Annotated in this window: 42 protein-coding genes and 1 tRNA gene; 22 read left to right on the forward strand and 21 right to left on the reverse strand. The window is 50.3% G+C overall.

Going from position 1 to position 45,800, the window contains the following annotated elements; translation table 11 throughout:
• Positions 1-47: 47 nt before the first annotated feature.
• Positions 48-617: a DUF3267 domain-containing protein gene (locus Q0R57_RS10940; RefSeq protein ID WP_294747372.1), complete on the forward strand. Its 570-nt coding sequence runs from the start codon at positions 48-50 to the stop codon at positions 615-617.
• Here the strand turns inward: Q0R57_RS10940 and Q0R57_RS10945 are convergent.
• Positions 614-2,173 (reverse strand): Gfo/Idh/MocA family oxidoreductase, encoded by a 1,560-nt coding sequence (locus tag Q0R57_RS10945; RefSeq protein ID WP_294747374.1) that lies wholly within the window; start codon positions 2,171-2,173, stop codon positions 614-616. The genes Q0R57_RS10940 and Q0R57_RS10945 overlap by 4 nt on opposite strands.
• Positions 2,174-2,573: 400 nt before the next feature.
• Here Q0R57_RS10945 and Q0R57_RS10950 point away from each other — a divergent pair, with 400 nt between their 5' ends.
• The 7 genes from Q0R57_RS10950 (at position 2,574) to Q0R57_RS10980 (ending at position 11,880) form a co-directional block, all read left to right on the forward strand.
• Entirely contained in the window at positions 2,574-3,410 is an 837-nt protein-coding gene (locus Q0R57_RS10950; RefSeq protein ID WP_294747376.1) for a biotin/lipoyl-binding protein, read from the forward strand.
• A gap of 9 nt (positions 3,411-3,419) precedes the next feature.
• On the forward strand, positions 3,420-5,546 hold the full coding sequence (locus tag Q0R57_RS10955; RefSeq protein ID WP_294747378.1) for an NHLP family bacteriocin export ABC transporter peptidase/permease/ATPase subunit: 2,127 nt from the start codon (positions 3,420-3,422) through the stop codon (positions 5,544-5,546).
• A 16-nt stretch (positions 5,547-5,562) separates the two neighbouring features.
• Positions 5,563-7,734, forward strand: coding sequence for an ATP-binding cassette domain-containing protein (locus tag Q0R57_RS10960; protein WP_294747381.1), 2,172 nt, complete (start codon positions 5,563-5,565; stop codon positions 7,732-7,734).
• Positions 7,735-7,737: 3 nt separating this feature from the next.
• Positions 7,738-8,571: an efflux RND transporter periplasmic adaptor subunit gene (locus tag Q0R57_RS10965; RefSeq protein ID WP_294747383.1), complete on the forward strand. Its 834-nt coding sequence runs from the start codon at positions 7,738-7,740 to the stop codon at positions 8,569-8,571.
• Positions 8,572-8,574: 3 nt separating this feature from the next.
• Complete coding sequence (locus Q0R57_RS10970; RefSeq protein WP_294747386.1) at positions 8,575-10,026, forward strand: TolC family protein; 1,452 nt, start codon at positions 8,575-8,577, stop codon at positions 10,024-10,026.
• 168 nt (positions 10,027-10,194) lie between these two features.
• Positions 10,195-11,580: an ammonium transporter gene (locus Q0R57_RS10975; protein WP_294747390.1), complete on the forward strand. Its 1,386-nt coding sequence runs from the start codon at positions 10,195-10,197 to the stop codon at positions 11,578-11,580.
• A 159-nt stretch (positions 11,581-11,739) separates the two neighbouring features.
• A complete protein-coding gene (locus Q0R57_RS10980) occupies positions 11,740-11,880 on the forward strand; it encodes a hypothetical protein (RefSeq protein ID WP_294747392.1) in 141 nt (46 codons plus the stop codon).
• A gap of 166 nt (positions 11,881-12,046) precedes the next feature.
• Here the strand turns inward: Q0R57_RS10980 and Q0R57_RS10985 are convergent, their stop codons facing one another.
• The 4 genes from Q0R57_RS10985 to pyrB form a co-directional block, all read right to left on the reverse strand.
• The gene (locus Q0R57_RS10985) at positions 12,047-13,384 is read right to left on the reverse strand and encodes an NADP-specific glutamate dehydrogenase (RefSeq protein ID WP_294747395.1); all 1,338 of its coding nucleotides are present in this window, start codon (positions 13,382-13,384) and stop codon (positions 12,047-12,049) included.
• Between the two features lie 182 nt (positions 13,385-13,566).
• Entirely contained in the window at positions 13,567-14,904 is a 1,338-nt protein-coding gene (locus Q0R57_RS10990; protein ID WP_294747398.1) for a GTP-binding protein, read from the reverse strand.
• A gap of 49 nt (positions 14,905-14,953) precedes the next feature.
• Complete coding sequence (locus Q0R57_RS10995) at positions 14,954-15,400, reverse strand: aspartate carbamoyltransferase regulatory subunit (protein WP_294747401.1); 447 nt, start codon at positions 15,398-15,400, stop codon at positions 14,954-14,956.
• 62 nt (positions 15,401-15,462) lie between these two features.
• Positions 15,463-16,410 carry an aspartate carbamoyltransferase gene (gene pyrB, locus Q0R57_RS11000; protein WP_294747406.1) on the reverse strand — a complete coding sequence of 316 codons (948 nt, stop codon included), beginning with the start codon at positions 16,408-16,410 and terminating at the stop codon, positions 15,463-15,465.
• A 135-nt stretch (positions 16,411-16,545) separates the two neighbouring features.
• On the opposite strand from pyrB, the gene ileS reads away from it, so the two are divergent.
• The 8 genes from ileS to Q0R57_RS11040 all read left to right on the forward strand — a co-directional run bounded on the left by ileS (position 16,546) and on the right by Q0R57_RS11040 (position 24,985).
• Positions 16,546-19,956 (forward strand): isoleucine--tRNA ligase, encoded by a 3,411-nt coding sequence (gene ileS / locus Q0R57_RS11005; RefSeq protein WP_294747410.1) that lies wholly within the window; start codon positions 16,546-16,548, stop codon positions 19,954-19,956.
• Positions 19,957-19,961: 5 nt separating this feature from the next.
• Positions 19,962-20,348, forward strand: coding sequence for a TraR/DksA family transcriptional regulator (locus tag Q0R57_RS11010; protein ID WP_294747413.1), 387 nt, complete (start codon positions 19,962-19,964; stop codon positions 20,346-20,348).
• A gap of 32 nt (positions 20,349-20,380) precedes the next feature.
• On the forward strand, positions 20,381-20,944 hold the full coding sequence (locus Q0R57_RS11015) for a signal peptidase II (RefSeq protein ID WP_294747416.1): 564 nt from the start codon (positions 20,381-20,383) through the stop codon (positions 20,942-20,944).
• Entirely contained in the window at positions 20,937-21,878 is a 942-nt protein-coding gene (locus Q0R57_RS11020; protein WP_294747419.1) for a DUF4296 domain-containing protein, read from the forward strand. The genes Q0R57_RS11015 and Q0R57_RS11020 overlap by 8 nt, the downstream gene beginning before the upstream one ends.
• A gap of 70 nt (positions 21,879-21,948) precedes the next feature.
• Positions 21,949-23,250 carry an MFS transporter gene (locus Q0R57_RS11025; protein WP_294747422.1) on the forward strand — a complete coding sequence of 434 codons (1,302 nt, stop codon included), beginning with the start codon at positions 21,949-21,951 and terminating at the stop codon, positions 23,248-23,250.
• A gap of 7 nt (positions 23,251-23,257) precedes the next feature.
• Positions 23,258-23,794, forward strand: a complete 537-nt coding sequence (locus Q0R57_RS11030) for a UvrB/UvrC motif-containing protein (protein WP_294747424.1) — start codon at positions 23,258-23,260, stop codon at positions 23,792-23,794.
• Positions 23,781-24,506 carry a 16S rRNA (uracil(1498)-N(3))-methyltransferase gene (locus tag Q0R57_RS11035; RefSeq protein ID WP_294747426.1) on the forward strand — a complete coding sequence of 242 codons (726 nt, stop codon included), beginning with the start codon at positions 23,781-23,783 and terminating at the stop codon, positions 24,504-24,506. The genes Q0R57_RS11030 and Q0R57_RS11035 overlap by 14 nt, the downstream gene beginning before the upstream one ends.
• Positions 24,507-24,586: 80 nt before the next feature.
• Complete coding sequence (locus Q0R57_RS11040) at positions 24,587-24,985, forward strand: DUF3256 family protein (RefSeq protein ID WP_294747429.1); 399 nt, start codon at positions 24,587-24,589, stop codon at positions 24,983-24,985.
• Here Q0R57_RS11040 and Q0R57_RS11045 read toward each other — a convergent pair.
• The 9 genes from Q0R57_RS11045 to Q0R57_RS11085 all read right to left on the reverse strand — a co-directional run bounded on the left by Q0R57_RS11045 (position 24,976) and on the right by Q0R57_RS11085 (position 32,632).
• On the reverse strand, positions 24,976-25,506 hold the full coding sequence (locus Q0R57_RS11045) for a hypothetical protein (protein ID WP_294747431.1): 531 nt from the start codon (positions 25,504-25,506) through the stop codon (positions 24,976-24,978). The two genes, Q0R57_RS11040 and Q0R57_RS11045, sit on opposite strands and share 10 nt — an antisense overlap.
• Positions 25,507-25,519: 13 nt before the next feature.
• Positions 25,520-25,897: a hypothetical protein gene (locus tag Q0R57_RS11050; RefSeq protein ID WP_294747434.1), complete on the reverse strand. Its 378-nt coding sequence runs from the start codon at positions 25,895-25,897 to the stop codon at positions 25,520-25,522.
• A 45-nt stretch (positions 25,898-25,942) separates the two neighbouring features.
• Positions 25,943-26,491, reverse strand: a complete 549-nt coding sequence (locus tag Q0R57_RS11055) for a sigma-70 family RNA polymerase sigma factor (protein ID WP_294747436.1) — start codon at positions 26,489-26,491, stop codon at positions 25,943-25,945.
• Between the two features lie 22 nt (positions 26,492-26,513).
• A complete protein-coding gene (locus Q0R57_RS11060) occupies positions 26,514-28,088 on the reverse strand; it encodes a L,D-transpeptidase family protein (RefSeq protein WP_294747439.1) in 1,575 nt (524 codons plus the stop codon).
• Complete coding sequence (locus tag Q0R57_RS11065) at positions 28,037-28,351, reverse strand: T9SS type A sorting domain-containing protein (protein WP_294747442.1); 315 nt, start codon at positions 28,349-28,351, stop codon at positions 28,037-28,039. Before Q0R57_RS11065 ends, Q0R57_RS11060 begins: the two co-directional genes overlap by 52 nt.
• A 77-nt stretch (positions 28,352-28,428) precedes the next feature.
• Positions 28,429-29,346: a ribonuclease Z gene (locus Q0R57_RS11070; protein ID WP_294747445.1), complete on the reverse strand. Its 918-nt coding sequence runs from the start codon at positions 29,344-29,346 to the stop codon at positions 28,429-28,431.
• A gap of 3 nt (positions 29,347-29,349) precedes the next feature.
• Positions 29,350-30,012 (reverse strand): lipocalin family protein, encoded by a 663-nt coding sequence (locus Q0R57_RS11075; protein ID WP_294747448.1) that lies wholly within the window; start codon positions 30,010-30,012, stop codon positions 29,350-29,352.
• Positions 30,013-30,021: 9 nt separating this feature from the next.
• Positions 30,022-30,891, reverse strand: a complete 870-nt coding sequence (gene mazG, locus Q0R57_RS11080; protein ID WP_294747450.1) for a nucleoside triphosphate pyrophosphohydrolase — start codon at positions 30,889-30,891, stop codon at positions 30,022-30,024.
• Between the two features lie 910 nt (positions 30,892-31,801).
• Positions 31,802-32,632, reverse strand: coding sequence for an alpha/beta hydrolase fold domain-containing protein (locus tag Q0R57_RS11085; protein WP_294747453.1), 831 nt, complete (start codon positions 32,630-32,632; stop codon positions 31,802-31,804).
• Positions 32,633-32,731: 99 nt separating this feature from the next.
• Between Q0R57_RS11085 and Q0R57_RS11090 the strand changes: the two genes are divergently transcribed.
• From Q0R57_RS11090 to Q0R57_RS11100, 3 genes are all read left to right on the forward strand, one after another.
• Positions 32,732-32,995, forward strand: a complete 264-nt coding sequence (locus Q0R57_RS11090; RefSeq protein WP_294747456.1) for a GlsB/YeaQ/YmgE family stress response membrane protein — start codon at positions 32,732-32,734, stop codon at positions 32,993-32,995.
• Positions 32,996-33,279: 284 nt separating this feature from the next.
• A complete protein-coding gene (locus Q0R57_RS11095; protein WP_294747459.1) occupies positions 33,280-34,599 on the forward strand; it encodes an agmatine deiminase family protein in 1,320 nt (439 codons plus the stop codon).
• A gap of 79 nt (positions 34,600-34,678) precedes the next feature.
• On the forward strand, positions 34,679-35,371 hold the full coding sequence (locus tag Q0R57_RS11100) for a hypothetical protein (RefSeq protein ID WP_294747460.1): 693 nt from the start codon (positions 34,679-34,681) through the stop codon (positions 35,369-35,371).
• Positions 35,372-35,623: 252 nt separating this feature from the next.
• On the opposite strand, the gene Q0R57_RS11105 is transcribed toward Q0R57_RS11100, so the two are convergent.
• Positions 35,624-35,713 (reverse strand) — tRNA-Ser (locus Q0R57_RS11105).
• 250 nt (positions 35,714-35,963) lie between these two features.
• Here Q0R57_RS11105 and Q0R57_RS11110 point away from each other — a divergent pair.
• Positions 35,964-36,446, forward strand: a complete 483-nt coding sequence (locus Q0R57_RS11110; RefSeq protein WP_294747462.1) for a sigma-70 family RNA polymerase sigma factor — start codon at positions 35,964-35,966, stop codon at positions 36,444-36,446.
• 46 nt (positions 36,447-36,492) lie between these two features.
• Positions 36,493-37,068 (forward strand): hypothetical protein, encoded by a 576-nt coding sequence (locus Q0R57_RS11115; protein ID WP_294747464.1) that lies wholly within the window; start codon positions 36,493-36,495, stop codon positions 37,066-37,068.
• A 143-nt stretch (positions 37,069-37,211) separates the two neighbouring features.
• Here Q0R57_RS11115 and uxuA read toward each other — a convergent pair whose 3' ends face one another.
• The 3 genes from uxuA to yidC are packed head-to-tail and all read right to left on the reverse strand — an operon-like array spanning position 37,212 to position 41,861.
• Positions 37,212-38,465 carry a mannonate dehydratase gene (gene uxuA / locus Q0R57_RS11120; RefSeq protein WP_294747466.1) on the reverse strand — a complete coding sequence of 418 codons (1,254 nt, stop codon included), beginning with the start codon at positions 38,463-38,465 and terminating at the stop codon, positions 37,212-37,214.
• 24 nt (positions 38,466-38,489) lie between these two features.
• Positions 38,490-39,953, reverse strand: coding sequence for a DUF1846 domain-containing protein (locus Q0R57_RS11125; RefSeq protein ID WP_294747469.1), 1,464 nt, complete (start codon positions 39,951-39,953; stop codon positions 38,490-38,492).
• A 27-nt stretch (positions 39,954-39,980) separates the two neighbouring features.
• Entirely contained in the window at positions 39,981-41,861 is a 1,881-nt protein-coding gene (yidC, locus tag Q0R57_RS11130; RefSeq protein WP_294747472.1) for a membrane protein insertase YidC, read from the reverse strand.
• 76 nt (positions 41,862-41,937) lie between these two features.
• Here yidC and Q0R57_RS11135 point away from each other — a divergent pair, with 76 nt between their 5' ends.
• Positions 41,938-43,119: a DUF3078 domain-containing protein gene (locus Q0R57_RS11135; RefSeq protein WP_294747475.1), complete on the forward strand. Its 1,182-nt coding sequence runs from the start codon at positions 41,938-41,940 to the stop codon at positions 43,117-43,119.
• Here Q0R57_RS11135 and Q0R57_RS11140 read toward each other — a convergent pair.
• The 3 genes from Q0R57_RS11140 to Q0R57_RS11150 are packed head-to-tail and all read right to left on the reverse strand — an operon-like array spanning position 43,107 to position 45,656.
• Positions 43,107-44,519, reverse strand: a complete 1,413-nt coding sequence (locus Q0R57_RS11140) for a hypothetical protein (protein ID WP_294747479.1) — start codon at positions 44,517-44,519, stop codon at positions 43,107-43,109. The genes Q0R57_RS11135 and Q0R57_RS11140 overlap by 13 nt on opposite strands.
• Positions 44,520-44,549: 30 nt before the next feature.
• A complete protein-coding gene (locus tag Q0R57_RS11145) occupies positions 44,550-44,945 on the reverse strand; it encodes a hypothetical protein (RefSeq protein ID WP_294747480.1) in 396 nt (131 codons plus the stop codon).
• 36 nt (positions 44,946-44,981) lie between these two features.
• The gene (locus Q0R57_RS11150; RefSeq protein WP_294747483.1) at positions 44,982-45,656 is read right to left on the reverse strand and encodes a hypothetical protein; all 675 of its coding nucleotides are present in this window, start codon (positions 45,654-45,656) and stop codon (positions 44,982-44,984) included.
• Between the last annotated feature and the right edge of the window lie 144 nt (positions 45,657-45,800).

Raw genomic sequence — 45,800 nt, forward strand, 5'->3', positions numbered from 1 at the left:
ATTTGCAGCGGAAATCAGAATTAATTAAGAATAAAATAGGAGTACAAATGAAAGAGATGAACATAGAGAATGGAAGAATGGTGACTATCGACATTGAAAAGGCCAATGTCTTTGCGGTAGTGTTGATGGTAGTCTGTGGCATAGCCTTGCTGGTGCCATTCATACTGATATGGCACGACCAGTGGTCGAGGGAAACGGTAGATGAGTTCTTTGACTCGTTCCTTTGGCGTGGTAGCTTGTTTTTAGTTCTCATGGCAGTAGGTATCGTGGTGCATGAACTGATTCACGGCATCACCTTCGCATGCTTTGCGCCGAGTGGCTGGCGGAGCATCAGCTTCGGAATTATGAAGAAGATGGCGACACCATACTGCCACTGCAACGAGCCTCTGCATCCGCGTCCTTACATCGTAGCCGCCCTGATGCCGTTGATAGTCTTAGGCCTTATCCCCGCTGTGATATGCCTGGTTATCGGCAGCTTCTACCTACTGTTGTGGAGCATCGTCTTCATTGCCGCAGCAGGTGGCGATATCTGGATGGCGTGGCTGATGACAAAAGAGCGTCCAGACTGCACGGTGCTCGACCATCCGACAGAGGCAGGCTATTATGTCTTTGACTAAAACTTGGCCTTCTCCTTATCGTATTTCTCCCATAGCTTCTTCTTGGCGCACAGGTCCTTCTGGGCCTTGGTGCTGGCCTCGGCAGCAGAAGCGGCGGCAGCTTCAGCCTCGGGCTCTGCCCATGCAAACTGGAAGCCCTGCACCTTGCGCCACGCTCCTCGCGTGAAATCGGGGAAGGCTACGCTGGCGCTGTTGTTGTCCATAGACAGGGTGCCTAACTCTGCAAGGCAGCACCACTCAGCCAGGTCGTAGACGTCCATGTCGAGGGACAGTCCGTTCTGGAGACAATAGACGAGGCGGGCATCCATGAAGAAGTCCATGCCGCCGTGACCTCCCACTTTGCGAGCCATCTCGCCGTACTTCTTGATGATGGGGTGCTGGTATTTGGCGACGAGCGCCTCGTGCTCGTCCTTAGGCAGGAAGCCGTGGCTGCTGAGATTGTCGACCTGGGGAGCCACACCGCTGGCAGCGAGTTGGCTCTTGTCGAGGGCGTAGTGCTGCTCAGGATATTTGGTGGCATAGCCCTTGGTGCCTGTGAGCTTATACAGACGGTTGTAGGGCTGGGGCGTCATGACGTTGTGCTGTATCTCCACGACCTTGCCTTCATGGGTGCGCATAAGGGTCGTGGTCTGGTCGCCATTGCGATAGCTCTCGCAAGGGCGTCCTGTCTTCTTCTCGACATACGCCTTGCCGTGGACACTCTTGGTATCCATGGCCACGAGGGTGGTGAAGCGGTCGCCGCGGTGGATGTTCATAGCCAGCGCCACAGGGCCGAGGCCGTGGGTAGGGTAGAGGTCGCCACGATTCTCCATATTATACTTCATGCGCCATCCGAGGCCGTCGGGGTCGGAGCCGTCGGGGTTCTTCCAGTAGTAGTCCCAGAAGTCGTCGAGGTTGTGGATATAGGCCCCCTCGCCACGCAGCACCTCGCCGAAGACGCCGTGCTGGGCCATGTTGAGGGTGTTGAGTTCGTACCAGTCGTAGCAGCAGTTCTCAAGTATCATGCAATGCTTGCGGGTGCGCTCGCTCAGATTGACGAGCTCCCAGCATTGTGCGAGGTTCATGGCTGAGGGTACCTCGATGGCGGCGTGCTTGCCGTTCTCAAGGGCACACTTGGCCACGGGGAAGTGGTGGTCCCAGTCGGTGGCGATATAGACGAGGTCGATGTCAGGGCGCTGGCAGAGCTGCTCATAGCCTTTCTCGCCCGAATAGATGGCAGCAGGGGGAAGACCGGCTTTGCGGAGGTAGGACTGACAGTTCTCGGCACGTTGTGCCTCATAATCGCAAAGGGCCACAATCTGCACGCCAGGGATGAACGTGAAGCGCTCTACGGCACCAGGGCCTCGCATGCCCAGACCCACGAAGGCGACACGTACGGTTTCCAGTTTTGGTGCCGTGAGTGCGATGACATCCGTCTGTCCTGCAGGCCGTGAGGGGGTGTTGACAACAATGGTCCCTTTCTCCCAATGCCAGTCGTTGTCAGTAACCGAGAGTGACTGGGCGCCAGCTGTCAGCGCGATGCAGACTACTGTGACAAAAGCAATCAATTTCTTCATGTTGAAAAGGTCGTTAGTAATAATAGTTTGATTATTTTGGCACAAAGATAATACGAAAAGATGAAAAAATGACTATCTTTGCCACGAAAAATACAATAAAAACAAAGGATTTTTTTGTGAAATCATTTTTTATGCTTATCTTTGCAGGCAAATAAACTATAGTATTAACCCATAAAACGCTTAATTATGTCAAACGTGAATAAAGTAGACAAGGAACTGCTCAGCGATGAGGATCTGATGAAGGTTGATGGTGGAAGGATTATTCTGAAACCGAATTCTCAAACTCTATCAGAAGATGGAACACCCCAATCTTCTTTTAAGGAGTTGCCGTAATGCATTAATGAAATGTGGTTATTTAGCTGAGCAACAGGCTATTATGTCTGTTGCTTTCTCATAATATATGGCACAGATATTCAATCAAGAGGCGCTCAACGCACTCGACAGCCATAAGGAGCAGATGGAGATGCCACGCGTGGCGTCGCCAAAGTTGTGGCTGTTGCTGACAGCCCTGCTGACGTTGTGTGCAGTGGCTGTGTTCTGGTGTGCTTTCGGCACGGTGAACTACACGGTGACGGCCCGTTCGGTGATATTCCCCTTTGGTGAAGCCCGTCCCGTGAGCGTGCATTACGACGGCACGATAGACAAGGTGGTGGTGACCAACGGTCAGACGGTAAAGCCTGGCGATGCGCTGGTAAACATCCGTTCGCAGCTGGCTACTGCCGTGCTGCGTGCCCCAGAAGCTGGCGTGGTGCTGACGGCCCTGACGCCCAACAGCAATTTCACCAAGCGTGAGCCGCTGGTGTGGCTGTTGCCACAGGCTACGGCGATGCACGAGCGTGAGGTGTTGGCATACGTGACCTTCAAGGACCTGCGTAAGGTGAAGCGTGGGGCTCAGGTGCAGGTGACGCCGAGCGACCTGGAGCGCGAGAAGTGGGGCTATGCCACTGGCAGGGTGGTTGACATTGCTGCCTATCCCACCAACCGCAAGGCTGTGGCCGACAAGCTGAAGCTGGCCGAGTTGGCGTCGTTTATCCCTGAGGGCGAGACGGTCTATGAGGTACGTATCGTGCTTGACAGCGATGACGACGGCCTGATATGGAGTCGTAAGAAGAGCCAGGAGGTGGCGATGACCACGGGTATGCCCTGTCAGGTACAGATTATCTGGAGCAAGCGATATATATGGCAGGTGCTGTTGGGACAGGCCGAAAACACGTTAAACTCTATACAGGGAAAATAATACAGGCGTATGGTAAAGGTTCCCATGGTGCTACAGATGGAAGCGGTGGAGTGCGGTGCTGCCTCACTGACCATGATTCTGGCCTATTACGGCAAGTGGCTTCCTCTGGAACAGGTGCGTGAGGCCTGCGGCATCAGTCGCGACGGCTCGTCGATGTTCAAGATCAAACGGGCAGCCATGAATTATGGCCTCGACGTTTCGGCCTATAAGGTGGAAGTAGAGGAGCTTGAAGGCATGGAGCCTGCCATCATTCACTGGAACTTCAATCATTTTGTGGTGTTCAGAGGCCTGAAGAAAGGTAAGGTGTGTCTGAACGACCCTGGCGTGGGACCTGTAGAGGTGCCGATGGACGAGTTCCGCAAGTCGTTTACGGGTGTTGTCATGACCTTCGAGGTGACAGACCGCTTCGAGCGTGGCGGACGTCCCACCAGCATCCTCTCGTATATCAAACGCAACATGCAAGGTGGCATGAAGCCTTTCTGGCTGACCTTTATCTTTGCCCTGCTGGCAGCGATGGTGGCACTGGTGACCCCTCTGTTTACCAAGGTGTTCATGGACGAGATACTCTCTGGGCGCAACGTGGAGTGGAAGACGGTGTTCTTCGTGCTGATGGGCATTGTGGCGATATTCAACTTCATCGTGGTGATGCTGCACGAACGCTACTCGAAACGTATTGCAGGCGAGCTGGCGCTGAAGGGCAATGCCAGTTATCTGCGCCATCTGATGCGGCTGCCTATGAGCTTTTTCGCCATGCGATTCGTGGGCGACCTGCAACAGCGACAGCGACTGAACGAGACCATCACCCACTCGCTGGTAGAGGTGCTGGCGCCCCAGATCATCAACATCGGACTGCTGGTGTTCTACCTGGTCTTGATGCTGTCGTATAACTACACCCTGACTTTCATTGGCGTGCTGGCGGCCATCATCAACCTGGCTACGGTGCGCTATTATGCCAATAAACGTTTCAACCTGATACGTGCCACGCAGCAGAGCGAAGGCAAGTATTTCTCGGCTACGGTGAGCTGTCTGGAGAATATTGAGAGCATCAAGGCAGCTGGTGCCGAGACGGGATTCTTCGAGTTCTGGAGCGGTCTGTGGACGCAGAAGTTTAATAAGGAACGCGCCTCGCGTGAGCAGCAGGCCGAGATGAGCTTGCTGCCTACGCTGACAAACAGTCTGATGTCAACAGCCGTACTGCTGATAGGTGCGTGGTATATCCTGCAAGGCGACATGAGCGTGGGTATGCTGATGGCCTTCCAGGGATTTATGACAGCCTTCATGTTGCCTGTGGCGCAGATTGTCAACGCCAGTCAGCAGCTGGTGGAGATGCGCTCACAGATGGAGCGTGTGGAGGATGTGATGAAATATCCTGAGGACTATCGTCATGCCGATGCCAGCACGAATATAGAGGGCAAGCTGAAGGGAGAACTGGAGATGCGTAATGTCACCTTCGGCTATTCGCCCATGCAGCAGCCACTCATCGAGAACTTCAACCTGCACCTGAAGCCAGGACAGTCGGTGGCTTTCGTGGGCAGTAGCGGTTGCGGCAAATCGACGCTGGCCAAGTTGATCTGCGGACTTTATAAGCCGTGGCAGGGCGAGATACTCTTCGACGGACGTCCCATAGAGAGCATCAGCTCAGAGGAGATGACAAACTCTCTGGCCCTGGTGGACCAGAACATTGTGCTCTTCGACGATACGGTGGCTCAGAATATACGTATGTGGGACCAGAGCATCGAGGACTTTGCCATGCGTCTGGCCTGCGACAATGCCCGTATCTACGACGACTTGATGGAGCGTCCAGAGGGTTTTTCTACCAAAGTGATTCATGGCGGACAGAACTTCAGTGGCGGACAGCGTCAGCGTATAGAGATTGCCACCGCCCTCGCACGCGATCCTATGATTATTATCATGGACGAGGCCACATCGGCACTAGACCCCACCACCGAAGACCAGGTGATGAGGCAGATACGTGAGATGGGTATGACGCTCGTGGTGGTGGCCCACCGTCTGTCGACCATCCGCGACTGCGACGAGATTATCGTGATGGACAAAGGACATATTCTGCAGCGTGGCACCCATGAGGAGCTGATGCAGCAGGAGGGACTCTACAAACAACTGATGGAGAATACATAAAAAGGGGAGAAACGGTATGAAGCTATTCTTGAACCAAATAGAAGCACGTCGCAAGCTGGAGCGTACAGCACTCGACCTCGAACTGGAGGAAGGTGCCGAACGCATGGGCTTGAAACGGCGTGCGCATGCCTCCACTCCCCATACGGACAATGTGGCCATACACCAGATACTGCAGGCACTGAACATCACCGAATATGAACTGGAAGACGAGGAACTGGTGTCACTTGAGGACCAGCTGAAGGGCATTGTGCGCCAGTATGGCATCATGATGCGTGAGGTGGAACTGAAAGACGGCTGGTGGAAGGAGTCGGTAGGACCTATGGTTGGTCGTAACCGCGAGGGCCAGTTGCTCACGCTGCTGCCCACACGCTCTGGTCGTAACTATCGTTATATGGGTGCCGACGGCAGGTGGAAGAAGGTGTCGCGAAAGGACATGCAGACGGTGCTGGCCGACAAGGGCTTTCTGTTCTCTAAGGCCCTGCCGCTGAAAAAGCTGGGCATACGCCACCTGCTGACCTTTATCCTGAAGTCTATCTGGGGCCATAGCATGGTGTATATGGTGCTGGCCGCCCTGATGGTGGTGCTTCTGGGTATGTTTACGCCAATGGCCAACAAGCTGGTGTTCGAGACTGTCATCCCCACAGGCATCGCTGCCGACCTGGCTCCGATAGCAGGACTGCTGGTGGGTGCTGGCATCGCCTCTGTGCTGATGGTGTATATCCGTAACATCTTCATTCTCAGGGTGGAGAATATTGTGGAGATGGACTTGCATAATGCCATTATGGGTCGTATGTTCTACCTGTCGCCACAGTTCTTCAGCAAGAACAGCAGCGGTACGCTGACGGCGAAGCTCAACAACCTGACGGTGCTGTGCCAGCAACTCAACGAAACCATCGTTGGTGCCCTGCTCAGCGGCGTCCTGTCTGTCATCTATTTCGTGCAGGTGTGGCTCTATGGCGGACAGCTGCTGTGGCCTGCGCTGCTGCTGTTTGGTCTGCAGACGCTGATTATCGTGCTCTACTATCGCGTCATGATAAAGCTGCGCAAGGACTATACGGAGCGTAACGACCAACTGGGTGGTATGGAGTGTAACCTCTTTGCTGGCATGCAGAAAATCAAGGTCACTGGCTCTGAGCTGCGTGCCTTTACACAGTGGCTCAACCACTATACCAAGGCGGCACGCATCGTGTATAACCCTGTGCTGGGGGCGCGTTTGTATCCTGCTTTGATGGCGCTGCTTAATATCGGTGGTATGGGATTGCTCTACTGGTGGGCCGTCAGCGACGCCACCCATACCAGCGACTTCATCGCCTTTATCACGGCCTTTGGCATGATGACGACGTCGCTCTCTACTATTGCGGCTCAGATACCTATGATGTCGCTCATGGCACCGCTGTTGAACAGCATACGACCCATACTCGAGGCTGTGCCAGAGATTCAGCGTAACTCCACGCAGGTGCCCATGTTGTTTGGTAATATTGAGATCAAAGGCCTCTCGTTCCGCTATCAGGAGGATATGCCGTTGGTGCTCGACAACCTGTCGCTCAGCATCAAGCCTGGCGAATATATCGGCATTGTGGGAAAATCGGGCTGTGGCAAGTCCACGTTGATGCGACTGCTGCTGGGCTTCGAGAAACCCCTTCGTGGCAGCATCTGCTACGATAACTTCGAGTTGGACAAGGTTGACAAGAGTCAGCTGCGACGTCGTATAGGCACCTGTCTGCAAAACGGCAGCCTCTTCGTGGGCGAGCTGTTGGAGAATATCACCATCACGGCACCCTGGGCCACTCAGGACGATGCTTGGGAGGCCTTGCGTCAGGCATGTATGTACGACGAGGTGAAGGCTCTGCCTATGGGTCTGCACACCATCATCACAGAGGGTGGGGGAGGTTTCTCTGGCGGACAGAAGCAGCGCCTGCTCATCGCCCGTGCGCTGATAAGCAAACCCAACATCATCTTCTTCGACGAGGCTACGTCGGCACTCGACAATATCAGTCAGAAGCAGGTCAGCGACAACCTCGACAAGCTGCATTGCACGCGTGTGGTCATTGCCCATCGCTTGTCCACCATCCGCCATTGCGACCGTATCATCGTGCTCGACAAAGGCCACATTGCCGAGGAGGGTAATTTCGAGGAGCTGATGTCAAAGAAAGGTCTTTTCTACGAAATGAGTCTACGACAATTATAGGTTATGAACAGAATATTGATTATCACGGCAGGTGTACTGCTACTCGCAGGGTGCGGGCAGACAGCATCGCAGCAGGCTGAGGACAACACCCAAGCCGACTCGGCTGCCATCAGTCAGCAGTCAGTCACCGATAGCGTTGAGCCACAGCAAGTGCTCGACATCCAGACCATGGGTCGCGTTGTTGCCACCCGCTATGCTGACGTGAAGTTCGAGGCAGCCCTGCCCGTCAGTCACGTCATGGTGCATAATGGCGACCACGTGCGACAGGGACAACTGCTGGCACAGCTCGACGGCTATCGTCAGGAGAATGCCATCGAACAGATACAGCGTGAGATGGAGCAGGCCCGCTTGAAGATGCATGAGGTGATAGTTGACCAGGGTTACGACCCAGAGCAGATGGGCAGCGTGCCTGATAACGTGCGACATATCGCAGAGGTGAAAAGCGGCTATCAGTTAGCACAGAGCAAGTTGGCGTCGGCCCGTCATGAGCTGACAACGACACGTGTCACGGCGCCTTTCGACGGTATTGTTGCCAACGTCACCGCACGTGCCGGACAGCTTTCGCAGGTGGGAGAGGTGGTGTGCCGCATCATCAGCAACCAACAGATGAATGTGGAGTTTCCTGTGATGGAGACAGATCTGCAGCGCTATGCTAAGGGTACCACCATCCAGGTCTGTCCTGTGGCCAATGCCGACAAGGTGTATGAGGCCTCCGTCGTCGAGATCAACCCTATCGTGAGCGATCAGGGCACCGTCGATGTTCGTGCTGCCATCAGCCATCCTGACGGACTGTTCGACGGCATGCATGTCACCGTGATAAGCATCAACAAAGAATAAGCCATGAAGTGTAAGTCGCTATTACTCCTGTTTGCATTACCCCTGACGGCATCTGCACAGACGGCTGTCACACTCGACATGGACCGCATCGTCACAATGTCGACCAATAGCAGCATGTCGGCCGAGCTGCATCGCAGCGTGTATGAGGAGTCGCGATACAAATGGCTGGAATGGCAGGCCAGTCGCAAGCCACAAATCACGCTCGAGACCACACCTGTGGAATATACGCAGTATATGGTGCAGCGCTATATGAGCGATATAGACCGCGATGTCTATCGTCAGCGCAAGAGCCTCTATTCCACTGCTGCCATCAATGTGGAGCAGGTCATGGAGCGATGGGGTGGACGCTTCTATGCCAATACAGGACTGAGCTATCTGGGCACCTTTGGCGATATCAACGACAACCAGTATGCCACTATCCCTGTGCAGGTGGGCTATCGCCAGGATCTCTTTGGCTATAACCCTTATCGCTGGGCCAGACAGACAGAGCCGCTGAAGCTTACTGTGGCCGAACAGCAGAAGAACTACGACACGGAGCAGACGGCAGAGGAGGCTGTGAAACGCTTCTTCATGCTGGCAGCAGCACAGGAGCAGCTGCAGATGGCAAAGGAAAACATGCAGTCGTGCGATACCATCTACGCCATCGCCTCACGTCGTTTCCAGGTGGCGTCTATCTCCAAGGCCGAGTTGTCAATCCTCGAACTGCAGTTGGCTAATGCCCGTAATACGCTGACACTGGCACAGTTGGAACACCAACGGGCCACGAAGGAACTGGCTACATGGATAGGTCTCGACCCCACAGCACAGCTGCAGTTGCTGGTGCCACAGGTGCTGCCTACTATTCATGTCTCTGCTGACGATGCCATCGCAAAGGCTGAGGAGAATAATCCCCATTACCTCTCGTCGCAGCTCAGCATCCTTGAGGCGGAACGCGAGGCCGCACAACTCAAACAGCAGAAGGGCCTTAATGCCAGCATCGACGCCTCGGTAGGTCTTAACCAGGTGGCCGACCGCTTTGCCGATGCCTATCGCAGTCCTCTGGTGCAGAACCAGGTGCAGCTCAAGGTCAGCATTCCCATCAGTGACTTTGGTCGCAAGCGCAATGCCTGGCTCGCAGCACAACAGAAGGTGCAGTCGGCCACGCATCTCAGTCAGGAGACACGTCGCGACACCCAATTGGATGTGGTGCAGACCGTTGCCGAGGTCAACGAGCGTCAGACCATCGCCACCCAGGTGCGACAGGCGCTGCATATCGCAGAGGATGCCTATACTGCCACGCTCCAGCGCTTCATTCGTGGACAGGCAAATGTCAACGATCTCGCCTTGGCTCAAAACTACTGGCAGAGTGCTCGCAGTAATCAGATAGAGGCTTTGAAGAATTTCTGGCTCAGCTACTATCACCTGCGTGCCATCACCCTCTACGACTTTTTGAAAAGCCAGCCTGTCAGACATTAAGTCTGTCGCCTCGTTATTGTTGCAATTTGTTTGCTACAAAGGCTAAATTGTAACAATATGAAAGTTTCGTTGCTTTTATAGTTTCAAAGTGACTGCTCTCTGTGGCCTGTGTCATCGTTTTGTATTACTTTTGCATCCAAAAGTTTTCAGATAATCAAAATAGAAGTTATGAAAGTAAAGAAACGTTGGGTGATTTTAATGACAGCGATGACGCTGATAGCCATCGCAGGTGTGTTTGTAGGCGAACCTACATTCGAATGTGACTGGTCAGTCATCTCGGCAGCTGATGTAGCGTGGCTCATCACAGCCACCATCTTTGTGTTGATGATGACACCAGGACTGTCTTTCTTCTATGGTGGCATGGTGGGAGCCAAGAATGTGATCTCCACGATGCTCCAGTCGTTCATTGCCATGGGACTGATATCAGTGCTCTGGGTAGTCATTGGCTTCTCGCTGTGCTTTGGCGACGATATTGGAGGTGTTATTGGTAATCCGTTGACGTTCCTGATGTTCCAGAACGTAGGTGCCGAGGTCTATACAACGCCTGCAGGCAACATCTTGGGTGGTGCCACCATCCCTCTGGCGCTCTTCGCCCTGTTCCAGATGAAGTTCGCCATCATCACGCCGTCGTTGATTACGGGCTCGTTTGCTGAGCGTGTGCGCTTCTCGGCCTATATGTTCTTTATGATTTTCTTCTTCTTCCTCATCTACTGTCCGCTGGCTCACATGACGTGGCATCCAGAGGGACTCTTTATGCGTTGGGGCGTCATCGACTTTGCTGGTGGTATCGTGGTACATGCATCCAGTGGTATCGCAGCCCTTGCTGGTGCCATCTTCCTGGGACGCCGTGGGGCTGAGACACGCAAGAGCGAACCTGCCAACATCCCATTCGTGCTGTTAGGTGCTGCGCTACTGTGGCTTGGATGGTTCGGCTTTAATGCTGGCTCATCGCTCCATGCTGACGGACAGGCTATCAAGGCGTTCCTCAACACCAATACCGCCTCGGCTACAGCCATGATGACGTGGATATTCTTCGACTGCCTGCGTGGACGCAAACCCTCTGCTATGGGTGCTGCTGTTGGTTGTGTGGTTGGTCTCGTAGCCATCACACCTTCTGCTGGTTATGTCAGCGTAGGGCAGAGCATCTTCATCGCCTTTATCATTACTCTCATCTGTAACATCGCCGTCTATTGGCGTTCTCACACAAGCATCGACGATGCCCTCGACGTGTTCCCCACCCATGGTACAGGTGGTATCTTCGGTACTGTCTTGACAGGTATCTTCATCCAGGAGGGACTCATCGCAGGTACATGGGAAGGCTTCGTCATCTTCCTCTACCATCTCCTGGCTATTGTCATCGTCTTTGTCTATACCTTCGCTATGAGTTGGGCTGGCTACAAACTCATAGACAGTCTCATTCCTATGCGTGTCTCTGCCTTCAGCGAGAAGGTCGGCCTCGACTTCTCACAGCATGATGAGCACTATGGACTGGCTCATATTGGTGAGCGCGAACTCGCAGAGTATGAGGAACATATTCGCGAAAAGAATAAATAGTCAACTATTGTTTTATTTGCGAAAAGAACAAATCGTCAATTATTTATTTCTTAAAAGATATTAAAATTTAATGGGGTGTCTCGACTTTTGGGACACCCTTCTTTTTTCTTTGCACTCGAAATTTAACAACAATAGTATCATTTAATAATTCGAGTGAATATGGAGAATTTAGTATCGTTGATGATTCTTATCATCGTTTTCATGGGTCTGTTGCTTTCTGTAGCGTATATAACAGATGTATTGACATGTAAGTTCTTGAAATGGATAGGACTTAAGGGTCTCGATAATGTGTACAGTTAATAGGCTTATATCCGCTCTTTTCTCGGAATATATGCTAGACTTAAAACAACAAAGAGAATGTGCCATTGACACATCCTCTTCTGGTATTATTAGTGTATATTGCTTACACGATGCTTGTCATTATACGATGCTTGTCATCATCGTGATAACCTTGACTTCGTCGAGCTTATACGATGCCCTGAGCCATCATGGCCTTGGCAACCTTCATGAAGCCAGCAACGTTGGCACCCTTCACGTAGTTAATGTAGCCGTCAGCCTGAGTACCGTACTTCACGCAGTTCTCGTGAATGTCGTTCATGATGCGCTTCAGGTAGTCGTCAACCTCCTTAGAAGTCCAACTCAGACGCTCAGAGTTCTGCGACATCTCCAGACCAGATACTGACACACCACCAGCGTTAGAAGCCTTACCAGGAGCATAGAGAATCTTGGCATCCTGGAATATCTTGATAGCCTCGGGCAGTGAAGGCATGTTAGCACCCTCGGCCACAGCGATAACGCCGTTGTTGACCAGAGCCTGAGCCTCGTCACCGTTGATCTCGTTCTGAGTAGCGCAAGGCAGAGCGATATCGGCCTTCTCGTACCAAGGACGCTTGCCCTCGTAGTACTTAGCTGTGGGATACTCCTGAACATATTCCTTAATACGTCCGCGCTCAACGTTCTTCAGCTCCATGATGTAGTCGAGCTTAGCGCGATCGATACCATCGGGATCGTAGATGTAACCGTCAGAGTCTGACATGGTCATGGGGATAGCACCCAGCTGCAAGCACTTCTCAGCAGCATACTGTGCTACGTTACCTGCACCAGAGATCAGAACCTTCTTACCCTTCAGCTCGATGCCGCGAGTCTGCAGCATAGAAACGAGGAAGTAAACGGTACCGTAACCAGTAGCCTCAGGACGGATGAGTGAACCACCGAACTGGATGCCCTTACCTGTGAGCACGCCCTGGAACTGGTGGGTGAGCTTCTTGTACTGTCCGAAGAGGTAACCAACCTCACGACCACCTACACCGATATCACCAGCGGGAACGTCCTCATCAGGACCGATTACGCGATACAGTTCATTCATGAATGCCTGGCAGAAACGCATTACCTCAGCGTCGCTCTTACCACGGGGAGAGAAGTCTGAACCACCCTTGGCACCACCCATAGGCAGTGTGGTCAGTGAGTTCTTGAAGGTCTGCTCGAAGGCGAGGAACTTCAGAATACCGAGGTTCACGCTCTTGTGATAACGGATACCGCCTTTGTACGGGCCAATGGCGTTATTGTGCTGAATGCGATAACCCATGTTTGTCTGAACGTTACCCTTGTCGTCGACCCATGTAACGCGGAACTCCAATACGCGATCGGGGATGCAAAGACGCTCAATGAGGTTGCTCTTTTCAAACTCGGGGTGCTTGTTGTACTCTTCCTCGATGGTGGGAAGTACCTGACTTACGGCCTGAATGTACTCGGGCTCGTTAGGAAAGCGCTGTTTCAGCTGCTCTACAACTTGTGCTGCATTCATAATTTTTTTACCTTTAAAAATTTTTAATGTGAACTAATGTTATTGTTTTTTGCATTTGCGGGTGCAAAGTTATAGCAAAAATCCGAATCCGCAAACTTTTTATCACTTTTTTTGCGAAAAATGTGACGTTTTGATACTTTTAGTCTCACGTTCTTGACACATATCAAGAGAAAAGGGCAAAATTACACTAAACAGCTATCCAATTCGCGCGTGATGAGCTCTTTGTCAAGATGCTGACCAATGAACACGATTTTCTGCATGCGGTCTCCATACTGTTCATCCCAGTCGGCACGCAAGGCAGCATCGCGTTCCATCATCTGTGCCAGCTCTTCCTTGGGCATGGTGGCAAACCACTGGCCTGCCTGTCGGATGCTGACCTGCTTGCCTGCCTGCTCGAAGAGGTAACACATGTCCATCTCGTCCTTGAAGTAGCAGATGCCTTTGGCGCGGATGACGCCCTTAGGCCATTTGCGGGCTACGAATTCATCGAAGAGTCCGAGGTTGAAGGGGCGACGACGGTAATAGACGAAGGTGCCGATACCGTATTCCTCGGCTTCGCCCTCATCGTGGTGATGGTGATGATGGTGGTGATGATGCTCATGTTCATCATGGTCGTCCTCATCATGGTCGTCCTCATCGTGGTCGTGATGGTGATGATCTTCGTGTTCATGTTCGTGTTCATGTTCGTGTTCATGTTCGTGTTCATGTTCATGTTCGTGTTCATGTTCATGTTCATGTTCATGTTCATGTTCATGTTCCTCGTCGTCATTATCATCTTCGTCTTCCTCGTGATGACGTTCTACCTCCTGAATCCAGGCAGCGGAAGTGGCCACTTTGTCGAAGTCGAACATATTGGTGTTGAGAATCTTGTCGAAGCTGACATCACCATAGTTACACTCGATGATTTCGGCCTTAGGCTGCAGGGTGCGCACAATGCTGCGCACACGACCCAGCTCGTCAGCGCTGACCTCTGCGGCCTTGTTGAGCAGCACGATGTTGCAAAACTCAATCTGCTGGATGACCAGGTTCTCTATATCTTCCTCGTCGATGTCAGAACGGGTGAGCAGGGCGCCACCCTCAAACTCATCGCGCATACGCAGGGCATCGACCACAGTAACGATGCAGTCGAGGCGAGGGTAGCCGTTCTTGGTAAGCTCGGGGTCCATCGAGGGGATGGAGCAGATGGTTTGGGCGATGGGGCCAGGCTCGCAGATGCCGCTGGCCTCGATGACGATATAGTCGAAGCGCTGCATCTGGATGATGTCCTGCAGCTGCTTTACCAGGTCCATCTTCAGGGTGCAACAGATACAGCCATTCTGCAGAGCCACCAGCGAGTCGTCCTGCTGGTTGACTATGCCGCCCTGCTGTATGAGTGTGGCATCGATGTTGACCTCGCCGATATCGTTGACGATGACGGCAAACTTAATGCCGCGTTCGTTACTCAGTATTCTATTTAATAAGGTGGTTTTGCCGCTGCCCAGATAACCTGTGAGCAGCAGTACGGGTGTTTCAATCTTCATTCTTAAAACTTATTATCGAAGCGAAGATGCTTCATTTATGATTCTATTCTTAACAAAGCTCAACTTTGCTAATGTCTTGTTCCTTCTCACAGTAGTGGCAGGTGAGTATGCCATCAGATACATGGAAGTGTGTGGCCATGGGCTCGTTATTGGTGATACACTTGGGGTTGTTGCACTTCACGATTCCTTTAATCTCGTTGGGTGTCTCAACAGTTTTCTTCTCCACCACCTCGTAGTCGCGTATGATATTGAGAATCACTTTGGGGGCTACGACAGAGAGTCGTGATATTTCATCGTCTGTGAAGAACTTGTCAGACACCTTGATGATGCCCTTGTTGCCCACTTTCTGTGAAGGGTAGTTGAAACCAATGGTGACAGGGGTGTTGAGGTCGAAGAGGCCCAGAAGGCTTGCCACCTGATAGGTCTTCGAGGCGGGTATGTGGTCAATAACGGTGCCGTGCTCGATGGCGGCAACTAAGCGTTCTTTCTTGTTCATATTCTTCTTCGTTATTACGTTATTACGTTATTTCGATATCACGTTATTTCGATATCACGTTATTACGAAATGATTGTTTTATCCTTTCTTACTTCGTCGAGGCTAATTCCCAGCACATCGCAGAAGATGGCTTCGCGTGCAAAGAGACCGTTGCCGGCCTGCTGGATATAGTAGGCATGGGGATTGTCGTCTACCTCGTAGGCAATCTCGTTCACGCGTGGCAGTGGGTGCAGAATCTTCATGTTGGGCCTGGCGTTACGTAGCAGGTCATTGTTCAGCACATATACGTTCTTTACGCGTTCGTATTCCATCAGGTCAGAGAAACGCTCTTTCTGTACACGCGTCATATAAAGAATGTCAGCATCGGCGATGACCTTCTCGTTGAAAGCCGTATGCTCCTGATACTTGATGCCATGCTCCTCGCAGTAGAGCTTATACTCCTTAGGCATGGCCAGCTCTTTGGGGGCCACGAAATGGAAAGTGGGGTTGAAATGGCGCATGGCCATGAGCAGCGAGTGGACGGTGCGCCCATACTTCAGGTCGCCCACCATATATATATTAAGGTTGTCGAGTGTGCCCTGCGTCTTATAGATGCTGTAGAGGTCGAGCATGCATTGCGAGGGGTGCTGGTGGGCACCGTCGCCGGCATTGACGATGGGGATGGGAGCCACCTCGGAGGCATACTGAGCTGCTCCTTCGATAAAGTGGCGCATCACGATGACGTCGGCATAGTTCGACACCATTAATATGGTGTCCTTCAGCGTCTCGCCCTTGGTGCCGCTCGTAATCTTCGGATCGGCAAAGCCAATGACACGAGCGCCAAGACGATTGGCGGCAGTCTCGAATGAAAGGCGGGTTCTGGTACTGGGCTCAAAGAAAAGGGTGGCAACAACCTTGCCCTTGAGCAGTTCGCGGTTGGGATGTTTCTCAAACTCCTGTGCCATCTCAATCATATAGAGAATCTTCTCCTTGGTGAGGTCGGCAATAGTAACAAAATTGTGTTTGTCCATAAGGTGACTGTTTGTATTTTGTCTGCAAAGGTACGAAAAAAGGCGTTACCTTACAAATTTTTTCTCAATTTTTGGTGGTCTCAACTTTTCTTCGTACCTTTGCACGTCAAAAATTAAATAAGTACTTATAAATATATGGCAAAGAGATTCGCCGAACACAACGGCTTGAACCTGACGAAGGTTAACAACGACATTCTGGAAAAGTGGATGAAGGATGATATCTTTCATCGTAGCATAGACGAGCGTGAGGGCTGTCCTCAGTTCGTATTCTTCGAGGGTCCCCCCTCGGCAAACGGTCATCCTGGTATTCACCACGTGCTGGCTCGCAGCATCAAGGATACCTTCAACCGCTATAAGACTATGCAGGGTTTCCAGGTAAAGCGTAAGGCTGGTTGGGACACCCATGGACTGCCTGTGGAGCTGGGTGTCGAGAAGGAGCTGGGCATTACCAAGGCTGATATCGACAATAAGGAGAGCGAGAAATACATCTCTACCGAGGACTACAACAAGAAGTGTCGCGAGAACGTGATGATGTTTACAGCCGAGTGGCGTGAACTCACTGAGAAGATGGGTTACTTCGTAGACCTCGACCATCCCTATATCACTTATGACAATAAATATATCGAGACCCTGTGGTGGCTGTTGAAGCAGTTCTACCAGAAGGGACTGCTCTATAAGGGCTATACCATTCAGCCCTATTCGCCTGCTGCAGGTACTGGTCTGAGCTCGCACGAGTTGAACCAGCCCGGCTGCTATCGTGACGTGAAGGATACCACCTGCACGGCTCTGTTTAAGATGAAGAACCCCAAGCCCGAGATGGCTCAGTGGGGCACACCTTACTTCATGGCTTGGACCACAACTCCCTGGACTCTCGCTGCCAACTCGGCTCTTTGCGTAGGTCCGAAGATTGACTATGTGGCACTTGAGACCTATAACCCTTATACAGCAGAGAAGATCACAGTTGTGATGGCCGAGGCTCGTGTGGCTGCCTATTTCGATACTGCTGCCGAGATTACTGATGGTGGTGAGATGCCTGAATATAAGAAATGTGAGAAGTTCCTGCCATACCGTACGGTCGCTCACTACAAGGGTACCGACCTCGTAGGTATGGAGTATGAGCAGCTGCTGCCCATGATCAAGCCCATGGGCGATGCCTTCAAGGTAATCCCTGGCGACTATGTGACCACTGAGGATGGTGCCGGTATCGTGCATATCGCACCTAACTTTGGTGCCGATGATGCCTTTGTGGCTAAGAAGGCAGGCATCTGTCCTATTGTGCTCATCGACAAGAAAGGCGCTGAGCGTCCTGTGGTTGACCTGCAGGGTAAGTACTTCCTGATAGAGGATCTTGACAACGAATTCGTTAGCAAGTATGTGGACGTAGAGAAGTGGGGCAAATACGCTGGTCGCTACGTGAAGAATGCCTACGACGACACTCTCACCGACAAGGACGAGACACTCGATATTAGCATCTGCATGGACCTGAAAGCCGATGGTAAGGCTTTCAAGATAGAGAAGCATGTGCACAACTATCCTCACTGCTGGCGTACAGACAAGCCTGTGCTCTATTATCCTTTGGACTCTTGGTTCATCAAGAGTTCGTCGATGAAGGAGCGCATGAGCGAACTCAACAAGACCATCAACTGGCAGCCTGAGTCAACAGGTACAGGTCGTTTCGGCAACTGGCTCGACAACCTGAACGACTGGAACCTCTCACGCTCGCGCTTCTGGGGTACACCGCTGCCCATCTGGCGTAGTGAGGATGGTGAGGAGAAATGCATCGGCAGCGTAGAAGAACTCTACAACGAGATTGAGAAGGCTGTGGCTGCTGGTGTGATGCAGAGCAACCCGCTGAAAGACAAGGGCTTTGTGCCTGGCGATATGTCGCAGGAGAACTACGACAAGATTGACCTGCACCGTCCTTATGTGGACTATATCATGCTGGTCAGCGAGAGCGGCAAGCCCATGAAGCGCGAGAGCGACCTGATTGACGTTTGGTTCGACTCTGGTTCAATGCCCTACGCCCAGATTCACTATCCCTTTGAGAACAAAGAGTTGATTGATGAGAACAAGGCTTTCCCTGCCGACTTCATCAACGAGGGTGTGGACCAGACGCGTGGATGGTTCTTTACGCTGCATGCTATTGCTACGATGATTTTCGACTCTGTAGCCTTCAAGAATGTTATCTCTTCTGGTCTTGTGCTCGATGCTAAGGGCAACAAGATGTCGAAGCATGTGGGTAACGTAGTGAACCCCTTCGAGATGATTGATAAATACGGCTCTGACGCTGTGCGTTTCTATATGATGACCAACTCAGAGCCTTGGGACAACCTGAAGTTCGACCCAGAGGGTGTGGCTGAGGTGAGCCGTAAGTTCTTCGGCACCTTATATAATACATACTCGCTCTTCGCTATGTATGCCAACGTGGACGATTTCGACCCGAAGGCACCACAGATTCCTGTGGAGAAGCGTCCTGAGTTCGACCGCTGGATTCTCTCATGCCTCAACTCGCTCATCAAGGGCGTAGAGCAGGAGATGAATGGCTACGACCCCACACGTGCTGGTCGACTGATTGATAAGTTTGTGGACGAAGACCTCTCTAACTGGTATGTGCGTCTGAACAAGAAGCGCTTCTGGGGTAAGGAGATGGACGAGGATAAGCTGGCTGCCTATCAGACGCTGTATGAGTGTCTGATGACGGTGTCTAAGCTTTTGGCTCCCTTTGCACCTTTCTTCGCTGACCGCATCTATTGCGATATGGGTGGCGAGCTGGATAGCGTGCACCTGGAGAAGTTCCCTGTGGCTAATCTGTCACTGGTGGATGCCGACTTGGAGCAGCGCATGGAGATTGCCCAGCGCATCACTACTATCGTTCTGTCACTGCGTAAGAAAGAGGGTTTAGCCGTGAAACAGCCTCTGCAGACCCTGATGATTCCTCCTGTTGACGAGGCTCAGCGCATCGCTATCGAAAGTGTGAAGCAAATCTTCTTACAGGAAGTGAACGTGAAGGAAGTGAAATTCGTTGAGGGTCAGGGTATTCTGGTCAAGAAGGTAAAGTGTAACTTCCGTACAATGGGTAAGAAGTTCGGCAAGGACATGAAGGCCGTTGCTGCTGCTGTTGCAGAGATGACGCAGGAACAGATTGCTGAATTGGAGACCAACGGCAAACTGCAATTGGGCAGCTATGAGATTTTGGCTGAGGATGTTGAAATCATCAGCGAGGATATCCCAGGCTGGCTCGTTGGCAATGACGGCAACCTGACCATCGCCCTTGATATTACCCTAACCGATGAGTTACGTGCCGAGGGTATGGCCCGTACACTGGTGAACCGCATCCAGAACATCCGTAAGAAGAGCGGATTGGAGATTACTGACCGTATCCACGTGCAGATTGAACCCAACGAGGCAGCCACCAAAGCCGTCGAGGCCTTTGGCGACTATATCGCACGTCAGGTGCTGGCCGACGATATCAAGCTGGAAGCCAACGAGGGTCAGGCTGTAGAATTTGATGAATTTACTTTGAATATTAACATAACTAAATCTTAAGACTTATGGCGGAGAAACTGCGCTATACTGATGAAGAACTCGAGGAGTTCCGTCAGATAATCAATGAGAAATTGGCATTGGCCAAGCGTGACTATGATCAGATGATGGCATCGCTGACCAATCAGGATTCTAACGATGTTGACGATACGTCACCCACCTACAAGGCATTGGAGGAGGGTAGTGCTACACAGTCAAAGGAAGACCTGATTCAGTTTGCTGCCCGTCAGCAGAAGTTCATTCAGGGACTGAAGGCTGCGCTGGTGCGTATTGAGAACAAGACCTACGGCATTGACCGCATCACAGGAAAACTCATTCCTGCTGAGCGTCTGCGTGCCGTGCCTCATGCCACACTGAGCGTAGAGTCTAAGGAACTGGAAAAGAAAATGAAGTGAGCAACACAAAAGTTTCTGTATCAAACGGGAAGATGGCGGTCGTTATCATCGCCGCTATTCTTCTTTTCGACCAACTCGTCAAGTGCTGGGTGAAGACCCACATGAGCATTGGAGAGACAGCTTTCGAATGGAACGCCCTTGGAGTCACATGGTTCCGAATGACGTTTCTTGAGAACAACGGTGCTGCAGGCGGACTGCAGCTCTTTGGCAGCAAGCTGTTTCTGTCGGTGTTCCGTCTCATTGCCATCGTCTTGGTAGGCTATTATATGTGGCTTCTCACCAAGCGTGATCAGGTGAGCCGAGGCTTTTTCTTCTCGTTGGCACTGATTCTGGCAGGTGCTGCTGGCAACCTGATTGACTGTATGTTCTACGGCTTGTGTTTTACCTCTTCTATTGGAGGAACAGTGGCTCAGTACGTAGGTTTTGCAGGCGATAATCACTATGCCGGCTTCCTCGAGGGACGCGTGGTCGATATGTTTGAAATGCCGTTTACTTTCGTGTGGAACATTGCCGATGCTGCCATCACTATTGGCGTCATCATGCTGCTTCTGTTATACAGAAAGGATTTGGGAAAGATTTCTCTGAAGAGTGAATAAAGCTTGGGGCATCATAATCGGTCTCGTCATGCTGCTTGGGGCCTGTAAGCCGGGTACTCCCAGTCAGTTTATTCAGCCAGATGATATGGAGGATATCCTTGTAGAGTATCATCTGGCCAGGGCCATTGCCCAGCGAGAGGGTGGTACCTATGAGGAAACCAATTACCGCGAGGCACTCTATATTGAGTCTGTACTCAAGAAATACGGTTATACGAAGGAGCAGTTCGACTCGTCGCTGATGTATTACTACAAGCGCGCCGACCGTTTTGACGATATCTACAGGAGTGTGGCCGACAGACTGGAGGAACAGGCGCTGCTGTTGGGTGCTACCGAAGGCGAGATAGGTATGTATGCCTCCTATGATAATACTGGTGATACAGCCAATATCTGGGCAGACAGAGCTATGCTGGCTATGATGCCGCTACCGCCTTATAACCATTGGGACTTCCAGGTGGAGGTGGACTCTTCGTTTAGGAAGAACGACAGCTTTATGATGCAGTTCATGGCCGACTATATGTTCCAGGACGGTACACGCGATGCCATACTCTATGTGTCAGTGACCTACGATAACGATACGACTATCAGCAAGACGTCGCGTTTCGCCTCAAGCGGTCTCATGCAGTTGCGCATTCCGGAATATGATCATAATATCAAGAAGATGCGTGGTTTCTTCTATCTGAGTGGCGGCAACGAACGCACCACAACCACCCGTCTGCTGTTCCTGAATAATATCCAGTTGATACGTTTCCATAGCCCAAAACAAGAAGATGAAGCAAAGAAAGATAGCATCGAATCAGATACTAATGGAGGACGGCTCAATGCTGACTCGCTCGGTGGTGGAGATAGCCGACGGGGTGGTGCAGCAGTGTTATCCCTTGACTCAGGAACTTCCATTCACCGAGTGGTTAAGCGGCCCCGTGCGGTTGAGCCGTGATGAGCAGGGCCTGCTGCGAGCCTTTTTCAACAATAAAATGATACAATAACAACTAAAAACCGATAGGATTATGAATCTGAAAGTACGTTTGTCAGTAATGAACTTCTTGGAGTTCGCTGTCTGGGGAGCCTACCTCACATGTATGGGCAACTATATCTTTGCCACTTTCGGTAAAGAGCTTATACCTTGGTTTTATGCCATTCAGGGATTCGTCTCGATTATGATGCCTGCGTTGATGGGTATTGTAGCCGATAAGTGGATACAGCCTCAGAAGTTGCTGGGCCTGTGTCACATGGTGGCAGGTGCTGCTATGCTCTGCTGCTGGTGGATGGGGGCTCAGGGCAGTCCTAATGCCAGTATGTTCGTGGCTATGTATACTGTGAGTGTGGCCTTCTATATGCCTACCATCGCTTTGGCTAACACAACAGCCTTTACGCTTTTGAAGAAAGAAGGCTTCGACACCGTAAAGGATTTCCCACCTATCCGTGTGCTGGGAACTGTCGGCTTTATTGCCACGATGTGGTTTGTCAACTGTGCCTACTACGATGAGTCAGGCTTTGGCTTTACGCTGGGCGAGAATGCTTTCAAGTTCCAATACAATCACATGCAGTTCTTCGTATCAGGCTTCCTGAGTTTGGTGCTCTTTATTTACTGTCTGACTCTGCCTCAGTGTAGAATAGAGAAAAAGGCCAACGTATCGTTGGCCGACTCTCTGGGTCTGAGTGCCTTCAAGCTCTTCAAGGTCAAGAAGATGGCGCTGTTCTTTATCTTCTCGGCATTGCTGGGCATGTGTCTGCAGGTGACCAACGGCTATGCTGTACCCTTCATCACCAGTTTCCAGGGCAGTTCTGATCCAGCTATCTCGCAGTCGTTTGCTGCCAACAACGCCACATTGCTTTCATCCATCTCGCAAATCAGCGAGGCACTCTGCATCCTGATGATACCTTTCTTCCTGAAACGATTTGGTATCAAGGTGGTGATGCTGATGTCAATGTTTGCATGGGTGTTCCGCTTTGGCTTCTTTGGCGTGGGCAATCCCGCTATGCCTGGCGTGCTGCTCTTCGTGTTGTCGTGCATCGTCTATGGTGTGGCCTTCGATTTCTTCAATGTCTCTGGTGGCATCTTCGTTGACCAGGAGTGTGAGCCCTCTATCAAGGCTTCAGCACAGGGATTGTTTATGATGATGACCAATGGTATTGGTGCTACTGTCGGAACACTGGCTGCTGGTGCTATTGTCAATAAATACTGTCATGATGAGAATGGCTTTATGATGGGCGACTGGCAGACCTGCTGGTTTATCTTCGCCGCCTTCGCCTTGGTGGTAGGTGTCGCCTTTGCCTTGGTGTTCAACCCTGAAAAGAGAAAACAATAGATTATACATGAAACGGACGCTCTTGAGATTCGAGAACATACAGCAACTCGTAGGTGCTGAGACTCTATCTGTCATACTGCTGACAGATGAGCTTCGCATGCGTGGCCTGACGGTGGTGTGCGACCAGCAGATGGCTGCTCAGCTACAGATGCGTATCGACAATCCCAAGAACTGCCATCATCTATTGCCCGAGGTGCTGGTCAGTCAGCTGTCGGCAAAATACGAGATGATGGTCTGCGGGGTCTATGATGGACAGTATCAGGTAGTGCTCATGGATGAGATTGGCAATACGTCGCGCATCCGTATGAGCGATGCCGTGCTGCTGAACCTCATATCGCATATACCTCTTTATATAGAGGAGAACCTCATGCAGCGCCAGTGTTTCCCCTTCGACGAGAAAACGCAGACACAGTTGGCTATCCCCATTAACACGATGGATGTGAAGCACCTGAAGAGTGCGTTGGAGAAAGCCGTTGATGACGAGAACTACGAATTGGCATCGCATCTGCGCGATGAGATAAAACGACGTAATGAAGGAGATTAGATATTTCTTTGTGCCCGAACCCGAGGTTGGTGCGTTGCCTGAGGATGAGGCCGTACATGCCGTACGTGTGCTGCGCTTGTCGGCAGGCGACGAGATGATGCTGATGGATGGTTGCGGAACTTTCTATAAGGCTCGTGTTACGATGACCACACCCAAACGATGCCACTACGAGATTGTGGAGCGCATGCCGCAGGAACCACAGTGGGCAGGGTGTGTGCATCTGGCTATTGCTCCCACCAAACTGATGGACCGCATGGAATGGCTTGCAGAGAAGGCCACCGAGGTGGGGTTCGACGAACTGACATTCCTCGACTGTCAGTTCTCTGAACGTCGTACGCTGAAACTCTCCCGCATTGAGAAGATTGTTGTTTCTGCCGTAAAACAGAGCCGTAAGGCCTGGATGCCGCAGCTTAATGATATGACATCGTTCAAGCAGTTTATCGGCAGTCATCAGACAGGTGCCCGTTATATAGCCCATTGCTACGACGAGGTGCCGCGCGTCAATCTTTTTACCGAGTTGCAAAAGGGTGGGGTGCAGGATGCTCTGGTGATGATAGGACCTGAGGGCGATTTCTCTATCGACGAGGTGCGCATGGCGGTCGATGCAGGCTTTATCTCTGTGGATTTGGGAAAGAGTCGCCTGCGTACAGAAACGGCTGGTCTCGTTGCTGTGATGATGATGCAGCTGGCGAAGGAAAAGTTAAATAGTTAAATGGTTAAATTGTCAAATAGTCAAATAGTCAAATGAAGAGGGGTCTTATCATATTTCTCATTTCGCAGTTCTCATTTCTTATGTCTCCTGCCCAAAACGTGCGTGAGTTGTTCAAGACGATGCCTGACTCGTTGGCACCTTATCTTACTGTAAACAACCGTCTGGATATGATGGACTTCGTGGATGCTGGTATGAAGGCGATTGTTACAAACCAGCTGGGCGGAGATATGGAGATGACATTTCTCTCTGACGATTCGCTCAGCGTGAAGATGAACAGCGCATTCCTTCTCGACCTCAAAATACAGAAGCAAGACACTACTACGGTGGTATGTCTCAAGCGTACCTACCTCACACAAAAAGGCCAATATGAAGTAGTGTCTCAGACCTTTACCTCATATTGGCGTCCTTTGTCAAAACCTGTCGTCGAATCTACATTGTCAAAGCGTGATGACGAGTTGATGACGCTTCCTCATTTCTGATTCTGTCCCTGCTGTCCCTGACCTCTCTGCGGATATGGCCATCGGGGCTGGTTGGCATTCCTGTGGCGGTTGCCGCCCTGCTGCATGCCTTGTTGCATGCCCTGTGCGCTCATGCGGCGCAGGTAGCGGCGGTGGAAGCGGTCTTCAGCGTTTAGCACCTGATACAGCTTTGATGCCGGCATAATCTCGAGGAAACGCTTGTGGTAGTTCTTCTGGTTACGTTTCATCTCCAGCTCTACCTCGTCGCGCTCACGGATGGCTTTCAGGCATTCGCTCTCCTCTTCGGGATGCGTCATCAGCAGTTTGCGCTGTCTCTCAAAGAGTGCACGCTGCTTGTTCTGCATCTCCATGTATAGGGGGAAGAACTTCGCGGCCTCCTGAGGAGTGATTTTTGCCTCGTTGGTAAGGTATTCCTGCAACTCGGCATCAAACTTCTCAGGCGAGAACCTCTGCTGCTGGTCCTGAGCACCCACGCTCATGGCGAGCATGAAAGAAACGAACAATAAACACAGTTTCTTCATTTTAGTTTAGTTTTTACATGTCTGCTAGTAGACTTGCATAGATGTCATCATTGTCGAGCATGGCATAGTCTGCGCACTCCTCGAAATAGGAGTCAGAATAGCTGCTAGTAACAACGATGTTGCTCTGAAGATCCTGGGTCTCAGAGGCCTCCTGGTTCAGATGCTGGTAGGTAGCCACTCCAAAGAGTGCAATACATGTGCAGGCTGCTGCATAGAGTAGCGGTCTGAGCGTACGCAGAATGGCGGGCTTGGCTTTCTTCGTCTTCTTTTCTTCTTCAGCGTTAATCTTCTGCATGACTTGCGCTGTGAGCTGATCGAAGTAGCCATCAGGAACCACGAAGGGGTTCCTCGTGCCCATTTTGCTCTTTAAAAATTCTTCTTCGTTCATCATAACTCTCATCGTTTTGTTGTTTTGACGTATCTAGTTGACGATGGTTTAATCGTGTTGCTTGAAAAATTCTGTAATTTTCTTAACGGCAATATGATACGAGGCTTTCAGGCCTCCTTCCGAGGTGCCGAGAATCTTGCTGATGTCGCTATATTTCATCTCGTCGTAGTAGCGCAGCTTGAACACTGTCTTCTGCACATCGGGCAGTTGTTCAATGGCTTCTACCAGTTGTGCCTCGGTCTCGTCGCCGTCAAAGAAGTTGTCGGCCATCAGCTGGTTAGCCAGTCCCATATCCTCGTCGTCGGTGCTTTGCAGCGGATGGTTCTTCTGCTTGCGCACAAAGTCGAGTGCCTCGTTGATGGCAATACGTGATATCCAGGTGAAGAGCTTCGAGTCGCCATGGAACGAGTCGAGCGAGGCCCACGCCTTGAGGAATGCATTTTGCAGCACGTCATTACTATCTTCGTGGGTGATGACGATACGTCGCACCTGCCAATACAGTTGTTCGCTGTATTGTCTTACCATCATCTCGAATCCCCTGCTGCGGGTGCTTTCCGATTTGATGAGTTTTTTCAGTTGCTCGTCGTCAATTTGCATGCTCTTCTATATTACAGATGTTCTATGGAAGGAAAGGCTTAATGGCCTTGTGCACCTGAATATCGTATTCATAGCGATCGGGCCACACCTCAAACACCTTGGTTTCTGGGTTGGGGTAGTATGTGTAGTAGTCTATGCATACTGGTACCTTGGGTGTGACGTCCTTCGAGCTTATCAGTCGTATTTTCTCGTCTTTTATATGCTCTTTGCGGTACTTTTTGCCTTTTTCCGTCTCGGGTTTCATGTCGATTGACAGGCGGATCTTGTCAAGTGTCCACTCGTCAATATCGTCAAGTGTAAACTTCATCAGGTCGAAGGGGCGCTGCACACGCACGCAACCATGCGATATGGTGCGCCGTTCGTTGTTAAAGGCGTTGTGGTTGTTGGTGTCGTGCAGATACACGTCAAACTGGTTGTTGAACCTGAAGATGATTCTTCCCAGAGAGTTCCTGCGGCCGCTGTGCTGTGCCACGCGATAGGCGCCGCTTCTCAGCTGTGCCTTGGTGATGTCCTTGGCTCTGATGGTGTCGCCTGAGCTGCGATGCACAATGAAGTAGTTGTTGCGTGCAAAGTAGGCCGAGTCGCCAGCATGTCCGCTCACCTCGTCGCGCAGTATGGAGCTGGGGATATTCCATTCAGGGTTAAACTGTATGAGCCTGATCTGACTGGTCAGTAGCGGAGTCTTCGTACGCCAGGCGCCGCAGCAGATGCGCATGGAGAACACGCTGTCGGGACCAATGGCCCAGAGCTGCTGCGAGGGTATGTTGACGAATATCTGCTTGTCGTGTTCGGCAGGCTGCTGCACATGTCGCCAGCGCAGACGCTCCATGTTGCAGAGTATGCGCTTGTGCCCATCTTCTGTAGAGTCTTTGGCCAGCTCTTGCTTCAGCAGGGCATACACAGGGTGAGTGCTTTCTGTCTGCTGTAGATATTGCGTGGGCTGCTCGTCGGCAGCGTGGCTCAGCGCCTGCTCTACAAAGTTGCTGTCGGGCTTCTCCAGGTCTATGTCATATATAATACGGTACGCGTTAGCGCCTTTCTTGTCTATATGGTTCAGCACTTTGTGGGGATTCATGAATCCGTAGCGCTGTCCCAGGGCGTAGCGCAGGTAGGCCTTGCTGAGGTTCAGCTCCAGGCGTGCCATAGCCTCGCTGACGCTGGTCTGCGTAGAGTCGAAGTCCAGCTTTCGGAAGTGGCTCACATCGTCTCTGATGTTCTGGGTGAAGAAGGCTGTTGGTGCGAATCCCATCTCCTTGGCCTGACCTTCGATATAGTCGGCCACGCTGCTGGCCTTGGCCAGAAAGGTGGTGTCTTCGCCAACCCACATCCAACTGCCGCCATCCTTGTAGTAGCTGTCAACCATTTTGTCAGCCTGCAATGAATCGTGGTTTGATGCGACGATGCCAAATAAACACTGTTGGGCACTCTGTGCGCTGTCGGCCAGCAACTGCTGACGTTGCAGGTCAGCGAGTTCCTTTTCTGTTGGCGCAGCAAAGTTGTTGCACGAGCAGAACAGGCCTGTAAGAATAAAGCCGAGGATAATGGTTAGCGTAGGGTGACTTTGCGTACGGTTTTGCCTACTTTCAGAATATAGCATCCCTTGGGAAGATTTAGTTCTATACGCTGTGAAGGAGCTTCAATTTTGTATGAGGCGATGGCTTTACCAGTCAAAGAAACGACTTCGAGCACCAGTCCCTGGGCCTCTTGCACGGTGACGCTGTTCTTGTCAACTTTCATGGTAGGCTGTGATTCCTCCACCTGTTCTGCAATGCCCAACTCGTAGACCATGGTTGCGGCCTGTGTGGGGATGCTGAATGTAAACAGGGCTGCTGTTGCCAATATGAGTAGTTTCTTTTGCATACGTTTCGTCAATTTATTTGGCGCAAAGATAGCAAAAAGATTTGAAACTCACAAATATTTTGGCGAAAATGTGCGGTTTAGATGTCAAAAACCATCGTTTCGGCAGTCAGGAAGGTGTTTTCGAATACTTCTTTGGCCTCGTTTAGCAGGATGGTTTCATCTACATAGCGAGCGCTGAAGTGCCCCAGCAGCAGCTTGCCTACTCCAGCATCGCGGGCTACGGTGGCTGCCTGTCGGGCTGTGGAGTGGAAGTATTTGGCGGCGCCGTCTTCCTTGTCGTCGGCGTAGGTACTTTCATGGTACAGGGTATCCACGCCGCGTATCATCTCGTGCAGCTTGGGCATATAGCGTGTGTCCGAGCAGTAGGCATACGAACGGGGTTTGTCGGCGGGTGTCACCAGTTGTTCGTTGGGCACGTATGTGCCGTCGGACAGCGTGTAGCCTTGCCCTGCCTTGATATTGTTGATTTGCGACACGGGGATGTCGTACATCTCAATCATATCGCGCCTGATGTGGGGCGACAGTGGCTTTTCGCGGAATAGGAATCCAGCGCAGGGCATGCGGTGGTCCAGCGGTATGGACTCTACAGTCAGCGAGCGGTCTTCGAATATCACCTGCTGTTTGGTGGTGTCGATGGCGTGAAACTCCACCTTGTAGCCAATGTCGTAGTTGAAGAACATGTCGAGCTGTGCCTTCAGCATGGGTTCCAGTTGCGCTGGTGCATAGACATGCAGCGTGGCGGTGCGTCCCAGCAGTCCGAAGGTGGAGATGAGTCCTATGAGTCCGAAGCAATGGTCGCCGTGCAGGTGCGAAATAAAGATGTGCCCCAGCTTGTTGAACGACAGTCCCGAGCGTCGCAGCTGCAGTTGTGCGCCCTCGCCGCAGTCAACCATAAACAGCTTGTCGCGACAGTCCACCACCTGCATCGATGGCAGGTGGCGTGTGGTGGGCAATGCGCTGCCACAGCCTAAGATATGTACGCGGAATGGTGTCATTCGTTATATTCTGAATTCGTCGTCGTAGCCCTCGTCCAGGTCAATGTCCAGATCTTCATCTTCGTTCTTACTCGGGTGCGAGTATTCGTAGGTGTCTTCCTCGTCGGCGATGACCAGCGAGTCGGCTGTGAGCTTCACAATGCTAAATACCTGAAACTCCTCCATGTCGATGCCGTCCTCGCGGGTGGCCTGTATCTGCAGTTTGCCGTTGAACAGTCGCCACGACTTATACACGATGCTGCTCTGGTCGATGCTCTCAGCCAGTCCGCCGCGCAGAATTCTGATGCCTGTTTCCGAGCTGCCGTCAATGGGGTTGGGCATCACCCAGTCGCCATGCAGCACCGACTTGTTGATGACGAGCAGCGCCTCTGTCGAGTCGGAATTGACCATGACGGCCATCTCGTCGCCTACGGCATAGCCGCCCATCACGCGGTCTTTGTTGCGACATCTCTCCAGGTTCACGGTCAGCGTGTCGCCCGTGTCGGTAATCAGCTGCAGGGTGTTCATGGCCGAGCCTTCGCCGCAGAAGCCATAGACGGTAGAGTCGCGCAGAATGTACTCCACCTTCTCTTCGTTGTAGTCCTGCTGGTTGTCAGCCTGTTGTCCCTTCTTGCCGCAACTGGCGGTCAGCGCCATTGTTGCGATGAAAATCAATATCTTCTTCATATACCTTGTTTATGAATGGTCCTGGTTTGTTTGTTCTGTTTTCTTCGCCTCGTTCCATAGGGCGTCCATCTCTTCGAGTGTCATCTCTGTCAACGGCTTGCCGGCCTTGATAGAGTGCTCCTCAATATAGTTGAAGCGGCTGATGAACTTCCTGTTGGTGCGCTCCAGCGCATTGTCGGGGTTCAGGTGATAGAGGCGGGCAACGTTGATTAACGAGAAGATGAAGTCGCCCAGCTCGTTGGTTGAGGCTTCCTTGTCTTCCTTTGCCAGTTCGGCCTCCAGCTCGCTCAGCTCCTCGTGCACCTTCTGCCACGCGTCCTCCTTTTTCTGCCAGTCGAAGCCCACGTTGCGAGCCTTGTCCTGAATGCGGTAGGCCTTGATGAGCGAGGGTAGGGCAGCGGGCACGCCTGAGAGCACGCTCTTGTTGCCGTCCTTCTCCTTCAGTTTGATCTGCTCCCAGTTCTGCAGCACCTCGTCGGCAGTCTTCGCGTTGGCAAACTGCCTGTCGCTCTGGTCTTCACCATAAGGCAGGGGCTTGGGCTCAGGAGCGCCAACCTGCGAGGGGTGATAGATGTGGGGGTGACGGAATATCAGTTTGTCGGTCTCTGTGTTCAGCACGTCGGCTATGTCGTATTGTCCCTGCTCGGTGGCAATGCGGGCGTAGAAGCACACGTGCATCAGCACGTCGCCCAGCTCCTTCATCGTGTCGTGCACGTCGTTGCGTGCCAACGCGTCACACAGCTCGAAGGTCTCTTCAATGGTGTTTGGTCGCAGACTCTCGTTAGTCTGCTTTTTGTCCCACGGACACTTCTCGCGCAGCTGGTCCAGCACGTCGAGCAGCCTTCCGAAGGCCTTCATCTGTTCTTCTCTTGTATGCATCGTTGTTGTCATATAACTATGCAAAGGTAGTAATAAAATTGGTAAAACACCTACATTTTATTACTTTTAACACGAAAACCATTCACTATAGCGGAAAAATCATTGCCTATAGGGTATTTCATTGTAAGGAATAGACCTTTTACCCCACTAGTGTTCAGTCATATTAAAAATGTTAAAATTTTTTCGCATGTCGCCAATCTGACTCTATTTTGCCGATTAACTTGAGAATATTTTCTCGCTAGTTAAGAAAAAATATTTTTCCCGTGAGGGCGCAATTTTTTATCTACCTATTGAATATATGAAGGTGCTGAATAAAGTTGGGAATATTAAGCATTTTGTAAAATATTCAGCATCATTGTGCTGATGGAAATCGTGACAAATAGCCTCTACAAGATTGGACAATTGACCCTAGATTCTGCTCGAATCGGCTACAAGATGAGCCATTGACCACACATTTCCTTCCATGTGAGGTCAGAATACAGAAATTCTGCGCTGCTGATGTGTGCGCCAAGTATGGGAAAAACATCGGAATTAGGGGTTCGTGCATGTCTTTTGAGGCCTGCGTGAGCGGTAATTTTACACATTCTGTACTTTTTTCGAGGAATGGCATAGAGGGGATAGTCGCTTTTGGAATGTCGTATCTTGTTGATAATCAGTTTTTTAGATGAAATGGTAATGTTGTTTTTGGGGCTTCGTGTTCCAGTTCCAGTTGCTCCAGTTTTATTTTTGGTAGTTCCATCACCCCTATTTCTATATATAACTATTTAATTATTAATTAGTTATAAAGATTATAGAAGGGGTTTTGTCCCTCAAATTTTAATTGGAACAATTGGAACTGGAACGCATTACTCGTTTTTTTTCCTTTTCTCTATAAGGCCTTCCAGCGCCTTGCTAAGTTCGTCGTCTGCACTCACTCAATCACAGCCTTAGCCTTCAGCCATTGAATCATCTGGTTGCTCCAAGTCTCAGTCGTCGTCTTACCTGTCTGCGGCATCAGTTCGTAGGGACCTTTGCCATCGCCATACATGTGCATTTCAGCATTGGCTCCAGCCTTCTTCCACTCCATGAAGAGAGCCACGAGACCTGCTGCCACGTTGGGATGGTCGGCACGGGTCATGATGAGAAGGGGAGGGGCATCCTGCGGCACGGTGACAGGCATCAGCGAGGGGCCGAAGTTGGTGCAGAGGAAGTTGGGACGCTCCATGCTGTCTGCAGACATCGTGGCTGCGATAGCCACTCCTCCGCCAGCCGAGAAGCCTAGGAAGCCAATCTTATCCTTGCTGATATGCCACTCGTCGGCATGTTCTCTCACCATGCGGATGGCAGCCTTGGCATCCTGTGCTGCGAGTTGGATGATGGAGTCACCACTGGCCGTATGCATCGGATTGGCATCGGCCTGAGGGAACGCTTCTGGATGCGTCACATCCACCGTCGGCGGCATTTTCATGCCCTGTGGCATCTGTCCTTTATTGAGATGGTAGCGCAGGCCAATGGCGGCAATGCCGTGCTCATTCAGAAACGAGGCCATCTTCACCACGTCGCTCTCCCACGACAGCCATCGCATGGCACCGCCAGGACATAACACGACAGCGCATCCGTTAGGCTGTTGGGGCAGGTAGACCTCAATCATCGGCTTGTCCTTCTCGTCGTCAGAGGCACTTGCCGTTGGCAGGATATACTGCTTTTGTGCCCCTACAGCCAGAGGCAGGAAAAGCATACAGAATAAAGCGAGTCTCTTCATAGATTTTCTGTTGTCCATCTTAATAATTTGTAAAGTTGGATGCAAAGATACAAATATTATAGAAAAAATGACTATCTTTGCAAATAAAATTGGAGAAATATGTTAGAACACATTGCAGATTTCACGGCATGGCCGATACTTACGGGTATTTGTATCGGCTACATTGCCAACCGTATCATGAGTGGCGAGGGCAAAGGATGTTGCATGAACCTTGTCGTCGGCATCATTGGCAGTTATGTAGGCACTTTCATCAGCCATATCCTAAGCATTGAACTGCTTGGCAAAGGCTATCTCACCAATTTCGTGTTTTGCGTTATTGGTGCCGTAGCATTCCTTTGGATCTGGAAGAAACTGTTTGATTAAGCAAATTGGTCACGGTCACAGCTGTGACCATGTGACCGTAAACAGTTTCGTACACAATTGATAAACGCATCCTTAAAAAATGTAAATCGTCCTTTTTCTGCTATATAATTATTATTCTTTTAACAGGGTTTACCCCTGTATATTTTTATATCAATTATATAATTAAATAATTGATAATCAATCAGTTAAACTATGTTATTGCATTGGCTTTTTCTGCCTTAAAAATTTGGTTCGATAGCATAATTGTCCTATCTTTGCACTCACATTTCTAAAACAGCATAGGTATGGAAAAGTTTCTTTTAGACCCAACAGCTCCAGAAGCATTAACTTCTGAAGTGATGCACAAAGTAGTCTTAAATGGCATTGATTTTGAACTCCCAGAAAACATCTGGGATGCCATTGATGATGCGTTCGGTAATTACTGGAATGTTGAAGTTGGATATGGATGCTGGCCTGATTTCAATTCTGCTGTTAGATCTATCTCTAACTGGTTGCGAAAGGAACATATTATCTTTCCATTAGATAAGATTTCAACTATCGTGACTGTTATGTTTGACTGGATAGAGCAGGTTCCTGGGGCTACTCTTGATGATAGCGAAGTTGTTATCCCCCATAGCTGCGAAGATTTTGAGCGAATCCGTCAGAAGATTAAGAAACAAGAGCAGATGCTGATGCAAGAACTGTCTGCCGAGTTTGCCCCACAGTTTAATGACACAATGACCAACTTCGTGTATATCTCCGACAAGTTAAAGGAATTCTATCCAAATGTATATTCACGTTTAACCAAACTATTCGATGAGATGGAAATTGAATGGGGCGAGGTTAAGGGAACGAAGGATATCTGGATACGTGACTATATGCCCATCCAATTGTCAAATGACCGATTCCTTGTCTATAAATATGATCCAGACTATCTGAAAGATTCAGGAGAGAAATATCTCACAGATTCATACGCAATGTCCAAAAGCGTACTTCATAATTGTCAAAAGTTAGATTCTAGTATCACATTGGATGGAGGGAATGTAGTTACGTGTGCAGGTCATCGAATACTTACTGATAAGGTCTTTCAAGAAAACGGGAAACCAATATATGATCCAGTATTTTGTAGGTGCTTATTTGAAGCCCTTGATTCTGATATTATTTTCCTGCCTTGGCATTGTGACAATCCACACGAGCCTAATGCAGATGTGTATGGACACGCAGATGGTCTTATACATTGGACTGGTGATAACAGAGTCTTGATGTCTAATCATCGCGATTTTTTTCCAGAAGAGGCAGATGAGGTTAAAAGGCGATTAGAAGCTGTCGGATTCGAGGTGAAAGAAATGCTGTTTGATGTGCCAAATCCAAATAGAGACTTCAATTGGGCATATATCAACTATCTTGAAGTGGGAAACAAAATCATTGTGCCTACATTTGGAATACCAGAGGATGAGCAAGCTTTAAAGTATATCAGAGAGGCTAACCCTGATAGCATTGTTCGAGGTTTCCGCATGAGGGATATTGTCAGAAATGGTGGAGCACTTCATTGCATTACATGGAACATCAAGAAATCGGAATTACCCTTCGAACCAGAGGAACATAATTCGATTTTACCATTTTGATATTGCTTTTTCAGAAAATATTTGTAATTTTGCAAAATGAAGTACAGATTGATTATCTAACTTTCAACTTTCTATTATTATGAGTAAACTGATAGAACAACTTATAAAGTTTCAAGATTCAAGAAGAAATAATAGTGAAGATCTTGAAATATCATTCGAGAAATTGGCAAAGTATTTATTGTATGGAGGCCATTTCCATTGTAGTGAACGATACTATCTCTATATCACAAGTGTAGAATTCTATTATCATGAAGAAATAGGTGACAACGATAAACGTATTGTTGACCCAATTATGTATCATCGGAATGTTAAGGATAAGCCTGTTGTGCCGTATCTTAATGTTGGAACCCTTTACCCTCATTGGTCAGGAGTTGATATTACATTTGAAGATGACAAATCTCATTATCGTGCATCTGCCTTGATTCGTTCATATAGAGTTGTTCAATTAAAGCCTGAACGTTTAGAATTAAAAGAAAGTGATTTGTCAACATACGTTTATGATTATCTATTTGATGGTCTATCAGTTGATAAGGAAAAAACAACAATTGATTGGATAGACGATAAAGTGTTGTTCTTAGATTGTAAGGTAAATGCATACAAACGAAAGAATGTCAACTTATTTAAGTATAATTACGAGAAAACGGACGAAGAGCCATCATCAAAGCATGATAATGAATTCATTAAGATAAAGAACAAACAAGATTCTCGATGTTGGAGATTTGTAAAAGAAGGAAGCGTTTTTGATAGGGAATACGTATTCAAATTAAAATAAATAGTAAACATTGGGATTTACGGGCTCGGAGGATGTGATCACTTTCTCCCCGGGCCAGGGCGTTGCACAAGATTACAATGAGGCAGTAAAATGGCTTAAGTTAGCAGCAGAAAAAGGGAATAAGGAAGCAATAGAAGCGCTTAAGACTATAGAAGAGAATAATAAGAAATAGAAGTACACACCGAACCCCTTCTGTTTATGGATGCGATAAAAAAATAGAGAAGCCTTAAGCTTCTCTATTTATACGTTTCTTGGCGGAAGGTGAGGGATTCAAACCCCCGATACCCATAAGGGTATACCGGATTTCGAGTCCAGCGCGATCGATCACTCTGCCAACCTTCCAGTTGTGGGAATAAAGGGTCGTTTTATTCGGGTTGCAAAGGTACGAAGAATATTTTTATCCACCAAATAATACATGAGATTTTTTGAAATAGACCTTGATAATTGGTCTTTTCTTTGTGTATTTGCCCAAGAATCACTACATTTGCAGAGGAATTGAGCACGAGGTGCGAAAAAAATGAAAAATTTTTGTGATTTCCTGTAATTTTTAGATAGCTTCTTGCATCTAAAGGATAAAAACATCAGAAAAAAGATGAAACAAGAAGAGTATTTTACCCAACTGGTGCGAGAGCACAAGAGCACAATCTACACCGTGTGTTATATGTTCTCGCAGGATGAGGAGGAGGTTAACGACCTCTTTCAGGAAACGCTCATCAACATGTGGAAGGGCATTGACAGCTTTCGTGAAGAGAGTAAGATTAGCACGTGGATTTATCGTGTGGCCCTGAACACATGCTTGCTGCAGGAGCGTAAGAAGAAACGTCAGGTGGCTAAGGTGCCGCTGACGATGGATGTGAACTTTTTCCAGGACGACGATGCCAACGCCGCTCAGGTGAGAATGCTACACCAGCGCATCGGTAAACTGGGATTGGTGGACAGGGCCTTGGTGATGATGTGGCTGGAAGGCATGAGCTACGACGAAATCGGCGCCGTGATGGGTATCTCGGCACAGAACGTGGGAGTGAAGCTGTTTCGCATCAAGGAGAGTCTGAAAAAGGCGAACAGTGATGAGTGAATGGTGAAGGGAGAAATGAAAAAGAAAAAACAAAAAATACAGGAATATGGAAGAGATGAATTTTGAGGAGATGCGCAATCAGTTTGCCATTCTCAAGGAGCAGTTGAAGAAGCAGGAGATTGTGAGCGACCGCCTGCTGCGTGAGACGATGAAGGCCAATAGAAGCAAGATTAACAGTACGAAGCGTATGTGCTATGTATGTGCTGCCGTGGCTATACTCGTGACACCTCTGAACTACTACACCCACGCCTGGGGCTTGGTGTTCAGTATCGCTACCTGCTTGATGATGCTTTTATGCGCCGTGGCTACCTATTATATCCACAAGCCTGTGGACAACCTGAACTTTATGAGGGATGACTTTGCAACGGTGGCCCGCGTGATGGCAAGATTTAAGAAGCATTATGACATGTGGTTGTACTACTGCTCGCCTACAATAGGAATTCCCTGGCTGATATGGGCTTGCTACGAGTTTGCATGGAAGAACGCACCAGAAGGTGTTAACCCCTGGGGTTTGACGATCCCCGTGATAGTGGGTGCTGTGGTAGGTTTCTTGATTGGTATTTATTATCACTTCAAGGCCGTGAATGCAGCGAAAGATATTCTTGCGGAGATTGAAGGGTAATTAATGGTGAAGGCTGCGAGTAAGCGAGAACAATGACAAACTTGTTTGATTATTGTCGAGCGAGAGCAGACTAGACCGAAGGTCAAGGGTGAAAAGAGAAAGGTGAAGGGGCATCCTTCACCTTTCACTATTTTTGATCAAATTCAATCAAAGAATCCGGGTTGTTTGTATTCGATACCCAGCTCGCGGTCAACGGTGGCGAGGATGCCCTGCACCTGGCCGAGGGCAAACATACGGCCGAGTAGGGTATAGCCAGCGTTGTGGCCGTGGCTGCTTTCGTCGAGGATGCCGCCAGGCTCATCGGTAAAGGTCATACCGTGATCCACACGCATGGGCAGCTCTGGATTCTCTTTCTCGAAGATGCGTGCCAGCTCGATGAGGTCGGCACGTCCGCCCAGGTGACTGGCTTCTGTGAAGTCGCCGTTGGGGAAAATGTGGCACGAACGGAGATGCACGAAATGGGTGCGCGAGGCAAACTTCTTAGCCAGGTCGACCACATTATTGTAGGCGCCTGCCGAGAGTGAACCAGCACAGAAGGTGAGTCCGTTGTGCTTGTTGGGCACGGCGTTGAGGAACCACTGGATATCCTCCTCTGTACGCACGATGCGAGGCAGTCCGAGAATCTCGATAGGGGGATCGTCGGGGTGCACGCACATGTTCATGTTGTACTCCTCGCAGGTAGGCATAATGGCTTCGAGGAAATATTTCATGTTTTCGCGCAACTGTTTCTTGTCTATTCCCTTATAGAGGTCGAGGAACTCGCGGAATTTCTGGATGGGTGCCTCGTCTTTCTCGCTGAAGTTGCCGCTGACGAAGCCCTGGGTCTTGATGATGATATTCTCTACCAGCTTGTGGTCCTTCTCAGGCGTCATGGTCTTGGCCAGCTCGTCGCATTCGGCCAGCACGTTGCGGCCCTGACCCCAGCCCTCTGGGAACTGGAACTTGGCCCACTCCTCGCGCGCGCCCTCGCGCTTGAGAATATAGATGTCGAAGTAGGCAAACTCGGCGTAGTTGAAATAGAGATTGGTAGCACCATTGGGGTTGTTGTGGAACAAGTCAGTACGGGCCCAGTCCAGCACAGGCATGAAGTTATAGCAGATGCAATGGATGCCTTCGGCCGAGAGGTTGCGCAGGCTCTCTTTATAGACCTCGATCTGATGGTCGCGGTCTGGGCCGCCATATTTGATGGTCTCTACAACGGGCAGGCTCTCTACGACGCTCCATCGCATGCCGTAGCTCTCGATATACTCACGCAGGTCGCGAATCTTCTCGCGGGTCCATACTTCGCCCAGGGGTACGTCGTGCAATGCAGTAACGATGCCCTCGACGCCGATTTGTCTCAGCATGGCAAGTGTGATCTTGTCCTTCTTGCCAAACCATCTCCATGTTCTTTCCATAGTCTTGAGTTTTGAGTTTCGGGGTTATTTCTTACGCACGGGGTCGCAGGTCAGTCCGCAACCCAGTTTCTTGAATATCTTACGGTCTACCTCGGAGAGCATGACGGTAGAGTGGACCTGACAGCCACGTAGACGGGGCAGCTGGGCCAGGGCGTTGCGACATTGCTCATCGTCCTTGGACAGTACGCTGAGGGCTACCAGCACCTCGTCGGTATGCAGTCGGGGGTTCTTGCCACCCAGGTATTCTATCTTGGTCTTCTGGATAGGTTCGATCATGCTCTGGGGAATAAGTTTCACCTCGTGGTTGATGCCTGCCAGATGCTTGGTAGCGTTGAGCAGCAAGGCTGCGCTACAGCCCAGCAGGGGCGAAGACTTTGAAGTAATGATGGTGCCGTCTTCCAGCTCCATGGCGGCAGCGGTATGCTCGGTAAGCTCCTGCTTGGCCTGAGCAGCTACGGTGACGCGGCGGTAGGCTGTGGTGATCTTGGCCTGATTGAAGAGCATCAGAATCTTATTGACCTCGCGTTCGTTGTCAGCACCATCGGCCAGTTTATTGGTAGCGTCGTAGTAGCGACGGATAATCTCCTCGCGTGAAGCGTTGCAGCATACCTCGTCGTCAGAGATGCAGAAGCCCACCATGTTGACGCCCATGTCTGTGGGGCTCTTATAGGGGTTCTCGCCGTAGATGCCCTCGAACAGGGCGTTGAGCACGGGGAAGATCTCGATGTCGCGGTTGTAGTTGACGGCAATCTTATCGTAAGCCTCCAGGTGGAACGGGTCAATCATGTTCACGTCGTTCAAGTCTGCTGTAGCGGCCTCGTAGGCAATATTTACAGGATGCTTCAGAGGCAAGTTCCATACAGGGAAGGTCTCGAACTTAGCATAGCCAGCACTCACACCGCGCTTGTTCTCGTTGTAGAGCTGACTGAGGCATACAGCCATCTTGCCAGAACCAGGACCAGGGGCGGTTACGATGACCAGCTCGCGCGAAGTCTCCACATAGTCGTTCTTGCCGAAACCCTCGTCAGAGGCTATGAGCTCCACGTTGTGGGGATAACCGTCGATGAGGTAGTGCACGTAGGATTTGATGCCCATGCGCTCCAGGCGATGGCGGAACTGATCGGCGGCGTTCTGGCCGTTGTAGTGGGTGATGACCACCGAGCCTACCATGAAGTCGCGGTTCATAAATTCCTCGCGCAGGCGCAGCACATCTTCGTCGTAGGTGATGCCCAGGTCGGCACGTACCTTGTTCTTCTCGATATCCTCAGCGCTAACTACGATGACAATCTCCAGTTGGTCGCGCAGCTGGGCAAACATGCGCAGCTTGCTGTCGGGCTTGAAGCCGGGGAGCACGCGTGAGGCGTGATGGTCGTCGAAGAGCTTGCCGCCCAGTTCCAGATAGAGTTTACCGTCGAACTGGGCAATGCGCTCGCGGATATGTTCTGACTGAATCTTCAGATATTTCTCGTTGTCGAATCCTATTTTCATCGTTCTATGGTTGTGTTGTGGGGATTGTTATTTTCTGTTCTGTTGCTGCTTCTGAATCTCGGCGGCACGCTTCTGCATCTCCTCGAGACGTGCGGCCAGGCCGCTCATCTTCTTGGGGTTGTTCTGGTTCTCCTTGTATTTAGCCTCGAGGATAGCAAGCAACTTAGCATCGTCGGTGGTCTTACGCAACGTCCACATAATGGCAGCTGAGAAGAACAGGGAGATGAAGTAGTAGAAGTTAAGACCGCTGGAGTAGTCGTTGAACATGAAGAAGAACATCAGAGGCATGATGTACATCATCCACGACATCATCTTCATCTGCTCGGCTTGTTGACCAACCATCTGGTCGCGCTGTTGGCGCATGGTCATGTATGAGTAGAGCAGGTTGCTGACGCAGAACAGCACGCAGGTGAGCGACAGGTGGTCGCCAATGCCCCAGATGTTGAAGCCCCACTCGAAGATAGGATCATAGGTGGAAAGGTCGTCCATCCACAGGAACGACTCGCGGCGCAGCTGGATGGCGTTAGGCACGAAGTTGAACATGGCAATCCAGATAGGCATCTGGATGAGCATGGGCAGACAGCCACCCAGGGGTGATACACCATATTTTGAATACAGCGCCATCATGGCCTGCTGTTTCTGCATCTGATCTTCGGGTTTATTGAACTCTTTGGTAGCCTCGTCGAGTTTCGGCTTCAGCACGCGCATCTTGGCACTCGACATATAGCTCTTCTTCACCATTGGGAATGTGATGGCCTTGAGCAGCAGGGTGATAAGGATGAGCACGATACCCATGGGCAGACCCAGCTTGGTGAGCCAGTCGAAGACGTAGAGTGTGAACCAGCGGTTGATGAAACGGAACAGGGGCCATCCCAGATAGACCAGTTTCTCCATCTCAAGGTCCTTGCCAAAGGTGCTCTGCTCCTCCACATTCTGGATGAGACGGAAATCGTTGGGACCAAGGAACATCTCAAACTCAGAGGGCTGCAGACCTGTAGGGTCGAACTTGGTAGTGAGGCGAGCCTCGTAGTTTTTCAGAATGCGTGTGCTCTTGTCAAGCGGCGTGCTGGTGAGTTCGGCACCAGCGTTGAAGCCATCCTTCGAGATGAGCACGGCAGAAAAATACTGGTTCTTGAAAGCCACCCAGTCGATGGCCTCCTCGATGGTCTCTTTCTTGTCAGAGGTCTCGTTCAGATAGTCGGTACCACCATCGTGGAACTTATAGGTGAGAGCCGAGCGATAGTTTTCAAACGAAAAACCCTTTTCCTGCTGATGACAAGAGTCCTGCCACTGGATAACCACCTCCTTGCTGGTGGGATCGAGCTGTCCAGCCAGACCTACTGCCTGCATAGAGAAATGGAGCAGATAGTCAGGCCCCAGCGTGTACTTGAACACTAACGAACCATTGCCCAGAGCCTGAGCAGTCATGATGAGTGAGCCGTCGGCATCGACAGACTCGGTAAAGTTCAGGTCCTGTGTGTTGATATACTTGTTGACGCTCTTCAGCACAAAGTTCATCTGCTGACTCTGGCCGTCAAACAGCGTGATGCCGTAATTGTTCAACGTGTCCTTATGACCAATGATGCGAGCGCTGGCAATAGTGCCGCCCTTGGTGTTGAATGCCAACTCGAGCGAGTCGTTCTTGAGCACCACCAGACGGTTGGGACCTGCCACAGAGTCGTTGAGGGCAGGGAAGAAGAGGTCGGTGGAGTCGGCCACCACAGCGGGCTGTGGCAGACTGCTATCCTGCTGGGCGGTTTTGGCTGCTTGTTGTTGCTTGACTGCTGCAATGCTGTCCTGCTGATGGTTGTAGGCATCGATTTGCTCTTGCGACGGGGTGTTCAGATACGAGAAAAGTATGAGCACCACAGCGATGAGGCTGAATCCTATTAATGTGTTTCTGTTCATTATTTATGATTTTTTACTACTTTTTCTAAAACAAGGTGCAAAGTTACAAAAAAAAATCTTAACTTTGCACGCAGTTATGAGAAAATTTGCATTATTTATGGTAGCGGCATTTGCGCTAGGCGCCAGTGCCGCAGGAAGAGTGGATTTGAAGAACGGGCAGTATTATCGTCTTTTTGCTCCGTTGACGTTCTATCATTCGGTTGCTGGTAGTCAGCTGTCGATAGCCTCGGAAGACCCTGATGAGGTGAGCGGTGCCATTGACCAGGCGCTGATGCACGTGTACTTGAACCGTCCGGACTTGGTACAGGTGACACAGAGCGAACAGGAAGAAGCAGGACCGCTGCGCATGGACATCATTGAACAGACGGTGGTACAGCAGGATGTGGAGATGGCAGAACAAAGTGTTCCCATGCCCGAGATTGCTGAAGACAAGCCTGTGGAGGTAGTCATAGAAAAACCTAATTTCTGGAAATATAAAGGCGACGGCTACTTGCAGTTTATGCAGAACTATGTGTCGGGCAACTGGTATAAAGGCGGTGAGAACAATTATGCCGCTGTGGCTAGCCTGACACTGGAGGCTAACTACGACAATAAGTCGAAATGGAAGTGGGAGAATAAGTTGGAGTTGAAACTCGGTTTCCAGACATCTCCCTCGGATACCGTCCATCGCTTTAAGACCAACGAAGACCTCATCCGTTATACGGGAAAGGTAGGACTGCAGGCTGCCAACAGATGGTACTACACCTTGCAGCTGCTGGCTTATACGCAGTTTACACAAGGTCACAAAGCCAACAACGAAAACACCTTTTCAGACTTTATGTCGCCCTTCAACTTGAGTGTCGGTCTCGGTATGGATTATAAGGTGGAATGGCTCAACAAGAAGCTCACGGGTACCATCAACATGTCGCCCCTGGCTGTTAACTACCGCTATGTGGACCGTACCGCACTCGCAGCCAGCTTTGGTGTGGAGACAGATAAGCACACCCACTCGCTGACCGACTTCGGTTCGCAGCTAACGGCTTCGCTCACATGGGTCATGAATGATAATGTAACGTGGAAATCAAGAATATACGGATTTACCAGCTACAAACGTGCTGAGATAGAGTGGGAAAACACGTTCACGTTGAAGGTGTCGAAATACATTTCGGCAAACCTATTCCTGTTCCCACGTTTCGACGATTCCAACAACTGGGACGAGGAATTGGGATATTGGCAGTTTAAGGAATACTCGTCGCTGGGCTTCACCTACACGTTCTGAACATCGTGCTCGGTGGTGTCGGGAAGGCTCTGGAAATGGCGTTCTATGTCCTCCAGTTCTTTCTCGTAGACCTTGTCCAGATGGCGACGGATAAACTCCTCACGTAAATTAATTAGGAAAGAACCGTCTTGAATGGCGCGGGTGGCTGTCACCATTAGTCCACCCACGTCAACACGTGTCCAGTCTTCAGTAATAGTGGTGAAGGTGAGGTTAGATGCTGCTGCCAGCATGTTTGATAACGAAAGAATCTTTCTGGTGCGGGCATCATAGAACTCGCGCGGACCATCGGTCTCAGGGTTGTACATATAGCCATGGAGCAGACCGATGGCCATATTGATAATCAGGGGAATGGCGGCCTGCTGTCCGATAATGGTGATGTCGCGCATTGCGGCCAACTCGGAGAACTGTGCCTTGTAGAGGTCGCCTACCATCTCGGGAGAAAATGCCTGAGTAACAGGTGCTAGCAGGTCGGGGGCATCTTCTCCGTTGGACACTCGGTGACGGGCATACTGTGCATAGACGGCAGCCGGTAGGCGGAGCCAGTCTTTCTTCACACTTTTGAAGGCATCAGAGAAGACAGTGGTGGTGTTGACAGTCTCGCCACTCATCTCATCAATGGTCTTGAAGTTGCTACCTGTCTTGGTGCCGGTAATATTGTTAACGATGCCGAAAATCCAGTTCATGGCATCGTTGTTGAAGGTCTTTTCTACGTCGCGGTCTTTATCCTGCAGAATATCCTCCCACGACTTCTCACCCTCGGGCACCTCCTCGGCATCCCATTCTGCCTCTTCCTGAAACTCGCGGTTGGCCTCGTCAATGACTGACAGCTGTCGCTCGTCAGGGTTGGCTTGTGTTTCAAGCATGGCAATGGCAGATGGAGAGAGGGCAGCGAGCACCTTTCCTGACTTGCCCAGATAGCCTGCAATCTTGGGCATCATCATCCAACGGGCAGTCTGAATGCTGGCGGCAATAGATAGAAAGGCGATGTCGCGCTTGCTGAGTCCAGTGAGTTTTGCAAACTGTTCGTTGATGCGCTTGGCATCGGCTTTCGCACCTGCTATCTCATCGATACTGAGCAGGTCTTCGATGGTGACATCAAGGATACTATCATCTTGGGCAGCACGCTCTTCGAGCGACTGCCAAGAAGGGATATCTTCTGTGGGAATCTGTTTCGTGGGTTTGTCGGAGACAGGATAATGGTGCTCTTTTGGCAACTCAACACCTTCGTCCTCAGCTAGTTGTTTGGCACGTTGTTTCATCTGCTCCAGCTGTTGTCCCATGCGGTCCAGCTGCTGGTGGTGACTATCGTTCTGTTTCTGCAGACGGGCAAGGTCGTCCTCTTGCATCTTCATCACGCTGAGGGTCTTTTTCTCGTCGTCGGTATATGTTGTCTCAGACATAGGGCTTGTTATGGATTTTTAGTTACTTAGTTATTTCTTTTTCTTACTTTTCTCAATACGTCGAAGTGTTTCTTCGAGGAAGTCAACGGTTTCCTGAAGGTTCTTGCGCTGTGCCTCGTTCTCATTGCACTCCTGTTCCATCTTCTTGATAATGGCCTGCTGCTTGGCAATGATGTTGCGCTTCATCATCTCCATCTCCACACGCTGCCGCTCTTTATGCTTCATATAGACATAGAGGATTCGCCCGCCCAAAGTCAGAGGGTGGGCGAAGAAAAGCCAGTTCCAGGGGTCAGAGAAGAAACCCTTGATGCCCGATTTGTAACCGAGCTGTGTCTTGAGTACTTCGTTGACACTGTTCTTCGGATCTTTCAACATCGTATCGGCCACCTTGATGGCGGTACGATAATATGCTTTGATATCCTTCATGTCAGTTGATTTAGGTTTTACGAGGGGTAGGGTACTTTAGGGTTCTGCTTCCTCCTGCTGTTCCTTCGTAGGAGTGATGGCTCTAAGTACGCTTACAACACTTTCATTTTCAATCCATGAGAAGCCGTCCATGCTAATGGCCGTACGGTATTTGCGGCGAATGTCCTCGTCTTTAGGCAGACGACGGGATATTTCACGTTCGTGGGCTTTGATGATCTCACCATTATAAGAAAAGTAGAAATGGGGGAATACGGGGAACTTATAGTCTTCCTCAGTATTAAGATCTACGCTCGAGGTACTGATCATGTCGCCAGAGAACGACGGAATGGCGTTGATGTTCACATTATTACGCAACTGGGCGTTGTAGGCATCCATATCGAAGATGTCGATACGGTAAACGCAGTTGCCACCAACAGAATCGACAAGATAGGCCAACTGGTTGTTGATGTTCACATAAGTACGGTCGTCAAACTCCACGGCGGCAATATTATCCATATTGGCTTCCATCGTGTATTCGTCTTTCAGATAGACCAAAGTGCTGTTCTTCAGGAACACATTGGTGAGCGACTGCTTGATCTTCTGACCGGTTTTCAACGTGATGGTAGATGGTTTGAACTGACGATAAAGGGTGAGTCGTGTGGTGCGCTGCTGGGCAAAAGAACCCAACGATATGGCGACCATCAATACGGCGATAATAATCTTCTTGCTCATAGTTTCAGTCTGGTATTCTTGATTGATATTTAATTGATATTTAATTGATATTTAAAAAGCCCATCGATTCCATAATCAATGAGCCTTCGTTTTTGCGGTGCGTACGAGATTCGAACTCGTGACCTCCTGCGTGACAGGCAGGCA

It is taken from the genome of uncultured Prevotella sp. (genome assembly GCF_946407605.1).
Taxonomy (GTDB): domain Bacteria; phylum Bacteroidota; class Bacteroidia; order Bacteroidales; family Bacteroidaceae; genus Prevotella.

What these genes read in the sequence shown, in the direction of transcription:
- Q0R57_RS10940 (WP_294747372.1), top strand. Translation starts at nt 48, where the DNA reads ATGAAAGAGATGAACATAGAGAATGGAAGAATGGTGACTATCGACATT.
- Q0R57_RS10945 (WP_294747374.1), bottom strand. Translation starts at nt 2,173, where the DNA reads ATGAAGAAATTGATTGCTTTTGTCACAGTAGTCTGCATCGCGCTGACA.
- Q0R57_RS10950 (WP_294747376.1), top strand. Translation starts at nt 2,574, where the DNA reads ATGGCACAGATATTCAATCAAGAGGCGCTCAACGCACTCGACAGCCAT.
- Q0R57_RS10955 (WP_294747378.1), top strand. Translation starts at nt 3,420, where the DNA reads ATGGTAAAGGTTCCCATGGTGCTACAGATGGAAGCGGTGGAGTGCGGT.
- Q0R57_RS10960 (WP_294747381.1), top strand. Translation starts at nt 5,563, where the DNA reads ATGAAGCTATTCTTGAACCAAATAGAAGCACGTCGCAAGCTGGAGCGT.
- Q0R57_RS10965 (WP_294747383.1), top strand. Translation starts at nt 7,738, where the DNA reads ATGAACAGAATATTGATTATCACGGCAGGTGTACTGCTACTCGCAGGG.
- Q0R57_RS10970 (WP_294747386.1), top strand. Translation starts at nt 8,575, where the DNA reads ATGAAGTGTAAGTCGCTATTACTCCTGTTTGCATTACCCCTGACGGCA.
- Q0R57_RS10975 (WP_294747390.1), top strand. Translation starts at nt 10,195, where the DNA reads ATGAAAGTAAAGAAACGTTGGGTGATTTTAATGACAGCGATGACGCTG.
- Q0R57_RS10980 (WP_294747392.1), top strand. Translation starts at nt 11,740, where the DNA reads ATGGAGAATTTAGTATCGTTGATGATTCTTATCATCGTTTTCATGGGT.
- Q0R57_RS10985 (WP_294747395.1), bottom strand. Translation starts at nt 13,384, where the DNA reads ATGAATGCAGCACAAGTTGTAGAGCAGCTGAAACAGCGCTTTCCTAAC.
- Q0R57_RS10990 (WP_294747398.1), bottom strand. Translation starts at nt 14,904, where the DNA reads ATGAAGATTGAAACACCCGTACTGCTGCTCACAGGTTATCTGGGCAGC.
- Q0R57_RS10995 (WP_294747401.1), bottom strand. Translation starts at nt 15,400, where the DNA reads ATGAACAAGAAAGAACGCTTAGTTGCCGCCATCGAGCACGGCACCGTT.
- pyrB (WP_294747406.1), bottom strand. Translation starts at nt 16,410, where the DNA reads ATGGACAAACACAATTTTGTTACTATTGCCGACCTCACCAAGGAGAAG.
- ileS (WP_294747410.1), top strand. Translation starts at nt 16,546, where the DNA reads ATGGCAAAGAGATTCGCCGAACACAACGGCTTGAACCTGACGAAGGTT.
- Q0R57_RS11010 (WP_294747413.1), top strand. Translation starts at nt 19,962, where the DNA reads ATGGCGGAGAAACTGCGCTATACTGATGAAGAACTCGAGGAGTTCCGT.
- Q0R57_RS11015 (WP_294747416.1), top strand. Translation starts at nt 20,381, where the DNA reads ATGGCGGTCGTTATCATCGCCGCTATTCTTCTTTTCGACCAACTCGTC.
- Q0R57_RS11025 (WP_294747422.1), top strand. Translation starts at nt 21,949, where the DNA reads ATGAATCTGAAAGTACGTTTGTCAGTAATGAACTTCTTGGAGTTCGCT.
- Q0R57_RS11030 (WP_294747424.1), top strand. Translation starts at nt 23,258, where the DNA reads ATGAAACGGACGCTCTTGAGATTCGAGAACATACAGCAACTCGTAGGT.
- Q0R57_RS11035 (WP_294747426.1), top strand. Translation starts at nt 23,781, where the DNA reads ATGAAGGAGATTAGATATTTCTTTGTGCCCGAACCCGAGGTTGGTGCG.
- Q0R57_RS11040 (WP_294747429.1), top strand. Translation starts at nt 24,587, where the DNA reads ATGTCTCCTGCCCAAAACGTGCGTGAGTTGTTCAAGACGATGCCTGAC.
- Q0R57_RS11045 (WP_294747431.1), bottom strand. Translation starts at nt 25,506, where the DNA reads ATGAAGAAACTGTGTTTATTGTTCGTTTCTTTCATGCTCGCCATGAGC.
- Q0R57_RS11050 (WP_294747434.1), bottom strand. Translation starts at nt 25,897, where the DNA reads ATGATGAACGAAGAAGAATTTTTAAAGAGCAAAATGGGCACGAGGAAC.
- Q0R57_RS11055 (WP_294747436.1), bottom strand. Translation starts at nt 26,491, where the DNA reads ATGCAAATTGACGACGAGCAACTGAAAAAACTCATCAAATCGGAAAGC.
- Q0R57_RS11060 (WP_294747439.1), bottom strand. Translation starts at nt 28,088, where the DNA reads ATGCTATATTCTGAAAGTAGGCAAAACCGTACGCAAAGTCACCCTACG.
- Q0R57_RS11065 (WP_294747442.1), bottom strand. Translation starts at nt 28,351, where the DNA reads ATGCAAAAGAAACTACTCATATTGGCAACAGCAGCCCTGTTTACATTC.
- Q0R57_RS11070 (WP_294747445.1), bottom strand. Translation starts at nt 29,346, where the DNA reads ATGACACCATTCCGCGTACATATCTTAGGCTGTGGCAGCGCATTGCCC.
- Q0R57_RS11075 (WP_294747448.1), bottom strand. Translation starts at nt 30,012, where the DNA reads ATGAAGAAGATATTGATTTTCATCGCAACAATGGCGCTGACCGCCAGT.
- mazG (WP_294747450.1), bottom strand. Translation starts at nt 30,891, where the DNA reads ATGCATACAAGAGAAGAACAGATGAAGGCCTTCGGAAGGCTGCTCGAC.
- Q0R57_RS11085 (WP_294747453.1), bottom strand. Translation starts at nt 32,632, where the DNA reads ATGAAGAGACTCGCTTTATTCTGTATGCTTTTCCTGCCTCTGGCTGTA.
- Q0R57_RS11090 (WP_294747456.1), top strand. Translation starts at nt 32,732, where the DNA reads ATGTTAGAACACATTGCAGATTTCACGGCATGGCCGATACTTACGGGT.
- Q0R57_RS11095 (WP_294747459.1), top strand. Translation starts at nt 33,280, where the DNA reads ATGGAAAAGTTTCTTTTAGACCCAACAGCTCCAGAAGCATTAACTTCT.
- Q0R57_RS11100 (WP_294747460.1), top strand. Translation starts at nt 34,679, where the DNA reads ATGAGTAAACTGATAGAACAACTTATAAAGTTTCAAGATTCAAGAAGA.
- Q0R57_RS11110 (WP_294747462.1), top strand. Translation starts at nt 35,964, where the DNA reads ATGAAACAAGAAGAGTATTTTACCCAACTGGTGCGAGAGCACAAGAGC.
- Q0R57_RS11115 (WP_294747464.1), top strand. Translation starts at nt 36,493, where the DNA reads ATGGAAGAGATGAATTTTGAGGAGATGCGCAATCAGTTTGCCATTCTC.
- uxuA (WP_294747466.1), bottom strand. Translation starts at nt 38,465, where the DNA reads ATGGAAAGAACATGGAGATGGTTTGGCAAGAAGGACAAGATCACACTT.
- Q0R57_RS11125 (WP_294747469.1), bottom strand. Translation starts at nt 39,953, where the DNA reads ATGAAAATAGGATTCGACAACGAGAAATATCTGAAGATTCAGTCAGAA.
- yidC (WP_294747472.1), bottom strand. Translation starts at nt 41,861, where the DNA reads ATGAACAGAAACACATTAATAGGATTCAGCCTCATCGCTGTGGTGCTC.
- Q0R57_RS11135 (WP_294747475.1), top strand. Translation starts at nt 41,938, where the DNA reads ATGAGAAAATTTGCATTATTTATGGTAGCGGCATTTGCGCTAGGCGCC.
- Q0R57_RS11140 (WP_294747479.1), bottom strand. Translation starts at nt 44,519, where the DNA reads ATGTCTGAGACAACATATACCGACGACGAGAAAAAGACCCTCAGCGTG.
- Q0R57_RS11145 (WP_294747480.1), bottom strand. Translation starts at nt 44,945, where the DNA reads ATGAAGGATATCAAAGCATATTATCGTACCGCCATCAAGGTGGCCGAT.
- Q0R57_RS11150 (WP_294747483.1), bottom strand. Translation starts at nt 45,656, where the DNA reads ATGAGCAAGAAGATTATTATCGCCGTATTGATGGTCGCCATATCGTTG.